The 56,475-nt window shown below is 70.6% G+C and carries 51 protein-coding genes (2 of these 51 running past the window's edge); 23 read left to right on the forward strand and 28 right to left on the reverse strand.

All coding sequences use genetic code 11. The annotated features are described in order from the left end of the window. Positions 1-20 carry the final stretch of a multifunctional oxoglutarate decarboxylase/oxoglutarate dehydrogenase thiamine pyrophosphate-binding subunit/dihydrolipoyllysine-residue succinyltransferase subunit gene (locus T9R20_RS12060; RefSeq protein ID WP_322409555.1) on the forward strand. The gene continues 3,751 nt to the left of window position 1, outside the view, so 20 of the gene's 3,771 nt are visible here — the last part of the coding sequence; the start codon falls outside the window, past its left edge; the stop codon is at positions 18-20. A 70-nt stretch (positions 21-90) separates the two neighbouring features. Here the strand turns inward: T9R20_RS12060 and T9R20_RS12065 are convergent, their stop codons facing one another. Together T9R20_RS12065 and T9R20_RS12070 are read right to left on the reverse strand one after the other, a co-directional pair. Beyond that, positions 91-333 (reverse strand): zf-HC2 domain-containing protein, encoded by a 243-nt coding sequence (locus T9R20_RS12065; protein ID WP_322409556.1) that lies wholly within the window; start codon positions 331-333, stop codon positions 91-93. Continuing rightward, positions 330-998, reverse strand: a complete 669-nt coding sequence (locus T9R20_RS12070) for a sigma-70 family RNA polymerase sigma factor (protein WP_322409557.1) — start codon at positions 996-998, stop codon at positions 330-332. Before T9R20_RS12070 ends, T9R20_RS12065 begins: the two co-directional genes overlap by 4 nt. A gap of 37 nt (positions 999-1,035) precedes the next feature. Here T9R20_RS12070 and aroA point away from each other — a divergent pair, with 37 nt between their 5' ends. Genes aroA through bcp form a run of 3 tightly spaced genes read left to right on the forward strand, consistent with a single transcriptional unit; the run spans position 1,036 to position 3,948 of the window. Continuing rightward, positions 1,036-2,388: a 3-phosphoshikimate 1-carboxyvinyltransferase gene (gene aroA / locus T9R20_RS12075; protein ID WP_322409558.1), complete on the forward strand. Its 1,353-nt coding sequence runs from the start codon at positions 1,036-1,038 to the stop codon at positions 2,386-2,388. Between the two features lie 7 nt (positions 2,389-2,395). Further along, complete coding sequence (gene rsgA, locus T9R20_RS12080) at positions 2,396-3,481, forward strand: ribosome small subunit-dependent GTPase A (RefSeq protein ID WP_322409559.1); 1,086 nt, start codon at positions 2,396-2,398, stop codon at positions 3,479-3,481. Further along, positions 3,478-3,948, forward strand: coding sequence for a thioredoxin-dependent thiol peroxidase (gene bcp / locus T9R20_RS12085; RefSeq protein WP_322409560.1), 471 nt, complete (start codon positions 3,478-3,480; stop codon positions 3,946-3,948). Before rsgA ends, bcp begins: the two co-directional genes overlap by 4 nt. Positions 3,949-3,960: 12 nt before the next feature. On the opposite strand, the gene T9R20_RS12090 is transcribed toward bcp, so the two are convergent. Beyond that, positions 3,961-4,368 carry a histidine kinase gene (locus T9R20_RS12090; protein ID WP_322409561.1) on the reverse strand — a complete coding sequence of 136 codons (408 nt, stop codon included), beginning with the start codon at positions 4,366-4,368 and terminating at the stop codon, positions 3,961-3,963. A 209-nt stretch (positions 4,369-4,577) separates the two neighbouring features. Between T9R20_RS12090 and T9R20_RS12095 the strand changes: the two genes are divergently transcribed. Next, positions 4,578-4,826 (forward strand): WhiB family transcriptional regulator, encoded by a 249-nt coding sequence (locus T9R20_RS12095; RefSeq protein ID WP_124292764.1) that lies wholly within the window; start codon positions 4,578-4,580, stop codon positions 4,824-4,826. A 178-nt stretch (positions 4,827-5,004) separates the two neighbouring features. On the opposite strand, the gene T9R20_RS12100 is transcribed toward T9R20_RS12095, so the two are convergent. From T9R20_RS12100 to T9R20_RS12110, 3 genes are read right to left on the reverse strand one after another with little or no spacing between them, the layout of a single operon-like run. Next, positions 5,005-6,489, reverse strand: a complete 1,485-nt coding sequence (locus T9R20_RS12100) for a sensor histidine kinase (protein WP_322409562.1) — start codon at positions 6,487-6,489, stop codon at positions 5,005-5,007. 42 nt (positions 6,490-6,531) lie between these two features. Continuing rightward, positions 6,532-7,932, reverse strand: coding sequence for an AAA family ATPase (locus T9R20_RS12105; RefSeq protein ID WP_322409563.1), 1,401 nt, complete (start codon positions 7,930-7,932; stop codon positions 6,532-6,534). Then, a complete protein-coding gene (locus T9R20_RS12110; protein ID WP_322409564.1) occupies positions 7,929-8,567 on the reverse strand; it encodes an SAF domain-containing protein in 639 nt (212 codons plus the stop codon). The genes T9R20_RS12105 and T9R20_RS12110 overlap by 4 nt, the downstream gene beginning before the upstream one ends. A gap of 115 nt (positions 8,568-8,682) precedes the next feature. On the opposite strand from T9R20_RS12110, the gene T9R20_RS12115 reads away from it, so the two are divergent. After that, on the forward strand, positions 8,683-8,964 hold the full coding sequence (locus T9R20_RS12115) for a DNA-binding protein (protein ID WP_322409565.1): 282 nt from the start codon (positions 8,683-8,685) through the stop codon (positions 8,962-8,964). 14 nt (positions 8,965-8,978) lie between these two features. Here the strand turns inward: T9R20_RS12115 and T9R20_RS12120 are convergent, their stop codons facing one another. Continuing rightward, positions 8,979-9,584, reverse strand: coding sequence for a hypothetical protein (locus tag T9R20_RS12120; protein ID WP_322409566.1), 606 nt, complete (start codon positions 9,582-9,584; stop codon positions 8,979-8,981). Positions 9,585-9,713: 129 nt separating this feature from the next. Here T9R20_RS12120 and T9R20_RS12125 point away from each other — a divergent pair, with 129 nt between their 5' ends. Continuing rightward, positions 9,714-10,154: an Rv3235 family protein gene (locus T9R20_RS12125; protein WP_322409567.1), complete on the forward strand. Its 441-nt coding sequence runs from the start codon at positions 9,714-9,716 to the stop codon at positions 10,152-10,154. Between the two features lie 103 nt (positions 10,155-10,257). Here the strand turns inward: T9R20_RS12125 and T9R20_RS12130 are convergent, their stop codons facing one another. Next, positions 10,258-11,484, reverse strand: coding sequence for a pyridoxal phosphate-dependent aminotransferase (locus T9R20_RS12130; RefSeq protein WP_322409568.1), 1,227 nt, complete (start codon positions 11,482-11,484; stop codon positions 10,258-10,260). An 81-nt stretch (positions 11,485-11,565) separates the two neighbouring features. Continuing rightward, positions 11,566-14,385 carry a preprotein translocase subunit SecA gene (secA, locus tag T9R20_RS12135; protein ID WP_322409569.1) on the reverse strand — a complete coding sequence of 940 codons (2,820 nt, stop codon included), beginning with the start codon at positions 14,383-14,385 and terminating at the stop codon, positions 11,566-11,568. 142 nt (positions 14,386-14,527) lie between these two features. Here secA and T9R20_RS12140 point away from each other — a divergent pair, with 142 nt between their 5' ends. After that, a complete protein-coding gene (locus T9R20_RS12140) occupies positions 14,528-15,106 on the forward strand; it encodes a PadR family transcriptional regulator (RefSeq protein ID WP_322409570.1) in 579 nt (192 codons plus the stop codon). Between the two features lie 100 nt (positions 15,107-15,206). Further along, positions 15,207-16,559 carry a hypothetical protein gene (locus T9R20_RS12145; protein WP_322409571.1) on the forward strand — a complete coding sequence of 451 codons (1,353 nt, stop codon included), beginning with the start codon at positions 15,207-15,209 and terminating at the stop codon, positions 16,557-16,559. Between the two features lie 71 nt (positions 16,560-16,630). Here the strand turns inward: T9R20_RS12145 and hpf are convergent, their stop codons facing one another. From hpf to mtrA, 5 genes are all read right to left on the reverse strand, one after another. After that, the gene (hpf, locus tag T9R20_RS12150; RefSeq protein ID WP_322409572.1) at positions 16,631-17,290 is read right to left on the reverse strand and encodes a ribosome hibernation-promoting factor, HPF/YfiA family; all 660 of its coding nucleotides are present in this window, start codon (positions 17,288-17,290) and stop codon (positions 16,631-16,633) included. A gap of 110 nt (positions 17,291-17,400) precedes the next feature. Then, positions 17,401-18,105, reverse strand: coding sequence for a ComF family protein (locus tag T9R20_RS12155; protein WP_322409573.1), 705 nt, complete (start codon positions 18,103-18,105; stop codon positions 17,401-17,403). 88 nt (positions 18,106-18,193) lie between these two features. After that, the gene (locus tag T9R20_RS12160) at positions 18,194-19,882 is read right to left on the reverse strand and encodes an LpqB family beta-propeller domain-containing protein (protein ID WP_322409574.1); all 1,689 of its coding nucleotides are present in this window, start codon (positions 19,880-19,882) and stop codon (positions 18,194-18,196) included. Beyond that, on the reverse strand, positions 19,879-21,648 hold the full coding sequence (mtrB, locus tag T9R20_RS12165) for an MtrAB system histidine kinase MtrB (protein ID WP_416182906.1): 1,770 nt from the start codon (positions 21,646-21,648) through the stop codon (positions 19,879-19,881). Before mtrB ends, T9R20_RS12160 begins: the two co-directional genes overlap by 4 nt. Before the next feature lie 20 nt (positions 21,649-21,668). Beyond that, entirely contained in the window at positions 21,669-22,349 is a 681-nt protein-coding gene (gene mtrA, locus T9R20_RS12170) for an MtrAB system response regulator MtrA (protein WP_322409575.1), read from the reverse strand. Positions 22,350-22,552: 203 nt separating this feature from the next. On the opposite strand from mtrA, the gene T9R20_RS12175 reads away from it, so the two are divergent. From T9R20_RS12175 to aqpZ, 6 genes are all read left to right on the forward strand, one after another. Beyond that, the gene (locus tag T9R20_RS12175) at positions 22,553-23,863 is read left to right on the forward strand and encodes a glycerophosphoryl diester phosphodiesterase membrane domain-containing protein (protein WP_322409576.1); all 1,311 of its coding nucleotides are present in this window, start codon (positions 22,553-22,555) and stop codon (positions 23,861-23,863) included. Continuing rightward, complete coding sequence (locus T9R20_RS12180; RefSeq protein ID WP_322409577.1) at positions 23,860-24,531, forward strand: DUF4129 domain-containing protein; 672 nt, start codon at positions 23,860-23,862, stop codon at positions 24,529-24,531. Before T9R20_RS12175 ends, T9R20_RS12180 begins: the two co-directional genes overlap by 4 nt. Then, positions 24,528-25,733: a DUF4350 domain-containing protein gene (locus T9R20_RS12185; protein WP_322409578.1), complete on the forward strand. Its 1,206-nt coding sequence runs from the start codon at positions 24,528-24,530 to the stop codon at positions 25,731-25,733. Before T9R20_RS12180 ends, T9R20_RS12185 begins: the two co-directional genes overlap by 4 nt. Further along, positions 25,730-26,767 carry an AAA family ATPase gene (locus T9R20_RS12190; protein ID WP_416182907.1) on the forward strand — a complete coding sequence of 346 codons (1,038 nt, stop codon included), beginning with the start codon at positions 25,730-25,732 and terminating at the stop codon, positions 26,765-26,767. The genes T9R20_RS12185 and T9R20_RS12190 overlap by 4 nt, the downstream gene beginning before the upstream one ends. A 2-nt stretch (positions 26,768-26,769) precedes the next feature. Then, entirely contained in the window at positions 26,770-28,071 is a 1,302-nt protein-coding gene (locus T9R20_RS12195) for a DUF58 domain-containing protein (RefSeq protein ID WP_322409579.1), read from the forward strand. Positions 28,072-28,187: 116 nt separating this feature from the next. Further along, complete coding sequence (aqpZ, locus tag T9R20_RS12200; RefSeq protein WP_322409580.1) at positions 28,188-28,988, forward strand: aquaporin Z; 801 nt, start codon at positions 28,188-28,190, stop codon at positions 28,986-28,988. Between the two features lie 102 nt (positions 28,989-29,090). Here aqpZ and katG read toward each other — a convergent pair whose 3' ends face one another. The 3 genes from katG to T9R20_RS12215 form a co-directional block, all read right to left on the reverse strand. Beyond that, positions 29,091-31,397 (reverse strand): catalase/peroxidase HPI, encoded by a 2,307-nt coding sequence (gene katG, locus T9R20_RS12205; RefSeq protein ID WP_322409581.1) that lies wholly within the window; start codon positions 31,395-31,397, stop codon positions 29,091-29,093. 83 nt (positions 31,398-31,480) lie between these two features. Beyond that, positions 31,481-31,972 (reverse strand): Fur family transcriptional regulator, encoded by a 492-nt coding sequence (locus T9R20_RS12210; RefSeq protein WP_322409582.1) that lies wholly within the window; start codon positions 31,970-31,972, stop codon positions 31,481-31,483. Between the two features lie 741 nt (positions 31,973-32,713). Beyond that, positions 32,714-33,709 (reverse strand): stage II sporulation protein M, encoded by a 996-nt coding sequence (locus T9R20_RS12215; RefSeq protein WP_322409583.1) that lies wholly within the window; start codon positions 33,707-33,709, stop codon positions 32,714-32,716. A gap of 16 nt (positions 33,710-33,725) precedes the next feature. Here T9R20_RS12215 and T9R20_RS12220 point away from each other — a divergent pair, with 16 nt between their 5' ends. Next, positions 33,726-34,631 (forward strand): RDD family protein, encoded by a 906-nt coding sequence (locus tag T9R20_RS12220; protein ID WP_322409584.1) that lies wholly within the window; start codon positions 33,726-33,728, stop codon positions 34,629-34,631. Between the two features lie 34 nt (positions 34,632-34,665). Here T9R20_RS12220 and ahcY read toward each other — a convergent pair whose 3' ends face one another. Both ahcY and T9R20_RS12230 read right to left on the reverse strand, forming a co-directional pair. Continuing rightward, positions 34,666-36,177, reverse strand: a complete 1,512-nt coding sequence (ahcY, locus tag T9R20_RS12225) for an adenosylhomocysteinase (protein ID WP_322409585.1) — start codon at positions 36,175-36,177, stop codon at positions 34,666-34,668. Positions 36,178-36,263: 86 nt separating this feature from the next. Next, positions 36,264-36,470: a DUF3499 family protein gene (locus tag T9R20_RS12230; RefSeq protein ID WP_248241193.1), complete on the reverse strand. Its 207-nt coding sequence runs from the start codon at positions 36,468-36,470 to the stop codon at positions 36,264-36,266. Positions 36,471-36,531: 61 nt separating this feature from the next. Between T9R20_RS12230 and T9R20_RS12235 the strand changes: the two genes are divergently transcribed. Next, positions 36,532-36,969: a metallopeptidase family protein gene (locus tag T9R20_RS12235; protein WP_322409586.1), complete on the forward strand. Its 438-nt coding sequence runs from the start codon at positions 36,532-36,534 to the stop codon at positions 36,967-36,969. A 12-nt stretch (positions 36,970-36,981) separates the two neighbouring features. Here the strand turns inward: T9R20_RS12235 and T9R20_RS12240 are convergent, their stop codons facing one another. The 4 genes from T9R20_RS12240 to manA all read right to left on the reverse strand — a co-directional run bounded on the left by T9R20_RS12240 (position 36,982) and on the right by manA (position 43,041). Then, the gene (locus T9R20_RS12240; protein ID WP_322409587.1) at positions 36,982-38,415 is read right to left on the reverse strand and encodes a DUF5719 family protein; all 1,434 of its coding nucleotides are present in this window, start codon (positions 38,413-38,415) and stop codon (positions 36,982-36,984) included. After that, positions 38,412-41,288: a glycosyltransferase gene (locus tag T9R20_RS12245; RefSeq protein ID WP_322409588.1), complete on the reverse strand. Its 2,877-nt coding sequence runs from the start codon at positions 41,286-41,288 to the stop codon at positions 38,412-38,414. The genes T9R20_RS12240 and T9R20_RS12245 overlap by 4 nt, the downstream gene beginning before the upstream one ends. 93 nt (positions 41,289-41,381) lie before the next feature. Beyond that, on the reverse strand, positions 41,382-41,705 hold the full coding sequence (locus tag T9R20_RS12250; protein WP_124294400.1) for a WhiB family transcriptional regulator: 324 nt from the start codon (positions 41,703-41,705) through the stop codon (positions 41,382-41,384). A 181-nt stretch (positions 41,706-41,886) separates the two neighbouring features. Next, a complete protein-coding gene (manA, locus tag T9R20_RS12255) occupies positions 41,887-43,041 on the reverse strand; it encodes a mannose-6-phosphate isomerase, class I (protein WP_322409589.1) in 1,155 nt (384 codons plus the stop codon). Between the two features lie 43 nt (positions 43,042-43,084). On the opposite strand from manA, the gene T9R20_RS12260 reads away from it, so the two are divergent. From T9R20_RS12260 to T9R20_RS12270, 3 genes are all read left to right on the forward strand, one after another. Then, positions 43,085-44,611, forward strand: a complete 1,527-nt coding sequence (locus T9R20_RS12260; RefSeq protein ID WP_322409590.1) for an O-antigen ligase family protein — start codon at positions 43,085-43,087, stop codon at positions 44,609-44,611. Between the two features lie 125 nt (positions 44,612-44,736). Beyond that, entirely contained in the window at positions 44,737-45,939 is a 1,203-nt protein-coding gene (locus T9R20_RS12265) for an O-antigen ligase family protein (RefSeq protein WP_322409591.1), read from the forward strand. Positions 45,940-45,999: 60 nt separating this feature from the next. Then, positions 46,000-46,998, forward strand: a complete 999-nt coding sequence (locus T9R20_RS12270) for a glycosyltransferase (protein ID WP_322409592.1) — start codon at positions 46,000-46,002, stop codon at positions 46,996-46,998. Positions 46,999-47,022: 24 nt separating this feature from the next. Here T9R20_RS12270 and T9R20_RS12275 read toward each other — a convergent pair whose 3' ends face one another. The 5 genes from T9R20_RS12275 to T9R20_RS12295 are packed head-to-tail and all read right to left on the reverse strand — an operon-like array spanning position 47,023 to position 53,636. Then, on the reverse strand, positions 47,023-47,760 hold the full coding sequence (locus tag T9R20_RS12275) for an ABC transporter ATP-binding protein (protein WP_322409593.1): 738 nt from the start codon (positions 47,758-47,760) through the stop codon (positions 47,023-47,025). Next, complete coding sequence (locus T9R20_RS12280) at positions 47,760-48,569, reverse strand: ABC transporter permease (protein ID WP_322409594.1); 810 nt, start codon at positions 48,567-48,569, stop codon at positions 47,760-47,762. The genes T9R20_RS12275 and T9R20_RS12280 overlap by 1 nt, the downstream gene beginning before the upstream one ends. Before the next feature lie 9 nt (positions 48,570-48,578). Beyond that, a complete protein-coding gene (locus T9R20_RS12285) occupies positions 48,579-50,561 on the reverse strand; it encodes a DUF6541 family protein (RefSeq protein WP_322412172.1) in 1,983 nt (660 codons plus the stop codon). A 44-nt stretch (positions 50,562-50,605) separates the two neighbouring features. Beyond that, on the reverse strand, positions 50,606-51,871 hold the full coding sequence (gene glf, locus T9R20_RS12290; protein ID WP_416182909.1) for a UDP-galactopyranose mutase: 1,266 nt from the start codon (positions 51,869-51,871) through the stop codon (positions 50,606-50,608). Then, positions 51,786-53,636, reverse strand: a complete 1,851-nt coding sequence (locus tag T9R20_RS12295; RefSeq protein WP_322409596.1) for a glycosyltransferase — start codon at positions 53,634-53,636, stop codon at positions 51,786-51,788. Before T9R20_RS12295 ends, glf begins: the two co-directional genes overlap by 86 nt. 83 nt (positions 53,637-53,719) lie before the next feature. Between T9R20_RS12295 and rfbA the strand changes: the two genes are divergently transcribed. The 3 genes from rfbA to T9R20_RS12310 form a co-directional block, all read left to right on the forward strand. Then, positions 53,720-54,589 (forward strand): glucose-1-phosphate thymidylyltransferase RfbA, encoded by an 870-nt coding sequence (gene rfbA, locus T9R20_RS12300; protein WP_322409597.1) that lies wholly within the window; start codon positions 53,720-53,722, stop codon positions 54,587-54,589. Beyond that, the gene (gene rfbB, locus T9R20_RS12305; RefSeq protein ID WP_322409598.1) at positions 54,589-55,590 is read left to right on the forward strand and encodes a dTDP-glucose 4,6-dehydratase; all 1,002 of its coding nucleotides are present in this window, start codon (positions 54,589-54,591) and stop codon (positions 55,588-55,590) included. The genes rfbA and rfbB overlap by 1 nt, the downstream gene beginning before the upstream one ends. Positions 55,591-55,651: 61 nt before the next feature. Next, positions 55,652-56,475 carry the 5' portion of a YbhN family protein gene (locus T9R20_RS12310; protein ID WP_322409599.1) on the forward strand. 154 nt of this gene lie beyond the right edge of the window, so only the first 824 of its 978 coding nucleotides appear in the window; its start codon is at positions 55,652-55,654; its stop codon lies off the right edge, out of view.

Consider the following 56,475-nt stretch of genomic DNA (forward strand, 5'->3'; position numbering starts at 1 on the left):
GGGCGGCGCTGACCCTCTGACGCACCTGGCGTGACCCCGTCAGCGATGGACGGGGTCGGTCAGAGGTGGAGGAGTCCGGTCAGCAGGCGGTCAGTGAGTCGCCTGCACGGCACGCAGCCGCGACAGGATCTGATCGCGCAGCTCTTCGGGCGCCGTCTCCTTGCACGCCCGGGCGACGACCTCGGTGAGCGTGCGGGCGACGAGCGCCTCGTCGCGGCATCCGGGGCAGTTGTCCAGGTGCTCGGTGATGTCTTTGTGCTCGGTCTTGCACACCTCGTTGCGGAGGTACTCCTCGAGATCGCGCCGTGCCTTGTCGCAGCCGCAGTCCGTCATTTCTTTGCTCCCGTGGCGGCGGTGTCGATGCCGCGCTCTTTCGCGTAGTCGGCCAGCAGGTCACGCAGCATCCGCCTGCCTCGGTGCAGACGACTCATGACCGTGCCGATGGGGGTCTTCATGATGTCGGCGATCTCCTGATAGGCGAAGCCCTCGACATCTGCGAGGTACACCGCCAGCCGGAAGTCCTCCGGGATCGCCTGCAGGGCGTCCTTCACCACCGACGCCGGCATGTGATCGATCGCCTCGGCCTCGGCCGAGCGCGTGCTGATCGCCGTCGTCGATTCGGCGCCGCCGAGCTGCCAGTCCTCCAGCTCGTCGATCGCCCCCTGGAAGGGCTCGCGCTGCTTCTTCCGGTAGGTGTTGATGTAGGTGTTGGTGAGGATCCGGTAGAGCCACGCCTTGAGATTGGTGCCCTGGGTGAAGCTCTTCCACGAGGCGAACGCCTTCACGAACGTCTCCTGGACGAGGTCGGCGGCATCGGCGGGATTGCGCGTCATCCGCATCGCCGCCGCGTACAGCTGATCCATGAACGGCAGCGCCTGCTGCTCGAACTGCGTACGCGTGTCCTCGGCGGAGGCTGGCTGGTCAGACATCACGCGCCAGTCTACGGCGGCGATCTCCTCGACAGTCTGAGCGTCAGACCGTTCGAGCGTGGCGATCATCCCGGCTCCTCTCGGTGGTTCGTTAGGGTAGAACCCGATGACACCGCCCGGGTATTCCCCCGACTCCGACGTCCGCGCGTGGGCTGCCCCGACGGCGCAGGCGCCGTTGCGCGCGGTCGTCACCGTGCCGGGGTCGAAGTCGCTGACCAACCGCGAGCTCGTCCTGGCCGCCCTCGCCGACGGCCCGAGCCGCCTGAGCGCGCCGCTGCACAGCGACGACTCGGCCCGGATGATCGAGGCCCTCCGAGCGCTCGGCGTGTCGGTCGAGGCCGAACCCGGCGACGGTGACTTCGGCGACGACGTGCTCATCACCCCGACCTGGCCGCTGCACGGCGGCGGGGCGGTGGACTGCGGTCAGGCCGGCACCGTGATGCGGTTCATCAGCCCCGTCGCCGGATTCGCCGACAACGACGTCGAGGTCACCGCCCATGAGACGGCGCTGCACCGTCCCATGGGCGCCATGATCCGCGCGCTCCGCGACGTCGGCGTCGACATCGACGACGCCGGCCACTGGTCGCTCCCCTTCCTCGTGCGCGGGCGCGGGCACGTGCGCGGCGGCGAGGTGACGATGGATGCCAGCGCATCGAGCCAGTTCGTCTCGGGCCTCCTCCTCGCCGCTCCGCGCTTCGACGTGGGGCTGCACCTCATCCACTCCGGCGGGCGGCTTCCGAGCATCCCGCACATCGACATGACCATCGAGGCCCTCGCGCGGCGCGGCGTCCACGTCGAGCGGCCCGCGCCGGGCGAATGGGTCGTTCCCGCGGGGCCGATCCGGGCGAAGGATGTCGCGATCGAGCCCGATCTCTCCAATGCCGCCCCGTTCCTGGCCGCGGCCATGATCGCGGGGGGATCGGTGTCGGTGACCGGCTGGCCGCTGCACTCCACGCAGCCGGGCGCCATGCTCAGCGACATCCTGTCCCTCATGGGTGCGCGCGTGGTCCGCCGAGGCGGCGCGCTGACGGTCACCGCCGGTGAGACCATCGCGGGCGTCGACCTCGATCTGTCCGCGGCAGGCGAGCTCACCCCGACGCTGTTCGCCCTCGCGGCGTTCGCCGATGCACCGACGACGCTGTACGGCATCGGACATATCCGCGGACACGAGACCGACCGCATCGCCGCCCTTGTGGACAACCTCCGCGGCCTCGGCGGCGAGGCCCACGAACTCGCCGACGGCATCCGCATCGTCCCGCAGCCCCTGCGGGGCGGGCTCTGGCGTGCTCACCACGACCACCGTCTCGCTACGACCGGCGCCCTTATCGGCCTGCGGGTGGCGGGGGTGGCGGTCGACGACATCGGCACCACCGCGAAGACCATGCCGCAGTTCCCCGACCTCTGGCAGGGGATGCTCTCGGGCGCCTCGAGCGCGCCGGGGGCAGCCGTGCAGGGATGACCGCGCCATGAGCTGGCTGGACGACGCCGACGACGACCTCGACTTCGACGAGGCGGACGTGCGCGTCCGCCCGAATCCGAAGGCGAATCGCCCGCGGACCAAGCGCCGCCCGGCTCATGCCGACGCGCAGATCGGCCGGGTCCTCGGGGTCGACCGCGGCCGTTATGCGGTGCTCGTCGACGAGGACGCCGACGACGAGCACGAGATCATCGCGATGCGCGCCAGGGAGCTGCGCAAGACGCCGATCGTCACGGGCGACCGCGCGCGGCTCGTGGGCGACACCTCCGGAGGCGAGGGGACCCTCGCCCGCATCGTCGGCATCGAGGAGCGCTCGTCGCTCCTGCGCCGCAGCGCCGACGACACCGACCAGGTCGAGCGCGTCATCGTGGCAAACGCCGACCAGATGCTCGTCGTCGTCGCCGCCGCGGATCCCGAGCCGCGTGAGCGCCTCGTCGACCGCTACCTCGTCGCGGCCCTCGACGCCGGCATCCGACCGCTCCTGGTCGTGACGAAGACCGACCTGGCCGACCCCGCCGAGTTCCTCAGCCACTTCGAAGGTCTCGACCTCGAGGTGTTCACCAGCGCCCGCGGCGAGATGCCGGTCGAGCGCATCGGCGCCTCGCTCGCGGGACACGCCACGGTCTTCGTCGGGCACTCCGGCGTCGGCAAGTCCACCCTGGTGAACGCCCTCGTCCCCGAGGCGCACCGGGCGACCGGACACGTCAACGAGGTCACCGGACGGGGCCGCCACACCTCCAGCTCCACGGTGTCGCTCCGCTACCGGGGAACAGAGGGATCGGGCTGGGTGATCGACACCCCCGGCGTCCGCTCCTTCGGTCTCGGTCATGTCGACCCTTCCAACATCCTCCGCGCCTTCACCGAGCTGGCCGAGGTGGCCGAGGAGTGCCCGCGCGGGTGCACGCACCTCCCCGATGCGCCCGACTGCGCGCTCGTCGAGGCGGCCGCCGAGGGACGGCTGGGCCCGACCGGCTCCGCGCGGCTGGACTCGCTGCAGCGGCTTCTCTCGACCTTCGCCGACCGCTCCGACCGGGCGGTGACGCGGCATCCCGCGCGCCCTAGGCTGGAGTCATGACGCGTCTGGAACCCGGAGACCTCGCCCCCGATTTCACCCTCGACGATCAGGACTCCTCCCCGGTCTCGCTCGCCGACTTCCGCGGCAGCGGCGTGGTGCTGTTCTTCTACCCTGCCGCGATGACGCCCGGATGCACGACCGAGGCCTGCGACTTCCGCGACTCTCTCGCCCCGCTTCAGGCAGCGGGGTATCAGGTGCTGGGTATCTCGCGCGACGACGCCGCGACCCTGCGGACCTTCCGCGAGCGCGACGGCCTGACCTATCCGCTCCTCAGCGACCCCGACCACGCCGTGCACGACGCTTACGGCGCGTGGGGCGAGAAGACCAACTACGGCAAGACGGTGCAGGGCGTCATCCGCTCGACCTTCGTGGTCGACCCGGAGGGCCGCATCGCCCACGCGCTCTACAACGTCAAGGCCACCGGCCACGTCGCCCGGGTGCGGAGCATCCTGGGCCTGGCCGCCTGAGCCGAGCCCGGGTCAGACCGGCGACTCGGCGTCGTCGCCGGCCTCCCCGCGCGGCGCCGACGTGCGTGTCGCCCAGATGAGTGTGGCGAGCACCACCACCGCCGGCAGTGCCAGCAGCAGCGCCGAGATCGGCTGCGCGTAGGCCCCCGTCGCCGCACCGAGGGCGACGGCGAGGATCAGCAGCTGGGTGACGATCCCGCCCGATCGCCCCCACGAGACGCGACGCCACGTGGCACCGGCGAACACCAGGACGATCGCGGCGCCGACGAGGGTGAGCACCAGGAGGGCGAGCGCGGTCGCGAGGATGCCGGTGTCACCGCCGATGAGGGCGGCGATCTGCCACGCGACGAGGATCAGCAGTCCGAGGCCCTCGAGGGCGAGCAGGAATCCGGCGATCCGGTGGGCGATGATGTCGCGCATGAATTCTCTCGTTCCGGGGGGCGGAAGGAAACCTGGCCGAAACCACGACGTCGACTCTTGATTCCCTTCATGTGCTATGCGAGCATTGATTAAGCCGTGTGCTCCCACAGCGACGTGGGGCGAGCATCCGCTCGCACTCCCACAGGGTATCGGCCCCGGTTCCGGGACATACCATTTCCCCCACCCATTCTGCATCAAGGAGCACCACCATGGATTGGCGCGACAAGGCCGCCTGCCTCACCGTCGACCCCGAGCTGTTCTTCCCCGTCGGGAACACCGGGCCCGCTGTCGACCAGATCGAGAAGGCCAAGTCCGTCTGCGCCCGCTGCACGGTCACCGAGACCTGTCTGCAGTACGCCCTCGAGAGCGGTCAGGACTCCGGCGTGTGGGGCGGACTGTCCGAGGACGAGCGCCGAGCCCTCAAGCGTCGCGCCGCGCGCGCCCGTCGCGCAAGCTGACGTCTTTCGCGCCGTCTGACGCACTTCCCTCCGCGGTTCACCGCGGTCTCCCCGGTTCAGAACCGCGGGTCTCAGGCGCGCCGCACCGCCCGACCGGGCAGCTGACCGGCGCGTCGCGCCGCATCCCCGCCATTCTGCACGCTGCGACCCCGGCACCGGGTCGCAGCGGAGGGGCGCCTCAGCCCTGCATCCGCTCGATGTAGCGCAGGGGGATCTCGATCGTGACCTCGGTGCCGCTACCGACCAGCGTGTGCCAGTCGATGGTTCCCCCGAGCTCCCCCTGGATGAGGGTGCGCACGATCTGCGTGCCGAGCCCCCGGCCGACCAGGCCCTCGGGCAGACCCACGCCCGTATCGCGCACCCGCACCTCGAGCCGCTCGTCGGTGCGGTCGGCGAGGATCTCCACGTCACCCTCCTGCCCGGCGAGCCCGTGCTCGACCGCGTTGGTGACGAGCTCGGTGAGCGCCAGTGCCAGCGGGGTCGCGTAGGCGCTCGGTAGGATGCCGAACCGCCCCGTCGAGCGCGTCCGCGCGCGGGTGTTCGGGGCGGCGGCGACCTCGGCGACGAGCTTCAGCACGCGCGCGAAGACGTCGTCGAAGTCCACGCTCTGCGTGAGCCCCTCCGACAGGGTGTCGTGCACGACGGCGATCGCCGACACGCGGCGCATCGCCTGGGTGAGCGCCTCACGGGCCTCGTCGGAGTGCGAGCGCCGCGCCTGGATCCGCAGCAGCGACGCGACGGTCTGCAGATTGTTCTTCACGCGGTGATGGATCTCGCGGATCGTGGCGTCCTTGGTGATGAGCTCCTGCTCCTGGTGGCGCAGCTCGCTGACGTCGCGGCACAGGACGATCGCACCGATGCGGGTGCCGCGGTCGCGCAGCGGAATGGTCCGCAGCGACACGGTCACCCCCTGGGCCTCGATGTCGGCGCGCCACGGCGCACGGCCGGTCACGACGAGCGGCAGCGACTCGTCGAACTCCCGCCGGGTGGTGAGGATGCGGGTGGTGACCTCCACCAGCGACTCCCCCTCCAGCTCGTCGTCGAAGCCCATGCGGTTGAACGCCGACAGCGCGTTGGGGCTCGCGAAGGTGACCACGCCGGCGGGGTCGATGCGGATGAGCCCGTCCGATGCGCGGGGTGCGCCGCGCCGCGGCGCCGTCGGGGTGGACAGGTCGGGGAAGTCGCCCGATGCGATCATGCCGAACAGGTCGTCGGCGCAGTCGTTGAAGGTGATCTGCTGCCGCGACGGCGTGCGGGTCTCGCCGAGATTGGTGTGGCGGGTCAGGACACCGACCGTCTCGGCCGTCTCGCCGGTTCGGCGGAGGATCGGCACGGCGCGGACGCGGGTGGGCGTCTCTTCGAACCAGTCCGGTGAGGCGGAGTCGACGATGCGGCCCGAGACGAAGGCGTCCCTGACCTGGGTCGCCCACTGCGGCCGGACCCGGTCGCTGACGATGTCGCGGTAGAACAGCGTCGCCGCTCCGCTCGGCCGGGTGTGCGCCACGGCGATGAAGGAGTCGTCGGCGGTGGGCACCCAGATGACGATGTCGGCGAAGGCGAGGTCGGCCAGCAGCTGCCCATCACCGGCGAGGCGGTGCAGCCACTCGACATCCTCCGACCGGGAGCGGCCCTGCGCGTACACGAGATCACTGAGCGTCGACACGGCATCCAGCCTAGGTGCGGTGGTGGGGAGGGATGCTGCGGCTCAGCGCGCCTCGGAGGCGGCGACCGCTCCGCGGCGCGGCGCGCGGCGTCCAGACGGCCGCGGGTCGTCGAGCGCGGAACGCTCGACCCGCTCGACCCGCTCGACCCTGGCCGGGCGCGTGCGCCGGGCGCGCTGCGCGCGGCGGGAGGATCCGGGCGCCGGCGGGGCGAGGGTCTCGCCGACGAACCGGCGGATCGCCGCGGCGAACGGCGAGCGCGGCGCGACCTCGGCGATGGGCCGGGCCGAGAGCAGAGCCGCATCCGCCGAGCGGGCGTCGTACGGGACGAACCAGACCTCGCGGATTCCGGCGAAGCGGTCGAGGGTGCGGCGCACCTGCCCCCGGGCGTCGATGCCCAGGGCTCCGGGGCGGAGCCGGTTCGCGAGAACGGCGACGGGGGTCGTCCCGATGGTCGCCCGCAGCTCGGTGTAGCCGCGAAGGAATCGGGCGATCCCGACGGGGTCGGCCGCGGCGACCGCGACGACCTGGTCGGCGACGCCGAGCGCCGCGAGGGTCGCGGCGTTGCGCCGCGGGCCGTCGAGGTCGCTGACGATCTCTTCGTCGCGCTCAAGGGAGGCCGAGACGTCGACGACGGTGAACTCGGCCCACGCGCGGCAGGCCTCCAGCGCAGCGGTGACCCGCGCGTGCGTGAGCTCCGGCCATCGCGACGGACGGTTGATCCCGGCCAGGACCCGCACACCGGTGCGGCCGAGCGGGGCACTGATGCGTTCGAGCTCGGCGGTGGTCAGCTCGCCCCGGCCCGCGTGACGGCAGGCGGCGGCGAAACCCGGCCCTTCGTCGGCGAGTCCCAGGGCGAGGGCGAGTGCGGGAGCATGCGCGTCGGCATCCACGAGGGCGACGCGTCGTCCGCCGCGGGCGAGTTCGAGGGCGAGTTCGACCGCGACGGTGGAGCGCCCGGGCGCTCCTGCCGGCCCCCAGACGGCGATCACGCGCGGCAGCGGAGACTCCTCCCGGGATCCTGGCCCCGCCGCCCCCGACGACGTCGAGGGATCCCCGCCCGCACCGGCTGGCTCGGCCAGGGTGATCGCTTCGGCGATCCGCCATCCCGGGTCGCCGAGCCTGAGCGTCGCCTCCAGCCCGTAGGCCTCGACGAGCGGGCGATCGGTGTCGTGGGCGCAGAGCGCGACGATCCGGACGCCGTACCGGTCGCACAGGGCGACGGCGGCGGCGGTCATGGTGCGCCGATCGGCCTGGAGGACGACCGCCTCGACCTCGCGGAGTGCCGTCGCGGTGACGCGGGCATCGCTGCCGTACGCGGCATCTTCACCGGCGAGCGCCAGCGCGTCCGCGGCGACGACCGAGACCACCTCGATGCGCTCCACGGCGAGCTCGTGAGCCAGGGCCGGTCCCTGCGGGCCATCGACCGCCACGAGGACCTTCATCCCGCACCTCCGACGGCGGGGACGATGGAGAGGGCGGATTCGTCCGACATCGCCTCGAGCACCGCGGCCACATCCGCCCGCGGGATGACGACCTCGAGGGCCGCGGCACCCCCGCCGATCATCGAGTCGTCGCGCGTGACAGATGCGACCGTGGCATCCGCGACGAGGATCCGCGGCACGTCGTAGATGCCCGGTTCGACCAGCGGCGCCGACCAGACCTCGACCACGGATCCCGCCTCCACCGCCGCCGGGACGTCGACGGAACTGCGGAGCACCACGGTCGTGGTGCGCACGGCGTCGGCGGAATCGACGGCGCTCCGGGGGACGAGTTCGTCCGATGCGATGGTCCGCGTGGCGACCATCCCCTCCTCGAGCGACCCCTCCGACGACGAGGGTTCGAGGTAGGACCCCTCGAGCACACCGAGAGCGACCTCTTCGACGCGGACGTCGTCGGACGACACGACCTCGCCCGAGACGATGGTGCGGGCGGCGACGAAGACGGGCACCGTCTGCCGTGCGGCCGACACGACGAACCAGACGCCGGCCACGGAGGCCACGATCAGGAGGATGCCGAGGAGGAAACGCGCATCGGCCCACAGGGCGCGGTGGCGGCGGCCGGTGTCGACAGCGGTCATGAGGCCATGTTCGCTCAGACCGCGGAACACGTCGGCGCGTTATCCACAGCCCGCGTTATCCACAACGCCGCGCGGCCTCGACGGCCGGCGGGCGCCCGCGACGATAATGGGCGTCATGCCCGAATCCCCGTCCGCCGCCGTGCGCATGCTCGCGCCCGCGCAGGTCGCCGAGGCGCTGGGGATCTCGGTGGACGAGGTGATCGCGCTCGTCCACGAGCGTCGCCTCCGCGGCGCCCGGGTGGGATCGCCCGCCCGATGGTGCGTGGAGGAGCAGAGCGTCACCGATTACCTCGACGATCAGGCCGAGGAGGCCCGCAGGATCGCCCTCTGGCATCAGTCGCAGGAGGCGAGCTTCCCGGAGCTGTGGGGCACCGGGTTCGTCCGCAATCCGGACTGACCTCCGGTCTGGCGTCAGAGGACGCCGACCCCGTCCTCGGCGCGCACCCACGCCAGCGCGGCGAAGGGCACCATCCGGTACCCCGTCACCTCGCCCGCGCGCCGGGGCGATCCCGGATCGTGCAGGGCGATGTCGAGGTGGTCGGCTCCGGCTCGGTCGATCGTCCCCGTCATCCCTCGTCCGGATGACAGCTGCACCGCCACCGCGGCGCGGCGGCGCACCAGATCGCGGACGACGAACCCGAACGTCATCCGGCCCGCCAGACCCGAGGGCGCGGCAGCGTCGGCGCGCGCGGTGCGAAGGAGGTCGGGCTGACTCATCCGGACGCCGACGATCGCCGGGAAGGGGACGAGGGTGATGCCCGTCCGACCAGCGGCGTCGCCGAGCGCCACCCAGTCGGCGCCGACGCCGAGGACGTGAGCGGCCAGAGATGACCCGTCGACCAGCTCCCACGAGACGCCGGGGTCGGGCGGCGTCGCCAGGAGCGCCGCCAGGCGCTGGCGCAACTCGAGGCGGGAGAGCCGCAGCCGCTCGGCCTCGGTGTCGAGCGCTGCGCGCTCGGCCTCCCACTCGGAGGCGAGCTGGTCTTCGAGGTCGTCGAAGAAGCGGTCCCATCGCACCTGGCGAGAGTAGAGCAGAACGTGAGGAGTCGATGAGAACTTATCCCCAGGGGCGTTCGGGGCTCTTTCTGGGAGTTGTCCGTGTGTTCTACTTTTCGGCAACCGATGTCCTGACGAGATTGGCGAGAGATGGCACCGACGCCGCCGGCACCGGCCCGTGCACCCAAACCCCCTTCGGGCGCGCGAGAGCTTTCGGAGTACTTCGCGCCGCAGCGCACCTCGACCGAGGCGCTCCCCGACCCGCAGGTCTTCATCGAAAACCTCACGCGCGGCGTCCTGGAGGTGTTCGCCGGCGTGCGCGAGGTCGAACAGCTCGCTCGCTGGCTGACGGAGGACGCCTACCGCAAGCTCCTCACCCGCGCGAACCTCGCCGCCCGGGCGCGCAGCGCCCGCGGGGTGCCGGCCAAGCGCCCGGTGCACCAGATCCTCACCATCCGTCACTCCTCCCCCGCCGACGGCATCGTCGAGGGCGTCGTCGTGGTCGCCGGACCGGCACGCACCAGGGCGGTGGCCGTGCGTCTCGAGGGTATGGACGGTCGGTGGCGCACGACGTCGCTGGCGCTGCTCTGACGCGCTGCGGCCCCCGTTGTCGAGCGAGCGCAGCGAGCCGAAACGCCCGGCACCTCGTTTCGTCTCGTCGCTGCGCTCAACGACCGAGTGGCCCCGGTCGCGCCTACTGGCGGTAGGACGACAGGAAGTTGCCGAGACGCTCGATCGCCTCGCTGAGCACCCGCGCCTCCGGCAGCGTGACGATGCGCACATGGTCGGGGGTCGGCCAGTTGAAGCCCGTCCCCTGCACCAGCAGGACGTGCTCGGCGACGAGGAAGTCGTAGACGAGCTTGGCGTCGTCACGGATCTCGTACACCTCGGGATCGAACCGCGGGAAGGCGTACAGCGCACCCGCGGGCCGCACGCAGGTCACTCCGGGAATGGCCTCGAGCCCCTCCCAGGCCGCGTCGCGCTGCTCGTGCAGACGCCCGGTCGGCGCGATCAGGGCGTCGATCGACTGGACGCCCGACAGGGCCGCCTGCACGGCGTGCTGCGCGGGCACATTGGGGCAGAGGCGTGTCGAGGCGAGCAGCGTGATGCCCTCGAGGAATCCGGCCGCGTGCTCCTTCGGCCCGGTGATCACGAGCCATCCCGAGCGATAACCCGCGACCCGATAGGTCTTGCTCAGACCGTTGAAGGTGAGGCACAGCAGGTCGGGGGCGACGGCGGCCATCGGGATGTGCTCGGCGTCGTCGAAGACGATGCGGTCGTAGATCTCGTCGGCCAGCAGGAGCAGCGAATGCTCGCGGGCGATGTCGGCGATGCCCTCGAGCACCTCGCGGGTGTACACCGCCCCGGTGGGATTATTGGGGTTGATCACCACGATCGCCTTCGTGCGATCGGTGATCTTGGAGCGGATGTCTTCGAGATCGGGCTGCCACCCCGCTGACTCGTCGCAGTGGTAGTGCACCGGCGTCCCGCCGCCCAGACTCGTCATCGCCGTCCACAGCGGGTAGTCCGGCGCGGGGATGAGCACCTCGTCGCCCTCGTCGAGGAGCGATTGCATGGTCATCGTGATCAGCTCGGAGACGCCGTTGCCGAGGTACACGTCGTCGGGGTCGACCGGGGGGAACCCGGGGGTCTGCTCGTAGCGGTACACCACGGCGAGCCGGGCGGACATGATCCCTCGGCTGTCGCTGTAGCCGTGAGCATGGGGTACGGCATCGATCATGTCCCGGACGATCTGGTACGGCGCGTCGAACCCGAACGCCGCGGGGTTGCCGGTGTTCAGCTTCAGGATGTTGTACCCCTCGGCCTCGAGCCGCTGCGCCTCCACGAGGGCCTGCCCGCGGATCTCGTAGAGAACGTCGCGGAGCTTTCGCGATTGGTCGAGCGGGCGAAGGAGCGTCATCGGTTCAGGATAGCGGCGGCGCCCCGCCCGGAACCGACCGGGGAGACCGTCCAATCGCCCGCCCGTGGACCGGGCGGCGACTCAGCGCTTCTTGCCGGCCGCGCGGCGCTCCGCACGGTTCTGGGGCGCGGGCTGCTGACCTCCAGCGGCGTCGCCGCCGGTGCGCTGCCCGAAGGCGCCGCGGGGCGCCTCGGCCTGCGGGGGCTCGGCGACCGCGGTCGCCGCAGCCGCGGCCTGCCGGATCCGGTTGGTCGCCGCCTGCTGCACCTGCCCGCGCTCGTTGCGAACCTCGACCTCCCCGGCGTCGTTGGCCGCGGAGTACTGCAGCCGCTCGCCCTCCAGGGGCACGGCTCCCAGGCCCTTGGCCTCGACCTCGGCGGGCTGATCGCCCTCGCCGGCACGCCGCACCTCGACATCCAGGTTGTAGAGGTAGCCGACCGACTCCTCCTTGATCTGGCCCATCATGGCCTGGAACATCTGATAGCCCTCGCGCTGGTACTCGATGAGCGGGTCGCGCTGAGCCATCGCCCGCAGGCCGATGCCGTCCTTGAGGTAGTCCATCTCGTACAGGTGGTCGCGCCACCGGCGGTCGAGCACCTGCAGCACGACGCGTCGCTCGAGTTCGCGCATCGCCGGTGACCCGAGGGTCTCTTCGCGGTTGCGATAGGCGATCTGGGCGTCGGAGAGCAGTTCGCGCTTGAGGACTTCGGGGGTGATGCGGCCCTTATTGCCGGCCTCGGCGACGACCTCATCGATGGTGACACCCACCGGATAGAGCGTCTTCAGCTCGGTCCACAGGGCGTCGAAGTCCCAGCTCTCGGTGTGGCCCGACGAGGTGTGGTCGTCGATGACGGCGTTGATGGCGTCCTCGATGAAGTGCTGCACCCGGTCGGCGATGTCATCGCCCTGGAGGATGTGACGGCGGTCGGCGTAGATCGCCTCGCGCTGACGGTTGAGCACGTCGTCGTACTTCAGCACGTTCTTGCGGATCTCGGCGTTGCGCGCCTCGACCTGCGACTGGGCGCTCTTGATGGCGCGCGAGACCATGCCCGACTCGATCGCGACGTCGTCGGGGAAGTTCGTCCGCGCCATGATCGCCTCTGCCGCCCCCGACTGGAACAGGCGCATGAGGTCGTCGGTGAGCGAGAGGTAGAACCGGCTCTCGCCCGGGTCGCCCTGACGACCCGACCGACCGCGCAGCTGGTTGTCGATGCGGCGCGACTCGTGACGCTCGGTGCCGAGCACGTAGAGGCCGCCGGTCTCGACGACCTTCGCCGCCTCTTCGCCGACGCGGTCGCGCACGGCCTCGTACACCGCATCCCACTCGGCTTCGTATTCGTCGGGCGTCTCGATCGAGTCCAGGCCCTTGGCCTTCATCTCCTGCACGGCGAGGAACTCCGCGTTCCCGCCCAGCATGATGTCGGTGCCACGGCCGGCCATGTTCGTGGCGACGGTGACGGCGCCCAGGCGCCCGGCGCGGGCGACGATCTCGGCCTCGCGCGCATGGTTCTTGGCGTTGAGCACCTCGTGCTTGACGCCCTTCTTGGCCAGGAGCCGGGAGAGGTATTCGCTCTTCTCGACGCTGACGGTACCTACCAGCACCGGCTGGCCCTTGGCGTGCCGGTCGACGATGTCCTCGACGACCTGGGCGAACTTCGCCTCCTCGTTCTTGTAGACGAGGTCGGACTGGTCCTTGCGGACCATCGGCTTGTTCGTGGGGATGGGGACCACGCCGAGCTTGTAGGTCGACATGAACTCGGCCGCCTCGGTCTCGGCGGTACCGGTCATGCCCGACAGCTTCTCGTAGAGGCGGAAGTAGTTCTGCAGCGTCACCGTGGCGAGGGTCTGGTTCTCAGCCTTGACCGGCACGCCCTCCTTGGCCTCGATGGCCTGGTGGATGCCCTCGTTGTAGCGGCGTCCCACCAGGATGCGACCGGTGTGCTCGTCGACGATCATCACCTCGTCGTTCATGACGACGTAGTCGGTGTCGCGCTTGAACAGGGCCAGCGCCTTGATCGAGTTGTTCAGAAACGAGATGAGCGGGGTGTTCGCCGACTCGTACAGGTTGTCGATGCCGAGGTAGTCCTCGACCTTCTCGATCCCGGGCTCGAGCACGCCGACGGTGCGCTTCTTCTCGTCGATCTCGTAGTCCACGCCCGGCTCGAGGGTCCGCGCGATCTTGGCGAACTCGGTGAACCATCGGTTGGCCTCGCCCGAGGACGGCCCCGAGATGATCAGGGGCGTACGCGCCTCGTCGATGAGGATCGAGTCGACCTCGTCGACGATGGCGAAGAAGTGGCCGCGCTGGACGAGGTCTTCCTTCCGCCAGGCCATGTTGTCGCGCAGGTAGTCGAAGCCGAACTCGTTGTTCGTGCCGTACGTGATGTCGGCGTTGTACTGCTCGCGGCGCACCTGCGGGTTCTGCCCCGAGACGATGGTGCCGGTGGTCATGCCGAGGGCCCGGAAGATGCGGCCCATCAGCTCGGACTGGTAGCTGGCGAGGAAGTCGTTGACGGTGATGACGTGGACGCCCTTGCCGGCGATGGCATTGAGGTACGCGGGGAGGGTCGCCACGAGCGTCTTTCCCTCACCGGTCTTCATCTCGGCGATGTTCCCGAGGTGCAGGGCGGCGCCGCCCATGATCTGCACGTCGTAGTGGCGCTGGCCGAGGGTGCGCTTGGCCGCCTCGCGGACGGCGGCGAAGGCCTCCGGCAGCAACTGGTCGAGCGACTCGCCGGCCTCGTGGCGGGTGCGCAGCTCTGCGGTCTCGCCGCGCAGCTCCTCGTCGGTGAGCTGCGCGTAATCCTCTTCGAGGGCGTTGACCGCCTTCACGATCCGCTGCAGCTGCCGCAGGATCCGGCCCTCGCCGGCGCGGAGCAGTTTCTCGAGAGGATTGGCCACGCAAATCTCCATACTGTCGGGCGAACCTCCCCATGTTATCCACCCGTGACCTTGGCGTGGGCTGGGCGAGCATCGCGGTGACCCCGATGTTGCCGGGCATGCATATACTCGAGCCCGCCCCTGCAGCGAAAGCGAGAGACGGATGTCGGTACCGCACAGCCTGCTCGCCATCCTCGATCAGGGTCCCTGCTACGGCTATCAGCTGCGCGCCGAGCACGCCCGGCGCACGGGCGCGGATCACCCGCTGAACGTCGGTCAGATCTACCGGACACTCGAACGGCTCGAGCGGGACGGCCTGGTTGAGCGAGGAGATCCCGACGCGCAGGGTCACATCTACTGGAGCATCACCCCGGCGGGGTCCGAGGCGGTGGCGGAGTGGTTCGGCTCCCCGTCCCCGCGTGCCCGCGCCGGACGCGAGGATGTCGCAGCCAAGGTCGCCCTGGCCGCGAGCCTTCCCGGCGTCGACGTCGCTGCGGTGGTGTCGCTGCAACGCCGGTCCTCGGCCGCCGAGCTGGCGCGGGTGCGCCGCGAGCGGGACGACGCCGAGCAGGCGGGTGCCCTTTCGCGGTCCCTCGTCCTGGCCGCCCGCCGGGACGCCCTCGAGGCGGAGCTGGGGTGGCTCGATCACGCGGCCGAGGTGCTGGCGCGGCATCCGGATCACGTCCTCACCGTCGCTCTGGCGACCCAGAAGCCCCGGCGAGGGCGGCCTCCGCGTCCCTGAGGCAGGGCCCGGTTACGCCGTGGGCGAAGCGGCCGCTCCCGACGTCGTTCCCCAGCCGTTCTCCAGCGGTCCGCTCGAGCGGGAACCGTAGGATCGGACCATGGCCGGATTCTGGGGCAGTCGCAAGAAGGAACGCGAAGAACTCGCTGCGCAGGACGCCGATCTCGCCCGCCGGGCGCAGACCGCCCTCGTCGCCACCGACGAGCGCATCCGCGTCACCACCGACGAGCTCGCCTTCGCCGAGGCGGAGCTGGGCACAGGCCCCACCGGCGACCTCCGCGAGGCGCTCGAGTCGGTGCGCACCCACATGGGCGAGGCCTTCCACCTCCACCAGCTCAACCACGACGAGATCCCCGACACCCCGGAAGAGCTGCGCACCCGCAACGCACGGATCGTGCAGCTGTGCGAGTGGGCCGAGGAGCTGCTGGATGACCGCACCGAGGCGCTCGCCGAGCCGATCGCCCGGGCCCGTCGCGCGCCGGAGATCATCGCCGGGGTGCGGCGCGACGCCGAACGGCTGCGCGGGCGACTGCCGCAGGCCCGCGAGACCGTGACCCGGCTCGGGGCGCGCTACTCGGCGGATGCGCTCCGTCAGATCGAAGCGAACCCCGCCGAGGCCGAGCAGCTCCTCGGGTTCGCCGAGCACAGCGCGGGCATCGCCGAGCGCCGCCGCGAGGCCGGTCAGCGCGAGCAGGCGAATCTTGCGCTCGAGGCGTGCACCGAGGCGGTGCGACGCGCCGAGACGCTCATCGACGCCGTCGAGACGTACGAGGTCGAGGCCCTGCGCGCCGAGTCGACCCTCGCCGCGGTGGTGGAGGACTCCCGCGGCGACCTCATCGCCGCACGCTCGGCGCCCCAGACCGCGGGTGTCGCCGAGGCGATGGGCGAACTGCAGGCGGCGCTGGCCGCCCTTCCCGCCGCAGGCGTCAACACCGACCCGTTCGCGCAGCTGACCCGCCTGCGCACGGCGAACACCGCCCTCGACGAGGCGGTCGCCAAGGCGCGCGAGCGCGCCGCGCGCCCGATCCCCGATATCGCCCACGTGCGGCACTCGATCGACGACGCCGACCGGCAGCTCGCCGTCGCACGGGATGTCATCGCGGGCCACCGCGGGTGGATCGGCGCCGACGCCCGCACCCGCATCGCCGAGGCCGAGCGCATCCGAGTCGACCTCGACCGATACCTCGGCACCTCCGCGTCGGCGGCGATCGACATCGACGAAGATCACCGCGAGCAGGCGATGACGATGTCGCGACGGGTCGCGCACCTGGCGAGCGAAGCGCTCCAGCTCGCCCAGCGAGACATCGACTCCTCACGTCCGCAGAACGGTCCCGACCAGTGGGGCGGCGGCGGATGGGGCGGCGGACGCGGCAACAGCGGTGGGAGCGGCCTGATGGGCGGCATCCTCGGGGGCCTTGTGATCGGCAGCCTCCTCGACGGCTTCATGGACTGATGCCGTCCTGACCGACGACGCAAGGATGCCCCGGGCGAATCGCGCCCGGGGCATCCGACGTTCTCAGGGGCTCAGGAGACCAATTGCGCAGGCTCCGCCTGGGTGGTCAGCGCGATCACGCCGTAGTCCCAGCCCTTGCGGCGGTAGACCACGCTCGGGCGGTCGGTGCGGACGTCGATGAAGAGGAAGAAGTCGTGTCCGACGAGTTCCATGCGGTCCACGGCGTCCTCGACCGTCATCCACTCGGCGTCGAATTCCTTCGTCCGGATGACGACCGGGGTGTACTCCTCCTCGTCGGCGTCGCCGCTGATGATCGGCACCTCACCGGTGGCGACGGCGCGCAGCACATCGACGGATGCGGGCTCGACATCGATGCCCTCCAGCGCCCCCGTGCCCTTCTCGAACTTCGCCCCGCGCGGATGGTTGCGGGCATCCACGCGCTTGTCCTTCGCGCGACGCAGCTGCTCGCAGAGCTTGTCGACCGCGAGGTCGAGGGCGGTGAACTTGTCGGCGTCCGTGGCCTCCGCGCGCACGATCGGGCCCTTGCCCGTGACGGTGAGTTCGACGGTGTGGTCCTCGATGTGACCGTTGCGATACGTGCGGTGGGTGACCTTGACATCCAGCCGCTGCGCCCGCGGCGCGAGGTGTTCGATCCGGGGCGCCTTCTCTTCGACGACCGACCGGAACCGATCGGTGATACCGACCCCCACGCCGACGATGCTGCTCTCCATGTCAGACCTCCTTGATCCGGTCCGCCCGGACAAGGGCAGACCCTCAGTCGCCTCTGTATACACGGCAGTGTGCGTGTGTCCCCCCACCGTAGTGCCGGGGCGCCCGCGTGTCACGCGTGACGGAGGTCGGATCCGCTCCGAGTTTCCGATGAGCGCCGGGGGGTCGCCGCGACCGTGGCGGCCGCCGCCACAGGCAGCCCCGCCGCGCGCAGTGTCCGAGTCGCTTCGACGAGCGTCGCACCCGTGGTGAGGACGTCGTCGACGACGACGATCGGGCGATCGCCCACCCGCGCCGTGTGACGCGCGCGCACGCGAAGGCTGCCGGCGACGTTCCGGGCCCGGGCGTCGCGATCGAGCCCGCGCTGGTCGGCGACCGTGCGCGCCGGTGCGAGGAGAGGGATGACGGGCAGCCCGGTCCGGCGGGCGAGGAGCGGTGTCACCGCGAAACCCCGTCGTCGCAACGCCGGCCGCGACGACGGCACCGGGACGAGGACCGCCTCACCGGCCACGCCCGCGGCGCGGACGGCCGCGCGCAGCGCGAGCCCGAGCGGCACGGCGAGCCCGGTGCGGCCGTCCTCCTTCAGACCGCGGATGACGCGGGCCGGAACCCCCTCGAACGCGAGGGCGCTGTGGACCCGCACCTCGTCGTCGAGCAGTCGCCGTGTCGGTGCCGGGACGAGGGACCCGCGGCATCCGTCGCAGAGAGCCTCGTCCGCCACGCCGCATCCGGCGCAGTCGACGGGGAGAAGGAGGGCGAGCGCGTCGGCGAGCGACGCGGACAGAGAGGCCGAGATCGACCCTGACACCGGCGGCATACCGCCAGCCTGGCGCGCCCAGGCCCGCGGCGGGTGCGACGCCGGGCCATCGGTGGACAACCCCCGCCCGCCCGAGCCTGGGGAGGAGTCAGCGGGGCGACCCCTGCTGAATCGCGAGGACCACGATGCCCTCCGCCGTCTGCGTCCAGTTCGCCCCTCGGCGGATGAAGAGGCTCCCCTGATCGGTGTGGACGCGCAGGGTCGAGGCGGAGTTGCCTCCGGCGAGGGTGTCGGCACCGGCGGGGGCCGCGGTCTCGGTGCCCTCACCCCCGACGACCTGCTCCCGCAGGCGCGGCTCGCTGCCCGCGTCGATGAGCGCGGCGATCGAGGAGTCGTCGAGCCAGGCGACGGACGACACGGGACCGTCGAGATCGGCGAGCACGACGGGGTCGCCGAGTCCGCTGGGCACGCCGTCCCCGTCTCTGATCACGCCGGCGACGCTCAAGGTGGTCCGCCCTCCGGCGGTCACGGCTGCGGCCAGACGCGTGCCGTCGCGCGAGAGCGCCATCGCCGAGAGGGTGGCCGCCCCCGGCCACGCGTTCGCGATCTCGATCGGCCCGCTCGGCACCCACGCCCGGAGCGCCGAGGGCGCGGTCTCGGGAACGCTCCACACATAGCCGAACGCGTCGATCGTCGGCGCGACCAGTGCCGGGCGCTGGTCGAAGACCTGCACGTCGCCGTCGGCGTCGATCCTGCCGGTCCACCCGTCCGCGGCGAACCGCGAAGCGGCGAAGACGCGGTCGGGCGAGAGGGCCAGCGCGTCGACCTCCGCCGCCTGCTCCAACGCGTCCGACAGACCGGGCACCGGATCGAGTTCGTCGCCGGTGAGGAATCCGAACCCGCCGGCGGTGACGACGAGCGGCTGCGCGGCGACCCGGGTGGAGCGGACGGCGACCGCCGCCGCGTCGACCTCGGACGACCCGACCCGCATCTGAACCCGGGTGACCCCGGCCGAGGCGAGACTCTCGTCGAGCTGGGTCTGCATCCGATCGAGGGTCGGCTGCTCGAGGGTGAGGGCCGCTTCATTCAGGCTCACCTGCGCCTCACCCACCGAGACCGGCACCGCGGTGGGGCTCAAAGCCACGCCGTCGGGGAACGCCGAGACCACCGAGCCCGCGAGCCACTCCACCGGCGACCCTTCGATCAGGGCGGCGGCGATGCGGGTGGGGGCGTTGGTGGTCGGGAACCACCGCTCATCAGGCACCAGGTACTGCCAGGTCGGGTCGAAGTAGGCCAGGGTGTACCGGTCGAACGCGGTGACGAACGAGTCGCGGTCCAGGACGATGCCGTCCGGCGCCTGGCTGATGCGCCACTCCCCGTCCTCCTGCTGCAGGAGCTCGAACCGCAGGGGCGGCGTGCCTCCGGTCGCCGGCTCGTAGACCCCGGTCGCGTCCACGGTCGCCGTGGGGGCGACCGCGACCTCGACGGCGTTCTCGCCGACGGCGAGGGGGGTGCGGGTCGTGCCGGTGGGTTCGATGATCACCCCGGCCGTCGGATCCCACGTGTCGCGCAGGGCGGGGGCGAGGAACTCGCGCGCACGCGCCCAGTCGCTGACCGGTCCCGCACCGGCGCGCAGGAACCCGTCGACGATCTCCTCCGGCGTCGCACCCGCCTGCGGCCGATCGGGCAGCCGCAGGAAGTCGGGTCCGGGCAGCTGCTCCCCCACCGAGCGCCCGCCCTGCACCGTGCCCGTGAGCGGGAGCCCCGCGCACGCCGTGAGCGCCAGGGCGGCTACGACAGCGACCGCGAGGGCGCGCAGTCCGCGAGCGGCTCTCATGACGCGCCTCCCGAGCGACGGTCGTTTCCGGATGCCGCGCCGGCAGCGGTCTCGGACAGCACCTGGATCGGCTGGGTGAGCCCGAGGGCGTCCAGCGGTGCGGTGTTGTCGTCGCCGGGGACGACGGCGATGGGCGAGGAGGTCTGCAGACCGTGCGCGAGGCGGGGCAGCGTGAGGACGAAATGGGATCCCCGGCCGATCTCCGACCACACGGCGAGTTCCCCGCCGTGCAGGCGCGCGTCTCCCAGTGCGATCGACAGGCCGAGGCCGGTGCCGCCGATCGTGCGCTTCCGGGAGGGGTCGGCACGCCAGAACCGGTCGAACACGCGCTCGACCTCCTCGGGTCGCATCCCGAGTCCGAAATCGCGGACGCCCAGCGCGACGGCCTGCTGGTCGCTGTCGACGGTGACCACGATCGGGCGCCCCTCGCCGTGCTCGATGGCATTGCCCAGCAGATTACGGACGATGCGCCGCACCCGACGAGGATCCATGTCGACCGGGGAATATCCCCCCGGCGCCACGAGGCGGACATCCGATCCGTGCTGCTCGGCGAGCTGGCTCATCGACTCGATGACGTCGCCCGCGAGGTGGGCGAGGCTCGTGGGCTCGAGCTCCAGCTGGATCGACCCGGCGTCGTAGCGGCTGATCTCCAGCAGATCGGTGAGCAGGGTCTCGAAACGCTGGACCTGGGCGTTCAGCAGCTCGGCGGCGCGCGCGGTGGCGGGGTCGAACGAGTCGCGCTGATCGTTGATCATGTCGGCGGCGAGCCGGATGGTCGTGAGCGGCGTCCGCAGCTCGTGCGAGACGTCCGAGACGAACCGCTGCTGGACGAGAGAGAGCTCGGCGAGCTCCTTGATCTGCGACTCGATGCTGTCGGCCATGGCGTTGAAGGACTGCCCGAGGGTCGCCAGCTCATCCTGTCCGCGCACCGGGAGCCGCACGTTCAGCTCACCGCTGGCGAGCTTCGCGCTGGTCTCGGCCGCCTCTCCGATCGGGGTGGTCACCGACCGGAGGACGAACCACGCGATCAGGCCGATGAGGATCACCAGGCCCACGCCGACCACCCAGAGCGTGCCCTGGATGAAGGCGAGGATCTGCGATTCGCCGGCGAGGTCGTAGGCGATATACACCTCGTAGGCGCCGACGACAGGGAACGAGAGCTGCTGCCCGACCACGATGCCGGGCACCGTGCTGCCGTCCTCTGCCTCGAGGGCGACCGACTGCCACCACTGCTGCACGTCGCCGTCGGCGCGCACCTTCTGCCGGAGGCCCTCGCTCAGCACCTCCTCCGGGAGGCCCGGCGTGACGAGATCCTGGGGAGCAATGCGCGACGCGCGGTCGATGCGGAAGATCGCGATGCGGTCGCTGCCGGACTGCTCGGCGAGGTCGGTGCTGAGGGTCGTCATCAGCAGCTGGAGCTGCACCGGGTCGTTCCCGGGCTCGGCGGAGTCCAGTCGCTCCTGGGCGGACTGGGTGGCCCGGAGCGCGCCGCCGGTCGCCTGGTCGCGTCCGGCGGTGAAGAGGTCGTGCTGGATCGCCAAGGCCATCCAGACGCAGGCGATCAGGATCGTCAGTGCCGTGAGCGCCAGGGTGATGAGGACGGTGCGGAAGCGCAGCGAGCGCCGCCACAGGTTCGTCAGGCGATCGGGCCAAGAGCGCCAGTCGCGCCACTGCGCCATCCGGCGACCGATCGCCGTCGATCCCGTGCCTGTGCCCACGGTCGGCGACGCACTGGTCGTCGTGCGGGGACCCGCACCGGTCGTCATGCGGCCCTCATGTCAGACCGTCACGCCACGGCGCCCGCGCGATAGCCGACTCCGCGCACGGTCGTCACGATCCGCGGGTTGTCGGGGTCGCGCTCGACCTTGGCACGCAGCCGCTGCACGTGGACGTTGACCAGGCGGGTGTCGGCCTTGTAGTGATAGCCCCACACCTGCTCCAGCAGCATCTCGCGCGAGAAGACCTGCTGGGGCTTGGAGGCGAGCGCGACGAGCAGCTCGAACTCCAGCGGGGTCAGCGCGATCGGCTCGTCGCCGCGCCGGACCTCATGCGCCGACACGTCGACGGTGAGGTCGCCGATGCGCAGCACCTCCGGCGACGTCTGGGCCGTCGGCCGCAGTCGCGTGCGGATGCGGGCGACGAGCTCCTTGGGGTTGAAGGGCTTGACGATGTAGTCGTCGGCGCCGGACTCGAGCCCGCGGACGACGTCGGCGGTGTCGGTGCGGGCGGTGAGCATGATGATCGGGATGCCGGATTCCGCCCGGATGCGCGTGCACACCTCGATGCCGTCCATGCCGGGGAGCATGAGATCCAGCAGCACGAGATCGGGGCGTTCCTCGCGCCAGGCGTCGACGGCGCGGGCGCCGTCGGCGCAGAACGCGGGTTCGAACCCCTCGGTGCGCAGGACGATCCCGATCATCTCTGCCAGAGCGGTGTCGTCGTCGACAACCAGGATCCGTGATGTCATCGGGTCTTTCGTCCTTCGGGTCCGGTCGGGCACGGCGAGACGCCACGGGTGTCGAACGCTCTGAGCAACACTAGTCGACACCGCCTGGGGGTGCACCGAGCATCGCCCGGGAGTCCGCGGGCCCCGGCGCGCCGATATGACACGATGGAGCCGGTGCGGCGCGACCGCGACCGCATGGCCGCCCACGCGAGGAGGACCGCCCCGTGACGTCGTACCCGGCGTGGACGCCGGCATCCCGGCCCGGCATCATCCCACTGCATCCGCTGAGCTTCGGCACGATCCTCGGCAGGTCGTTCACGGCACTCCGGCACAACCCCAAGGTGCTGCTCGGCTTCGCCCTGGGGATCCAGGCCGTCACGTACATCGTGGTCATCGTCGCGATCGGGGCCATCGCGATCGGAGCGTTCTCGCGCCTGGACACCCTGCGACCGGGATCGGAGGAGTTCGACACGGTCCTCGCCGGCTCGATCGCCCTCGTGTTCGTCGCCGGCGTCGTGCTCGGCCTTCTCGCCGGGGCCGTCGGCGTGATCGTCCAGGGTGTCGTCGTGACCGAGGTCGCGCGGGGCGCGGTCGCCGAGAAGCCCACGCTCGGAGCGATCTGGGCTCAGCTGAAGCCCGTGGTGTGGCGGCTCATCGGCTACGCATTCCTCCTCGCCGCCGCCGGCGTCGTGGCGGTGACCCTGGTCGTGCTGATCCTCGTCGCGATCGGGTTCGCGGTGCTGCCCGTGGCCATCGTCCTGTCCGTGCTCGCGGTCCTCGCCGCGATCCCGCTCGTGCTGTGGCTGTCGACGAAGCTCATGCTCGCGCCCTCGGCGATCATCCTCGAGCACGCGACCATCCGCGGCGCGATCGTGCGGTCGTGGACTCTCATCCGGGGCCGCTTCTGGGTCGGACTCGGTGTCCTCGTACTGGTGTCGCTGACCTTCTCGGTGCTCGCTCAGGTGGTGAGCGTGCCCTTCAGCCTCCTTACCAGCGGCGTGTCGACGATCATCTCCCCCACAGGCGACCCCGAGCCCGGGGCCATCGTCGCCCTCATCTTCGGGCTCGTGCTCACCCAGGTGGTGACGCTGCTGATCCAGGCGGTCGCAGTCGTGGTGCAGTCCACGGCCTCCGCCCTCGTCTACATCGACTGCCGGATGCGGCGCGAGGGCCTCGATCTCGACCTGCAGAGCTACGTCGAGCAGCGCGACGCCGGGCGAGGGGACCTGCCCGATCCCTACCGCGTCCACGTCGGACGCGCGATCGCGCCTCGGCCTCCCGCACCGGCCTACCCGGCCCCGCAGGGGTACGGACCGCCCCCGGGCTACCCCGCACCGCAGGGGTACGGACCCCCGCCCGCGCATGCCGCACCGCAGGGGTACGGCCCGCCGCCCGGATACACCGCGCCGCCGGCTGCACCCGGTGCTCCTCCGACTCCGCCCCCGGCGGCACCCCCGACCGGCGCGCCGCCCGCCACCCCGCCGACGAGCTGGGCCGCGCCCGGCGGCGACGCCGCCGACCGCGACACCCCGTGATCGCTGTCGTCGCGCGGATGCTCGCGGCGACACCCGTCACCCCCGATGGTGACGAGGCGCGGGAGTGGGCCGAGCAGGAACTGTCCGATCCGGCCTACGCCGAGGCCCAGCCGACCGCGTTCGACCGCATCGCCCGCGCCATCCTGGATTTCCTCGGCGGGCTGTTCTCGACCGACGTCTCCGGCGGCTGGGGATCGGCCTTCGCCCTCATTGCGGCCATCGCGATCGCCGCCCTGATCATCGTCGCCCTCCTCGTCTGGGGCCTCCCCCGCGCGCGGCGTCGCGCGTCGGCGCCGGTGGCCACCCTCTTCGGAGATGCCGACGAACGCAGCGCCGACGACCTCCGCCGGGCGGCGGCCTCCGCCGCAGACGCCGGGAGATGGGACGAAGCGCTCATCCTGCGCTTCCGCGCGCTCGCGCGCGGTCTCGCCGAGCGCGGAGTCGTCAGCACGCCGCCGGGCGCGACGGTGCACGCCTTCGCCCGGGCGGCGGGACGTGTCTTCCCGAGTGCCGCGACCGACCTCGAGGCCGGCGCCTCGGCGTTCGACGACGTCCGCTACCTGCGTCGCCCCGGCTCCCGCGACGACTACGAGCATCTCCGCCGCCTGGACGAGCAGCTGATCGCCGCGCGACCGGCGACCCCCGTCCGAACGGGAGTGGGCGGATGACCGCGGCCGCGCCCCGCACCGATGCCGGCACCTCGGCCGCCCCTGCGCCCGCCTCGCGACGCCGGCGGGTCGGCGGCTGGGTCGCGCTGGCCATCGCCCTCCTCGCCGTCGGCAGCATCGGCGCGCTGCTGTCGGGGCTCGGCGAGTGGGCCCAGCGCGACGCGTTCGACCCCGAGTCGGCCGGCCCGACGGGAACGCGCGCCCTCGTGGAGGTGCTGCGGGATCAGGGTGTCGAGGTCGAGGTGGCCCGCAGCAGCGACGCCGTCGCCCGCGCGCTCGATGACGCCTCGACCGGGTCGACGCTCGTGCTTCCCGACACCCCCGCCCTCTCCGACGACGGGCTCGCAGGCCTCGCCGACCCCGCGGACGACATCGTCCTCATCGACCCCCGTTCCCGTACGCTCCGGCTCTTCCTCCCCGGTACGACGGTCGGCGGACGAGCCGACGCGCTGCTCGACCCACAGTGCGACCTCGCCGACGCCGAGCGGTCGGGTCCGGTCGCCCCGGGCGCGGTGTTCGTCGCGGGCGACGGCGCCGAGGGCTGCTACCTCACCGCCGACGGGCAGGCGGGTATCGTCGTCGCCGAGACCGACGGTCGCCGCGTCGCGGCGATCGACGGTCGCGCGGTCCTCGTCAACGAGGTGCTGGCCGACGACGGCAACGCCGCTCTGGGCGTGAACCTCCTCGCGCGGCATCCGCTCGTGGTCTGGTACGACCCGGTGCTCGGCGACACCGACCTGGAGAACACCGACCCCTCGCTCGGCGAGTCCACGCCCCGCTGGGTGAGTCCCGCCATCGCCCTTCTGATCCTCGCCGCCGTGGCCGCCGCCCTGTGGCGCGGACGCCGTTTCGGGCCGCTGGTGCGCGAGCGCCTGCCGGTCACGGTGCGCGCCGCCGAGACCGCCGAGGGCCGTGCCCGCCTGTACGCCCAGACCCGCGACGCCGGTCATGCCGCGGACGATCTGCGGATCGCCGCTCTCCGGCGGATGGCGAGGCTCCTCGGCCTCGGCCCGAACGCCGCGGCGGATGAGATCGCCGACGCCGCCGCCGACCGCCTCGCCGCCGATCGACGCGTCGTCCGGGGCATCCTCCTCGACGACGTCCCCACCGATGACGCCCAGCTCGCCGTCGTCGCCTCGCGCCTGCGCGAGCTCGAAGCAGCCCTCCGCGACGCCGTCCGTCCCGAAAGGAACCGCCCATGACCGACCAGCCGCCCCCTCTCACCGCCGACTCTTCGCCGTCCGAGAGCGTCGCCGCGCCGACACCCGCGCCCGCCGTCCTCGACGACGCCGCCCTCCGCGACGCGATGCACCGGGTACGCACCGAAGTCGGGAAGGCCGTGATCGGCCAGGACGGGACGGTCACCGGCCTCCTCATCGCCCTCCTCGCGCGCGGTCACGTGCTGCTGGAGGGCGTGCCCGGGGTCGCCAAGACGCTGCTGGTGCGCGCGTTCAGCACCTCCCTCGGGCTCGACACCAAGCGCATCCAGTTCACCCCCGACCTGATGCCGGGCGACGTCTCGGGATCGCTCGTGTACGACGCACGCACGGGCGAGTTCGAGTTCCGCCCGGGCCCGGTGTTCAGCAACGTCGTCCTCGCCGACGAGATCAACCGCACCCCTCCCAAGACCCAGGCGGCGCTCCTGGAGGCGATGGAGGAGCGTCAGGTCTCCTCCGACGGCGTGACGCGGCCGCTCCCGTCGCCCTTCCTCGTCGCGGCGACGCAGAACCCCATCGAGCAGGAGGGCACCTACACGCTCCCCGAAGCGCAGCTCGACCGGTTCCTGCTGAAGCTCATCGTCGACCTGCCGCCGCGCGATGCCGAGCTCGCGGTGCTCCGCCGCCACGCCGAGGGGTTCGACCCGCGCGATCTCGGCGCCGCGGGTCTTCAGCGTGTCATCGCCCCCGACGAGATCGTCGCGGCCCAGCATGCCGCCGCCCGTGTCACCGTCACCGACGACGTGCTCGGGTACGTCGTCGACCTCGCCCAGGCGACCCGGCAGAGCCCGTCGGTCCAGCTGGGCGTGAGCCCCCGCGCGACGACGGCGCTCCTCGCCGCGGCGAAGGCCTGGGCCTGGCTCGGCGGCTACCCCGCGATCACTCCCGACCACGTGCAGACGCTGCTCGTGCCCACCTGGCGGCACCGCATCCGGCTGCGCCCCGACGCCGAGCTCGAGGGCGTCTCGGTCGACGCGGTGCTCACCGCGGTGGTGCAGCAGACCCGCGTGCCGGTCTGAGCGTGTACGTCACCGGGCGCCTTCCCCTTCTCGTCGGACTCGGCGTGGTGCCGGTCGTCCTGCTCTCGATCGCCGGCGTCGACCCGTGGCTGGCGATGCTCGGATGGGCGGTGCTCTCGACCGCACTGGCGCTGACGGATGCCGCGGCCGCGCCCGACCCGCGGTGGCTCGACGTCGCCCGCGACGTCCCTTCCCGGAGCCTCCTCGGTCAGCAGGTCGAGACCGGCGTGACCCTCCGGAACACCGGCGCGCGGACGCTGCGCGGCAGGGTGCGGGACGCCTGGCAGCCGACGGCCGGAGCCCCGCTCGAGCGGGCGGGCATCGACATCCCGCCCGGAGAATCCCGCAGGGTGCGGGTGCCGCTCCTCCCCCGCCGGCGCGGCGAGCTGCGCACCGGGTTCCTCGTCGTGCGCAGCGCCGGCCCGCTCGGACTCGCCGGCAGGCAGCGGCGCATCGACGCCCCGGGCGCGCTGCGGGTGCTCCCGCCCTTCACCTCCCGCCGTCACCTTCCGTCCCGCCTCGCGCGGCTGCGCGAACTCGACGGCAACACCAGCGTGCAGGTGCGGGGGCAGGGCACCGAGTTCGACAGCCTGCGCGAATACGTACGCGGCGACGACGTGCGCTCCATCGACTGGCGCGCGACCGCGCGCGCCGGGACCACGATGCTCCGCACCTGGCGGCCCGAGCGGGACCGGCACGTGGTCATCATCATCGACACCGGGCGCACCGCGGCCGCGCGCGTAGGCGACGGGGTGCGGATGGATGCCGCCATGGAGGCCGCCCTGCTGCTGTCGGCACTCGCATCGCGCGCCGGCGACCACGTGCACCTGATCATGTTCGACCGGCTCGTGCGTGCGCGGGTCACGGGGATCGACGGCCCGGGGCTCCTCCCCGCCCTCGTCGACGCCATGGCACCGGTGGATCCGCAGCTGATCGACACCGACTGGGACGCCGCGATCGCGCAGGTGCGGCGGGTCACCTCCCGGCCGTCGCTCGTGGTGCTGCTGACCGCACAGGACGCCCCCGAGGCGGCGCGCGGATTCCTCGGGTCGCTCCCGGCGCTCACCGCCCGCACGCGCGTCGTGGTCGCCTCGGTCACCGACGACCCGGTGCCGCCCGACCCGCGGCCCGACACCGACGAGCTGTACCGGCAGGCGGCCTACGCGCGCGCTGCGCGCGACGCCGAGCGGGTCGCCGCGGCCGTACGCCGCGCCGGTGCTGAGCCGATCGCGGCCTCGCCCGACGACCTGCCGCCCGCCGTCGCCGACCGCTACCTCGCGCTTAAGGCCGCGGGGCGGCTCTGACGCACCCCGTGTCGCCGCGCGGCAGCGCCGGGCGACACGGAGGGTCACATCCCACGGCGCGCCCGTCCCCTGCGCATGCCCGCCGCTACGCTCATGCCTGAAAAGAGGAGTCCTGCATGTCCGATGACACCGCCGCCGCGGGCGGCACCGCGCCCACCACCGCCACGAAGCTCGTCGCCGAGGCGCTCGGAACCTTCCTGCTCGTCTTCGGGGCGATCTCGGCGGCGCTGTTCGCCGCCGACTTCGGCGTGAGCGAGAACGGCACCTCCCTCGGGATCGGGTTCGTCGGGGTCTCCCTCGCGTTCGGTCTGACGATCATCGCCGGGATCTACGCGTTCGGCCCGATCTCGGGCGGGCACTTCAACCCCGCCGTCACCCTGGGGCTCGCCGCCGCGGGCCGGTTCGCATGGCGGGACGTGCCCGCCTACCTCATCGCCCAGATCGTCGGCGGACTCGTCGGCACGACGCTGATCGTGCTCATCGGCCTGTTCGGACCCGGCGACTGGCTCGCCCAGGCCCAGGACAGCGGCTTCGCCAGCAACGGGTTCGGGGCGCTGTCGCCGGGCGGATACGGCCTGGGCGCCGCCATCATCACCGAGGTGCTCTTCACGGCGATCTTCGTCATCGTGATCCTCGGCGTCACCCACCCGCAGCGCGGCACCGCGGGCTTCGCCGGGCTCGCCATCGGGTTGACGCTCACCCTCATCCACCTCGCGACCATCCCGATCGACAACACCTCCGTCAACCCCGCGCGATCGATCGCGACCGCCGTCTACGGCGGCGCCGAGCCGTTCCTGCAGCTGTGGGTCTTCGTGGTGTTCCCGATCGTCGGAGGTCTTCTCGCGGGGTTCCTCCACCGGGCGCTGTTCGAGAAGAAGCCCGCGCCGCCCGCGCAGAAGGAGGCGCGCACGCGCTGACGGCGGCGCGCGTCATCCCCTCGTCCCCCACCTGCGGGATCGGGCCCGCCCTCCCTGAGGAGAGCGGGCCCGATTCGTGCGGCGGATGACCCGCCGGCGGCGTCAGACGAGATCGAAGCGATCGAGCTCGGTGACCTTGGTCCACGCGGCGACGAAGTCGCGCACGAACTTCTCTGTGGCGTCGTCGCTCGCGTACACCTCGGCGAGCGCGCGCAGCTCGGAGTTCGAGCCGAACACGAGGTCGACACGGGTGCCGATGCCGACGGATTCGCCGCTGCCGTCCCGCCGTCCCTGGAAGGCGTGCGACCCGGGGTCCAGCGGCTTCCAGGTCACGCCGAGGTCGAGCAGGTTCACGAAGAAGTCGTTCGTGAGCACACCGGGGCGGTCGGTGAAGACGCCGTGGTCCGAGCCGTCCCAGTTCGTTCCGAGAACCCGCAGGCCGCCGACGAGCACCGTCATCTCGGGTGCCGTGAGGGTCAGAAGGTTGGCGCGGTCGAGCAGGTGGTACTCGGCGGGGAGCGTCGCCTCGGGCCCGTAGTAGTTGCGGAAGCCGTCGGCGACGGGCTCGAGCCAGGCGAACGAGTCGGCGTCGGTCATCTCCTGCGTGGCGTCGGTGCGTCCCGGACGGAAGGGCACCTCGACGGCGACCCCCGCCTCGGACGCGGACTTTTCCACCCCGGCGTTGCCGGCCAGCACGAGGACGTCGGCGAGCGAGACCCGCTTGCCGCCCTGCTGCGCCTCGTTGAAGCGCTGCTGGATGCCCTCGAGGACGGGCAGCACCTCGGCCAGCTGCGCGGGGTTGTTCACGACCCAGTCCTTCTGCGGAGCGAGGCGGATGCGGGCACCGTTGACGCCGCCGCGCTTGTCGCTGCCGCGGAACGACGATGCCGCGGCCCAGGTCGTGCCGACGAGCTGCGAGACCGTGAGCCCCGAGGCGAGGATGTCGGACTTGAGCGCGGCCGCGTCGGCGGCGTCGATGAGCTCGTAGTCGACGGCGGGCACCGGGTCCTGCCAGAGCAGCACTTCCTCGGGCACCTCGGGGCCCAGGTAGCGGTCGCGCGGTCCCATGTCGCGGTGGGTGAGCTTGAACCAGGCGCGGGCGAACGCGTCGGCGAAGGCCTCGGGGCTCTCGAGGAAGCGGCGCGAGATCTTCTCGTACTCGGGGTCCATCCGAAGCGCCAGGTCGGTGGTGAGCATGCGCGGCTCGCGACGCTTCGAGCCGTCGTGCGCCAGGGGCACCATGTCGGCGCCGGCACCGTTCTTGGGCCGCCACTGGTGGGCTCCGGCCGGGCTCTTCATCAGCTCCCACTCGTAGGCGAACAGGATGTGGAAGAACTCGTTGTCCCAGCGCGTCGGGTGGTAGGTCCAGGTCACCTCCAGGCCCGAGGTGATGGTGTCATCGCCCTTGCCGCTGGCATGGGAGCTCCGCCATCCGAGGCCCTGCTCCTCCAGCGGAGAGGCCTCGGGGTTGTCGGAGAGAGCGGAGTCGGCCGCGGCGCCGTGGGTCTTTCCGAACGTGTGACCGCCGGCGATGAGGGCGACGGTCTCCTCGTCGTTCATCGCCATGCGGGCGAAGGTCTGACGGATGTCGTGGGCCGCCGCGATCGGGTCGGGGTTGCCCTCGGGCCCCTCGGGGTTGACGTAGATGAGGCCCATGTGGGTGGCACCCAGCGGCTTGTCGAGCTGACGGCCCTCGCCCGAGAAGCGCTTGTCGCTGCCCATCCACTCGGTCTCGGCGCCCCAGTACACGTTATCGTCGGGCTCCCAGACGTCGGCACGACCGCCGGCGAAGCCGAAGGTCTCGAAGCCCATGTCCTCCAGCGCCACGTTGCCGGCGAGGATCATGAGGTCTGCCCACGAGATGCTCTGGCCGTACTTCTTCTTCACCGGCCACAGCAGGCGGCGCGCCTTGTCAAGATTGACGTTGTCGGGCCAGCTGTTCAGCGGAGCGAAGCGCTGCTGACCGGCACCGCCGCCGCCCCGACCGTCGGTGACCCGGTAGGTACCGGCGCTGTGCCACGCCATGCGGATCATCAGCGGGCCGTAGTGGCCGAAGTCGGCGGGCCACCAGTCCTGCGAGGTGGTAAGCAGTTCGGCGATGTCACGCTTGACGGCGGCCAGGTCGAGGGCTTCGAACGCGGCGCGGTAGTCGAAGTCGGCACCCAGCGGGTCGCGCTCGGTGGGGTTCTTCGCCAGGATCCGCACGTTCAGCTGATTCGGCCACCACACCCGGTTCGCCGAGCCGGCGGTGGGGTGCGGCATCGCGGTGTGGACCACCGGGCAAGATCCGGCCTGCTGATCGGGCTCGTCGGTGACGGTGACGGCCTGGTCGACCTCGGTCTCGCCGCCGATGCCGGTGTCGATGTCGGTGCTGTCGGTGGCGGTGCTGACGTCGTCGTGATGCGTCATGTGTTTCCTTCCTCAGGGGGTGGGGCAGGGGGGACGGTGGGCGGGTGGACGCGAGAGCGGATGCCGGGCCGAAGCCCGCGCCGTCACGGCCGCGTCGCCGGGGGGCGCGGCGCCGGTGCCGCGGGGGCGGTGTCGTCGGCTGCCGCGCCTTCGGCCAGACAGTCTGCGCACAGCCCCCAGAACGTCACCTCGGCGGTGTGCACGGCGAATCCGTGCGCGGAGGACGGGACGAGGCACGGCGCCTCGCCGGTGACGCAGTCGACGTCAGCGACGGTGCCGCACGACGTGCACACGAGATGGTGATGATTGTCCGCGACGCGTCGCTCGTAGAGACCGGGGCGACCGGCCGGCTCGATGCGCCGCGCGATCCCCGCGGAGACGAAATCGGCCAGGGCGTTGTACACCGACTGCAGATTGGTCTGGGGGGTGCGCTGCGCGACGCGCCGGTAGAGCTCGTCGGCGCTGGAGTGCGGCGCCTCGGTGAGCGCGTCGAGGACCGCGCGACGCGAATCCGTGACCCGCAGTCCCGCCGCGCGAAGCGCGTCGGGGGAGGACGAAGCGGTGTTCGAGGTCACGTTCCGACCCTAGCGGGTTCTTTTGAGTCGATCAAAAGAACTCGCGGTGTCGGGCGCGTTGCGGGTCGGTGTCGAGGTGGCGCAGATGTTCGCCCTCGAGCGGGTCAGGCGACCGATTGCGCCACCTCCGCGGTCCCGCGCCAGAGGGAAGTGGCGCATATGGCGACCTTCAGACGCCCAAGGTCACCATTTGCGCCACCTTCGCGCTGCTGCATCCGCTGGCCATCGGCGTGGCACAGATGGTCGCTCGGCACCCCGCCGCACGACCATTTCGGCCACCGCTCCGCCATCGCCGTGGCACAGATGGTCGCCCCGCAACGCGCGACCCGACCAATTCCGCCACCCCGCCGCATCCGCCCCCATCGAAGTCGCGCATTTGGCGACCTTCAGCCGTCGAAGGTCACCATTTGCGCCACCTTCGCGCTGCTGCATCCGCTGGCCATCGGCGTGGCACAGATGGTCGCGTCGCAGCGCGACTTGCGACCAATCCCGCCACCCCGATCACCCCGACGTTATCGGCGTGGCACAGATGGTCGCTCGGGACCGCGCCGCACGACCAAATCCGCCACCCCGCCGCATCCGCCAGCATCGAAGTGGCGCATCTGGCAACCTTGCGGGGCCCAAGGCCACCATCTGCGCCACCTCCGCGGCCCGACCCCGCGTGGAAGTGGCGCACCTGGCGACCTTCCCAGGTCCAAGGCCACCATCTGCGCCACCTTCGCGCTCGTGCGCGCCGCCCCCTCAGCCGGCGACGAGGGTGGGCGTGCCGGTTTCGAACTCGGTCATGTCGCCGGATTCGCCGAGTCGAGCGGCCCGACGACCGACGACGAGCATGTAGGCCAGGAACGCCCCGAGCGCGAGAGCGCCGATGCCGATCTTCACCGGCCACGGCCACGGCTGCGCCGTGACGAAGCCCTCGATGACACCGGCGACCGCGAGCGCGAGCACGAGACCGATCGCCACCGTCGCGAGCGAACGCCCCGCCGCGGCGAGGGCCTCGCCGCGCGGCCGGCGACCCGGCGCGACCCACGCCCAGAAGATGTGCAGCCCCGCCGCCCCGGCCACGAAGATGCACGTCAGCTCGAGCAGACCGTGGGGAAGGATGAACAGGAGGAAGACGTCGCCGCGGTCGAACGCGAGCATGATCGCCGCGGCGGTTCCGACGCCGACGGCGTTCTGCACCAGCACCATGACCGGCCAGAATCCGGTGATGCCGAACATCACGCACTGCGCCGCGATCCAGGCGTTGTTGGTCCATACCGTCCCCGCGAACGCCGCCGCGGGGTTCTCGCTGTAGTACGAGGTGAACTGCTCCTCGGCGTAGTACTCCAGCTGTGCCTGCGGCCCGAGGGTCGCCACGAGCGCGGGGTCGGACGAGATCCAGAACGCCACGACGGCGCCGATGCCGATGAACGACAGCGCGATCACGAGCGTCGTCCACCGCAGCCGGTAGAGCGCTGCCGGCAGCTGCAGCACGAAGAACCGCGGGATCTGCCGCAGGGGATTCTCGCGCCCTCCGGTCAGCCGCTGCCGCGCCCGCGCGAGGATCGTCGAGACGTGGTCTCCCTCGGGGGTCCGCCCCGCGGTGGTCTTGATCTCGGCGAGATCCGCCGAGGCCGCACGGTAGCGGTCGACGAGTTCGTCGACCTCGGCGCCCGTCAGGCGGCGACGCCTGCTCAGCTCGTCCAGCCTCGCCCACTCCTCGCGCCGCGCAGCGGTGAGGGCGTCGAGGTCCATGTGTTTCACTGTAGTCATGCCCTCCGACGGCTCGGCGACCACGTCTCCCCCGCGCGCCGGAGGCGATCTGCGACACGGCGCAGCCGTCCGCCCGCAGATCGTCGAGATCGATCAGGACGAGATCCTCACCGGCGAGGCCGTCGCCCTCGACGTGCAGCCGATCGGGTTCTTCCTCCGCGCGCTCGGCACGCTCATCGACGTCCTCATCGGTGCCGCGATCCTCATCCTGTTCGCAATCGCCGCCGGCTGGCTCACGGCCTCAGGGGCCCTCGACCCGGTGGTGACCCCGATACTCACGATCGCCGTCATCGTCATCGTGCTGGTCGTCCTCCCCACCGTCATCGAGACGGCCATGCGCGGGCGCAGCGTCGGCAAACTCGCCGTCGGCGGACGGATCGTCCGCAGCGACGGCGGCGCCTCGGGGTTCCGCCAGGCGTTCATCCGCGCCCTGGTCGGCGTTCTGGAGATCTGGTTCACCCTCGGCGCGCTGGCCGCGATCGTCGGCGCCTTCACGCCGCGCTCGCAACGACTCGGCGATCTGCTCGCCGGCACCTACGCCGAACGCACCCGCACCCCGCGGCTTCCCGCCCCCGCTCCCGGCATGCCGCCGGCGCTGGAGGGCTGGTCGTCGATCGCGGATGTCGCGCGCCTGCCCGACCCCCTCGCCCGGCGCATCGCGCAGTTCGTCCGCAATGCCGTCAACCTCGAGCCGGCGGCTCGGGCGCGCGTCGCGGCGTCGCTGGCGAACGAAGTGGCCGCGCACGTCTCACCGCTCCCCGCGACCGACCCCGAGAGTCTCCTTCGCGCGGTGGCGAGCATCCGCCGCGACCGCGAGTACCGCGCGCTCACGCTCGAGTCCCGGCGCGTGGCCGCCCTCACCGCCGGTGAGAACGCGGCGCCCCGCGGCTTCCCGGAGCGCTGAGCCGCCTCATCCGCTCCGGAAACCCTCAGGAGCCTCAGTACCGGTAGTGATCCAGCTTGTACGGCCCCTCGACCGGCACACCGATGTACGCCGCCTGGGCGGGACTCAGTTCGGTGAGCTCGACGCCCAGCGCCGGCAGGTGAAGCCGCGCGACCTTCTCGTCCAGCGCCTTCGGCAGCACGTAGACGCCCGTCGGGTACTCCTCGCGGCGGGTGTAGAGCTCCAACTGCGCGAGCACCTGGTTGGTGAACGACGCGCTCATGACGAAGGACGGATGCCCCGTGGCGTTGCCCAGGTTCATCAGACGCCCTTCGCTGAGGACCAGAACGCTCCGCCCGTTCGGCAGGCGCCACTCGTGCACCTGCGGCTTGATCTCCACGCGCTCGGCGCCGGGGAGCGACTCCAGCCCTGCCATGTCGATCTCGTCGTCGAAGTGGCCGACGTTCGCCACGATCGCCAGGTGCTTGAGCCCCAGGAGGTGATCGACGGTGACGACGCCGGTGTTGCCCGTCCCGGTCACGACGATGTCGATCTGGTCGAGAACCGACTCCAGCCGCGCGACCTGGAAGCCGTCCATGGCGGCCTGCAGCGCGCAGATCGGGTCGATCTCGCCGACGATGACGCGGGCACCCTGACCGCGCAGCGCCTCGGCGGCGCCCTTGCCGACATCCCCGTAGCCCGCCACGAAGGCGACCTTGCCGCCGATGAGCACATCGGTCGCGCGGTTCAGCCCGTCGGGCAGCGAGTGGCGGATTCCGTAGACGTTGTCGAACTTCGACTTCGTCACCGAGTCGTTGACGTTGATGGCGGGGAAGAGCAGCGTTCCGGCGGCCGCGAGCTCGTACAGGCGGTGCACACCCGTCGTGGTCTCCTCGGTCACGCCGATGAGGTCGGCGGCCATCCGGGTGAATCGCTGCGGGTCGCGCGCGAGGCTGCGTCGGAGGGTGTCCAGGACGATCCGGTACTCCGCGGATGCCCCCGCCTCGGCGTCGGGCACGGCTCCCGCCTTCTCGAATTCGACCCCCTTATGGACGAGGAGGGTCGCGTCACCGCCGTCATCGAGGATCAGATTCGGGCCCGCGGCGCCCTCGGCCGACCAGTCGAAGATGCGGTCGGTGCACGCCCAGTACTCGTCGAGCGTCTCGCCCTTCCAGGCGAACACCGGAACGCCGGCGGGATCGTCCACGGTGCCGGTCGGTCCGACGACGACGGCGGCGGCCGCTTCGTCCTGCGTGGAGAAGATGTTGCAGCTGGCCCAGCGCACCTGGGCGCCGAGGGCGACGAGGGTCTCGATGAGCACCGCGGTCTGCACGGTCATGTGCAGCGAACCGGCGATACGCGCACCGCGCAGCGGCTGCGACGGGCCGAACTCCTCGCGAAGGGCCATGAGCCCGGGCATCTCGTTCTCGGCGAGGCGGATCTGGTGGCGCCCCGCCGGTGCGAGCGTCAGGTCGGCGACGGTGAAGTCGATCGAGCGAGCGTCCTCGGCGGTGACAGCGACGGAATCGGATGCCGCGGGCGCGGCGGCGACGGTGGGAGTGGCCATGAACCCATTCTCCCACGGCCCCGCTTTCGGCCGGCCGGCGAGGGTCGGTCGGACGCGGCGCGCCCGCGCAGCGTGTCCCGAAGGGATCAGACGCGCAGTGTCTCGTGCCGCACGACGACCCATCCCTTGGGCACCGACATCCGCTCGGTGTGGATCGCGCAGAGGTCGTGCGCGTGCGGGTCGCCGGTCCGCCCGAGCGGCCCCAGCGCCGCCATCTGGTCGCCGTAGTCGTAGGTCAGTGTCGACGTCGCCTCACGGGCGCAGCCGACCTTGGAGCAGAGTCTGTCGCGCATCGTCCCTCACGCTAGTCACGACCCCCGACACCGAACGGATGCCGCGCCGTAGGATGAACGCATGGCCTGGCGTCGAGGACGAAGCGCGCAGGCGTACTCCCGCCCCGACCGTCACGGCCGGCACGGCCGGGAGGGCCGCAGCCCCGTCGTGCGCCCGCCGCTTCCGCCCCTGGATACCCGGGTCGAGAGGTTCGACCTCGCGGTGGGATCGGTCGCGGAGTTCCTCCGCTCGGCGTGGCCGGAGCTGCGCGAGGTGAGCTTCGAGATGGCAGACATGCCGCCCGCGACCGACGCCGACGGCATCCCGCGCTGGGTGGTCTCGCGCGAGCGCAAGCGGATCATCCTCTACCGGATCCCCATCGAGCGTCTCGGTCATCTGCATCGCAACGACGACCTCCACCGCCGCATGATGATCGAGAGCTGCGTCTTCCGTGCGGCGGCCGAGTACCTCGAGCGCGACCCCTGGGACCTCGGCCCCGAGCGCTTCCGCTTCCTCTGAGCGGGCGCCGGATCAGGGGTAGACGACGGTGGGCGGCGCGGCCGCGTCCGACGGCCACACCGGATAGCCGGCCAGTGCGTTGTCGCCCGACAGCGACAGGCCGGCGTGGATCACACCACCCGAGGTCTCGATGGCGAGCACCGAGCGGGCATCGGCGGGGACCACGGCAGACCCGCCCGCGGGCAGGTCCAGGGTCTGGATCACCGCACCGTCGAGCGTCGAGACGGTGACAGACGAGGGCTCGTCGCCGCTGTTGACGACGGTCAGCACGGGCGCGGGGCCCGCGGGGGCGGCGACGAGCGCCGTCGCGCCGAGTTCGGGAGCCGGGGTGAACCACGCGAAGTCGCTCCCCTGAACGAAGCCGCTGGTGTGCCAGGCGGCGGCCACCACGGGAGCGTCCGCCTCGACGCGCACCACATACTCCCCCTCGGTGAGACCGCTCACCTCCGCTTCCAGCGGCACGCCGGGCTCGAGGGTGACGGTCACCGGCGAACCGACGCCCGCGCCGGTCGCCGCGTCGGTGGCGGTGACCGTCGCCGAGATCGGCCCCGCGTCCCCCGCGGCGGGCGCCATCACCCGCACGATGGTCTCGGCGCCCTCGCCCTGCGGCGCCTCACCCTGTGTCGCGGCGGGTACCGCCACACCGGCGATCACCTGCTCGGTCGCCGGCGCCACGATCGGACCGATCTGGTCGATGCCCGCAGCCTGGAGGGTGCGGGTGACGCTCGTCTGCAGGGACGCCTGAATGGGCGCGCCGGTGGCCGTGACCCGGATGACCGGGCTCTCCTCCCCGAGCAGCAGACCCGCCAGGGGCACGATCCGCTGGGCACCCGCCCGCACGACGATGTCGGCGCCTCCGGCGGGCTGCTGCTCGCCGGACGCCCCGAAAAGGGTGAGCTGCACGGTCGCGGGGACGGTGCCGGGGTTGGTGAGGATGACGAGGTCCGAGGCCCCCGTCGTCCCCGATCCCCCGACCAGCCACGACTCGGTCAGCGGCGGACGGCATGCCGACGCAGCGAAGCCGGAGAGATCGGGGTCGGACACCGTCGCCGCGCCGGCGGCGGCGAGCGCCCCCACCTCGCGGTCCACGGGCTCGACGGTGAACGCCTCGGGCCCGACGGCCTCGGGCACCTCGGTCTCGAGGACCCGGGACGCCGGCGCGGCGTCATCCGTTCCTCCCCCGCTGGTCACCGCGGCCACCGCCGCCTGACTCAGCCCGAGCGCGTTCTCGGCGGTGCGCCCCAGGGCGACGAGCCCGCCCGGGCACGCGAGGGTCACGGTGTCGGGCTCGGGGGTGACCGAGAGGGCGAGCGGCGCGCGCTCCACCGTCGGCCACGGCACGGCCGACAGGGTCACGATGCCGACGACGAACCCGGCTGCGGCGAGGGTGCCCGCCAGCATCCGGGCGCTCGTCGCCGCCCAGCGGAACCTGCGGCGATCGCTCATCGCTCCTCCCCCACGGCCGCGCCGGTCGTTCCGAATCCGACGATGCGCGGCGTGCGACGCGCGGCGCGACGCGACGCGCGTGTGGGCACCGCCAGCAGGAGTGCGATGGCGAGGACGGCGAGGTCGGCCCACACGATGAGCCGCGCGAGATCGGCGGCGGATGCCGGCAGTGCCGGTCGCTCGGCGACCTCGCCCGTGACGCGCCAGAGCTCCCCCTTCGGGGTGGCACCGGCGTTGTCCAGTCCGTCGCGCTGATCCAGGGCGAGAACGGCGTCGAGGCGGAACGCGCGGGCGGCGTCGGATTCGGGGATGGCGGCCGGTGCGAGCACGACGAAGCCGATCCCCTGCGCGGCGAGATCGGCGACCGAGCCCTCGCCGGTCGTGGAGATGAGGTCGACCGCGAGGGTCGCCACGGTCTCGTCGGCGGGGGTCGGCGCCGCCCGCGTGGCAGCCACCGTGCTCTGGCCGCTGAGGGTCTCGCTCTCGCCCCAGACCACCCCGGCGGCCACGCCGCCGCCGTTCTGGGGGGTGAGCACCAGCGTGCCGACGTCGGGATCGTCGCCGCCCTCCGCGGCGACGAAGGCGGGGAGCGTGCTGTCGGGCCCGTTGGTCAGCTCGGCGGTGCCGCGCGTGAGCGCGGTGAGCTGAGGGACGGCGAGCACCGCGATGGCGAGTCCGGCGGTGACCGCGACCGCGACCCGCGCGCCGCGCATGCGCGGTGCGAACCCGGCATCGAGGGCCACGAGCGACCCGCCGACCATCCCGATCCACGCCAGGCTCAGGCCGGCGCCCGGCCAGAGCGGCACGCTCTGGCCCTGCACCACCGAGACCGAGACGCCCACCGCGATGAAGGCGGTGACGATGCCGAGGGCGGTGACGATGAGGAGGCCGATCCCGGTCGCCCATCGCGCGGTGAGCGGCGCCAACAACGCCAGGACGGCGAGCGGAGCGACCAGGAGCGGCACCCACCACACCCACACCCCCTCGAGCATCGTCGCCCAGTCGCCGGCGTCCGGCGACGGCAGGCCGGCGATCAGCAGACTGCGGCCGACGACGTCGGCGCCGACCTGCGACCCCGCCCAGGGCAGTCCGGGGTCGGCGACGAGCGCCCACCACTGGCCCGCCATCCCCTGCCACCACACCAGCGGTGCGACCACGACGACGGTCGGGACGAGCGTCCAGATCAGCTGAGCCGTGCCACGGCCCGAGCGCACGATGATCACCAGCAGCAGCGCCAATACCCACAGCGCGACGAGCGCGGGCGCGAGCGAGGGTGCGCAGGCGATCGCGGCTGCGAGCAGCAGCGAGGCGACCCCCGCAGCAGCCCAGGAGCGATGGGCGACCGAGCCGGTGTAGAACAGCCACGGCAGCAGGAGATGGAGGATGACGGCCGCCGGGCGCCCCTCGGTCAGCGCGGCCAGGAACGCCGGGGCGAGCGCCCAGAGGGCGCCGCCGAGGATGCGGAGTCCGCCGCGCTCAGTGACCCGCGTGGCGGCGAACCAGCCGCCGGTCGCGGCGAGCGGCAGGGCGAGGATCCACAGCAGCACCAGGGCCCGCGACGGGTCGCCCGGCCAGAGGCTCCCGACGACGGCGAGGATCGTGGCGAACGGGTCGGCGGGGCCGACGACGTCGAGACCGAGCTGGCGCCGGCCGAAGGCGGCGTCGGCCCAGAGCTCGGCGAGGGTCGTCCGCAGCGGCAGCAGACCGCCGCCTCCCATCACCGGCCAGGCCAAGAGGGCGGTGAACGCGGCGACCGACACGACGAGCGCGCCGAGCACCAGCCACGCGCCGCCGCCGGTGAAGAAGTGCAGATCGCGGCGGACGTAGGCGCCGGAGTCGGTGGCCGTCTCGGCGTCGGCCTCGTCGTCGAGACGTTCGCGCAGCTCGCTCTGCGAGATCCGGAGGGCGTTCAGCTGCAGCCACGACGCCTGACGGGTACGACGGATGCGACGGCGGGCGCGCGCCACCTGGGGGATCCGGAGGATCGCGGCGACCGCCGCCCCCCATTCGGGGAACACGCGCTCGGGCTGCTTGGTGACCAGGTGCGCCGCGGTGCGCCACAGCGCGACGGGCAGGGTCGAGAGCCAGAGGGCGAGGACGGCCGCCGGATGGGCGTAGACGAGACGGCGGTGCAGTTCCGCCGCTCGGGTGGCGAAGGCGCGGCGGCGGCGCCGACGCGGCGTCGTGGGGGCCGGGAGCCCTGCGACGCCGTCGCCCTCGGTCGCGACGAGTGCCGAGGGGACGATCGAGACCCGGTACCCGGCGAGGCGCGCCCGGACACCGAGGTCGAGTCCTTCGTCCGCGCCGCTGAGCGCGGGGTAGAGGCCCTCGAGCGCCCGCCAGGCGTCCGCGCGGACGAGCAGGCCCCGCACGTCGGCGCCGAGCACGTCCTGCCGTGCGTCGTGCTGACCCTGATCGAGTTCGCCGTCGGCCAGCCCCACCGTGCGGCCGAGCCGGGTCATCGTGACACCGAGCGAGACGATCTCGCTGCGGTCATCCCACCGCACGAGCTTCGGAGCGACGAAGGCGACCGAGGGCGCGAGCTCGAGAGCCCCGACGAGCTGGTGGAGCGCGTCGGGCTCGGGAGCGGTGTCCTGCGCCAGGAGCCACACCGCGTCGCCGTCGAGACGGTGCGAGGCGAGCGCCGTGGCAGCAGCGAATCCGGTCGAGGCCGAGGCGGTGATGACCGATTCGGCGCCCGACGCCGCAGCGATCTCGGACAGTCCCGCGCTGTCGCCGCAGAGCACGATGGTCAGAGCGTCGACGGGGCGCGACTGCTGACGCAACGCAGCCAGCGTGCGACGCAGGTGGGGGGCCGCCGTCGTCCGCCCGTCCGGGCGCACGACGAGAAAGGCGTGGACTCTCGCGGGCATGACCTGGTCAGCCTAGGCGGCGAAGCTCTCGTGGCCGGGTCGCACGCGCCGCGAAGACGACGACGGGGACGCCGCAGCATCCCCTCGTCGTCGTCAGCCGGCCCGCCGCTTGAGCTTGCGGCGCTCCCGCTCGCTCAGTCCGCCCCAGATGCCGAACCGCTCATCGTTCTGCAGCGCGTACTCGAGGCACTCGGTACGCACATCGCACGAGGAGCAGATGCGCTTGGCATCGCGGGTCGAGCCGCCCTTCTCGGGGAAGAACGCCTCGGGGTCGGTCTGCGAGCACAGCGCGTCGGTCTGCCAGCCGAGCTGGGTCTCTTCGTCTTCGACGACGGGGCGACGAACGCCCGGGACCCCTAGCTGAACCGGATCGACGAACCAATTGTCGGGAACGCCGGAACGGTATTGCGCCGCCATCTGGTTCTCCCACCTGTCACCCACGCCCTGCTGCGTGTACGAGTAATTACACCGGTGTAGTTCGCCGCGGTCAAGTCGCAGATCGTAAACCCTCAACCGGCGGGTGAATCTTCACGACGCGCCGTCGGCGTGTCGCGGTTCGGTCACGCCCGCCCGGATTCCCAGGGAGATGAGAGAACTCTCACCTGCCGGGCTCGGCGAGGAACACCCGACCGGTGCCGTGCACCGTGATCGCGCTCTCGTCGGGGGCCACGAGCACCGCGCGGCCGGGCCGGAGCGGCACGGCGTCGCCGCCGCCCCCGGCCACCGTGACCTCTCCCTCGGTGGCCACCACGAGCGCGATGCCCGAAAGGGGAACCGCCACGGCGCTCCCCCGCACCTCGGCCGTCCTCAGCGCGAAGTCGGAGACCGGGACGTCGTAGCGCGCGACGCCCTCGCCCTCGGGGCGCGCCCGCACGACGTCCGCCGGACCGGGCGTGGTGTCGACGATCGACAGCAGCTCGTCGACGTCGATGTGCTTGGGCGTCAGGCCACCGCGCAGCACGTTGTCGCTCGCCGCCATGATCTCCACGCCGAGGCCGCGCACGTACGCGTGCAGTACTCCGGCGTCGACGAACAGCCCCTCGCCGCGGCGCAGGGTGACGAGGTTCATCAGCAGGGCGACGACGACACCGGCATCCCCGGGGTGTTCGTCGATCAGCCGTCGGGCGTTGTCGAGCTCGTCGGCGAACTCCGCCGAGCGGGCGGTCTTCACGGCGGCCAGCAGCCCGTCGAGGTCGTCACGGGTGGCGCCCGACAACACCCAGGTCAACGCCTCGCGCAGACCCGCCGCCGGGTCGGATGCCGCCAGCGCCGCCTGCAGCGCGGCGGCCGGGTCGCCCAGCTCCGCCAGCAGACGCCGGGTCGCGGCGACGTCGCGGAGCCCGGCCATCGCGACGAACTCGTCGGAGACGGCGACGATGAGCTCGGGCTTGTGGTTCAGATCGCGGTAGGTCCGGTGCGCGGCATCCACCGGGATCCCCGCCTCGTCCTCCCGCGCGAACCCTTCCTGCGCCTGCGCGGTGGTCGGGTGCGCCTGGATCGAGAGGGCGGATGCCGCGGCGAGGAGCTTCAGCAGGTAGGGAAGCCGTTCCGGGGCGCCGACCGACCGCCCCTCCTCGGCGAGCCAGGCGTCCAGTGATCGGCCGTCGGCGACCCGGGCGGGCGAGCCGGGGTGATCTCCGAACCACACCTCCGCCTCGGGGCGACCGGAGGGTTCGCGCCCCTCGAGTTCGGCGAGCAGGGTGGCAGATCCCCACGCGTAGTCGCGGGGATCGTTCGCGATCGGCACCAGCATGGGTCCAGCCTAGGAGGCCGGCCGCCGGTAGCCTGAACTCACCATGGCCGTCCACACGAAGCATCCGGTCGCGGCACGCCCCGGCCCGCCCGTTCGCGAGAAGACGGGGCACCTGCTCCTTCGCGCCTGGTGCATCTTCGTGCTCGCGTCCATGCTCGCGAGCGTCGGCTGGGTCAACATCCTGGGCGACGCCGGCGCCGGGGTGCTGATGATCTCGGCCGGGGTGGTGTCGGTGATCGCGTGGACGGTGATCCGCCCGCCGTTCCAGTGGCGGCGACTGCCGTGGTTCGCACTGGCGTACGTCGCCTGGGCGGCACTGTCGATCACCTGGTCGGCCTGGCTCGGAACGTCCGTCCTGACCTGGCTTCTGCTGGCACTGACCACCCTGCAGGGTCTGTTCGTCGGAGCGATGCTCACGTGGCGCGAGCTCGTGCGCGCCGTCGCGTCGGCGCTGAAGTGGGTGCTCGGCCTGTCGCTGTTGTTCGAACTGGCCGTGTCGCTGTTCGTGCAGGGCCCCCTGCTTCCCGGCTTCGTCCTCCCCGACCCGGCGGTCGACTACGACCCCATCGTCTACTGGTCGCGCGACAACCTCTTCGACGGCGGGCGTCTGCAGGGGCTGATGGGCAACGCCAACCTCCTCGGGCCCGTGGCGCTTCTGGGCATCATCGTCTTCGCGATCCGGTTCGCCGCCCACGCCCCCCGCCGGATGCTGCTCATCGGCTGGATCGCCCTCGCCGCATTCCTCTACGTGCGGGCGGCTTCGGCCACGGCCTTCCTCGCCGGCGTCCTCGCCCTGATCGTCCTCATCACCGTGCTGCTCATGCGCCGCGCCCGCCGCCCCGGCGAGCGCACGCGCTGGTACATCGCGTACGCCGTCATCGCGATCGGCGGCGGCGTGTCGCTGTGGGTCTTCCGCGATGCGCTGTTCCGCGCCGTGGGGCGCGAGAGCGATCTGACCGGCCGCCAGGGCATCTGGCAGGCGGTGCTCGAGCGTGCGGGCGAGCACCCGATCGTGGGATGGGGGTTCGCCACGCCGTGGCTGCCCTGGGAGCCGCTGTTCGACCGGTGGATCGTCGACCACGGCGAGACCGTCATGCAGGCCCACAACATGTGGCTCGACGTCTACCTGCAGCTGGGCATCATCGGCGTCGTCATCTTCGCCGCAGCGCTGCTGGCCTTCATCTGGCGAGCGTGGTTCTTCGCCGTCGACCGGCCCCGGTGGGACCTCCGCGCCGACCGGCCTTACTCGCCGCTCACGCTCCTGCCGACCCTGGTGGGAGCCATCCTGCTCGTCCAGGGGGTCGCCGAGTCGACGCCGCTGCTGATGTGGGGATGGATGTTCCTGGTCATGCTCGGCGGTAAGATCAAGCAGACGCCGCACATCGGGGTCGGCCCGACCGAGCGTTCGTTGGCCATCGAGCGCGGCGAACTCCTGCTCGACGCCGTCCGCGCCGACACCCTGCGTCCTCGGGCGCGATCGGCGCGGCAGGAGGGCGCGACGCGCGCCGATCCGGACGCCGTCCCGAGCGAGGCCGCGACACCCGACGCCGAGACGAAACCGGCACTGTGACGTCGGCGGGATCCGGAGCCCTGCACCACGGCTGGTTGTCGCATCTGCTCGGGTCCGCGGCCTTCGCGCGCGCCTATTCGCTGTGCGTCCTGGGCGCGGTGTTCTTGGGACACCTGATAGAGCGGATGACCGGACGGGTCACCTACGTCACGATCATCGCCGTGCTGTGCCTCTTCGGCGGGGCGATGCTCTTCGTCCGCCGCGGCGAGATCTCGCTCCTGCGACTCGTGCCGACGACCCTGATCGTGCTGGCCGGGTGGACGTTCGTCAGCATCTTCTGGAGCTCGGACCCCGTGGGATCGTTCTGGGGGTGGCTGTCCTTCGTCGCCGTCGCGTTCCTCGCGGTGACCCTCGGCCACGTCCGCGACACCTTGCAGACCGCGCGCGCCCTCGGCGACGTGCTGCGCGTGCTCCTGACGATCTCGCTCGGCGTCGAGATCCTCAGCGGCATCCTCCTGGACACCCCGTTCCGATTCCTCGGCGTCCAGGGGAACATCGCCCAGCTCGGACCGGTCCAGGGCATCTTCGGCACCCGGAACGTGCTGGGATTCGTCGCCGTGCTCGCCCTCATCACCTTCCTCATCGAGTACCGCACGCAGTCGGTCAGACCCGGGATGTCGCTGTACTCCGTCATCCTCGCCGGAACCCTCGCGGTGCTCAGCGACTCCCCCACCGTGCTCGTCCTCGCCGTCGGGGTGGGGCTCGCATCCGCCGCCCTCGCCCTGGTGCGACGCACTCCCCCCTCGCGCCGAGGAGCGGTGCAGTGGGCCCTGGGGGGTCTCGTGGTGATCGGGATCGGCGTCGGCTACGTCGCGCGCCAGCCGATCGTGACTCTGCTCGGGGCCGGCACCGACTTCTCCATCCGGGTCGAGCTGTGGAACCGGATGGTCGACCTCATGCGCTTCCGGCCCGTCCAGGGGCAGGGGTGGTTCGGCCCGTGGGACGGCGAGGAGTACCCCTTCAACGCGCTGAACTTCCTCACCCGCACGACCCACGCCACCGGTCTGAACGCCTATCTCGACGTCCTCCTCCAGGTCGGCTGGGTGGGGCTGCTGCTGTTCCTGGCCTTCTGCACGGCCGCCCTCGTGCGGGCCTGGCTCGACGCCAGCGAGCGCCGCTCGGTCATCTACGCCTGGACGCCCCTCATCCTCGTGGCGCTCCTCATCGACTCGCTGTTCGAGAGCTTCACCCTGTTCGGCATCGGGTGGCTCATGCTCGTCCTCTGCGCCGTGCGCGCCGGGCAGTCCCGCTCGTGGCGGGAGCGCCTCGGCAGCCCCGACGACATCGGTCCCGGGCTGCCGGTCTTCGACGTGCCGCGGGAGCGGTGAGGGCGAGGCGCGGGGCGTTCACCCGGAGTTCGGATGCGCCGCTGTTAGAATCCTCGCGCCATGACACTCGCCGATGCACGCCCGGAACAGACCGTGACTGAACAGTTCTCCCCGGCGACGGCGACGATCGCCATCGTGACCTTCAACCGCTCGGGGCTTCTTTCCAGGCTCCTCGAGAGCATCGAGCGGATGGATCCCAAGCCCGGCCACGTCGTGATCGTCGACAACGCGTCGACCGATGACACCGGCGACGTCGTCGAGTCGTTCCGCGAGCGGCTCGGCACCCAGCTCGTCTACCGCCGGATGGACACCAACACCGGCGGCTCCGGCGGTTTCAGCGAGGGCATGCGGGTCGCCTACGACCTCGGCTCGACCTGGATCTGGCTCATGGACGACGACGTCGAAGTCATCCCCGACGGCCTGGCGAAGATGGGAAAGTGGGCGCCGCGCTTCAGGAGCATCCAGGGGCGCCGCTACGACTACGACGGCAGCGAGTTCTACTGGCAGTACCGCATCGCCGAGCCCCTCGCCATCCCGATCCCGTTCGCCCCCGCGAGCTTCGACGCCTCTGGGTTCAAGGAGATGAACTCGGGATGCTTCGAGGGGATGTTCATCCACCGCGACATCGTCACCGAGATCGGCCTGCCCGACCCGAGGTTCTTCATCTACTGGGACGACCAGATGTACGGCTGGCTGGCGTCCCGGGTCACCACTTCGGTGATCGTCGACGAGTTCGTGCTGCGCCGCACGCGCGAGATCCGGCAGTGGGACATGGGCATCCGCCACATGAACGCCTCGAGCAACGCCTACCGGTACTACATCATGCGCAACCGGGCGCACATCAAGCGCTACTACCGCTCCCTCGGGGTCTACAGCCCGCTGCTCTTCGGTCTCGGCACCGCGCTCACGTTCGGCAAGGAGCTGATCCGGCTGTTCTTCGTGGAGCGGACGGTCCGCGGCACGTCGCACCTCTTCCGAGGGCTGCGCGACGGCCGGAAGATCGCGAACGACGCCTCCTGGGCGCCGATGCCGCCGCTGTCAGCCGCTGCCGGTCGTTGAGCGAGGGCAGCAAGTCGAAACGGGTCAGCCGCCGTTGTAATCGGCGTTGTACCGGTCGAGCACCTCGTTGATCGACGCATCCATCGCCAGCCGCCCCTTGTCGAGGTACAGCCCCCGCTCGCAGAAGCGGCGAAGGTCTCGCTCGCTGTGGGAGACGAAGAAGAGCGTCCTCCCGTCGGCGAGCAGCTCGTCGATCCGGGTATAGCACTTCTCGCGGAACGCCTTGTCGCCGACGGCGAGCACCTCGTCGACCAGCAGAATCGGCTCCTCGAGCTGCGACACCACGCTGAAGGCCAGGCGCACCTTCATCCCGTTGCTGAGGTGCTTGTAGGGGGTGTCGACGAAGTCGCCGAGCTCGGCGAAATCGATGATGCCGTCGAAGCGGCGCGAGACCTCGGCCCGCGGCATCCCGTGCAGTCCCGAGGTCAGGCGCACGTTCTCGCGGACGGTCAGGTCGCCGACGAATCCGCCGGTGATCTCGATCAGCGGGGCGACTCCCCCGTTGACCCGTACCGAGCCCTCATCGGGTAGGAGGACGCCCGCGACGAGTTTGAGCAGCGTGGATTTGCCCTGGCCGTTCCGTCCCACCACGCCGATCGACTCGCCGGGAGCGACGGTGAAACTCACGTCGCGAAGCGCCCAGAACTCGCCGGGCCTCGAGCGCCGGTTCGAGCCGGCGAACAGGTCTTTGAAGCTCCGGCTTCCTCGACGGTTCCGTCGGAACCGGACTCCGAGATCCGCCACCTCGATCGCGTGCGTCATCACAGCTCCTTCAGCACGGGGCGTTCGAGCCGGCGGAACACGAAGAGCCCCAGAGCCAGGATGCCGACGCTCATCGCCACGCCGACGACGACCGACAGTGTGTCCCAGACCTCGGGGAAGAAGCCGAACCGGTAGAGGGTGAAGATCCCCGACAGCGGGTTGAAGGCGGCGAGCTGCGGGAAGATCCCCGGCAGGTCGGAGACCGAGTAGATGATCGGCGAGGCGTAGAAGAGCACGCGGAGGATCAGTTTGGTCGTGCGCTCCAGGTCGGAGTACAGCACGCACAGGGGCGCGACGATGAGCCCCAGGCCCACGAGCAGCATCGTCTGCAGCAGGATGGCGACCGGGAAGAGCAGCAGACCCCAGTTCAGCGCCACCGGCGTTGCGCTCGTGAATGCGGCGGCCACGACGAACCCCACCAGCACCGGGAGCGAGCAGAGGAACTCGACGCCCTTGCTGAGCACGATGCGGTTGACCCAGATCGACCGCGGGATGGACGTCGACCGGACCAATCGTGCGTCTTTGTTGAAGGCACGCGTGAAGTCCGACACCGCCGCGTTGAACCACACCCACGGCAGCAGTGCGGTGATGAGGAAGACGATGTACGGCTCGTGCCCGACGGTGCGCTGGAAGACCTGCGTGAAGACGAACCAGTAGATGAGGCTCATCACCAGCGGGTCGAGGACCGACCAGAGGTAGCCGAGGGCGCTCGTGGCGTATCGCACCCGGAGATCGCGGGCCGAGAGCAGCCACAGCGAGTGGAGGTAGCGACGCGGAGACCCGGGGGCACCGACGGTCGCTGTGGTCACGGATCGATCCTAGGGCGCGGGCAACGCGTCAGCAGGCAGCGCCCCGCATTGATCGATCCGGTACAGCTTCGATTCACCGTCCGTGGCCACCTCAGTGAACAACCCGGCCTCGACGGCAGCGTGCGGTCCGGGGAAATGATTCCCTGCCGGATCTCCGCCGCCGAACTCGTGAGGGTTGAATACCACGTACCTCACCCTCAACTCATCGAGTGCGGCGCATACCGCTGGATCGGTCTCGATACTCGCGAGGTTCCACGCGAGTATCAGGCGGGCGGGATCCCATTGTCCGTTGACGTGGGGGAACACCGGCTCGCGCGCGCCGAAGGCGAGCGTCCAAGCCGAGCCGTCCCAAGGGTCACCCAGAACCTTCTGACCCTCCGGAACGTAGTCCGGTAGGGACGCAAAGAATTCGATTTGGCTTCGAGACACCACTTCCACACGTGCGTTCGATTCCGGCATGGAGAACACCGCCGACACGGAACCGGTCACACCCGTCACGGTGAGGGTGGCGGCTGAGGTCGCAGCAACGACCCACGCGGAGGGCACGAGCAACGGACGCCGGAACAGGCGTGACCATAGCCGTCCCGCGCTGAGAACTCCGAGGACGGCGAGCGGTACACCGAGTACCGGCATCACGGAGGAGAGCCGGAACTTGTCCTTGTACCACACCGCTGTGGACAGCTTGGAGAACACATCATCCGAACCCGCAGCGAGGATGTAGAGCAACGCCAGCAGGCCGAAGGAGATGACCAACCAACGACTCCGGCGGGCGCGCCACGCGACCACTGCTCCAGCGATGACGACGATCGCGAGAAGCACGGACGGGGCTGTCGAAATGGCGCCGACACCAGTGAGAGTCGATTGGGATACGACCTGCCACACACCCGTCCCGATGTTCTGTACGGCGGCGGCTTGCGGACCACCGAGCCGCTCCTCGAGGGGCCGTTCGAACAGACCCAAGCGGGCGATGACATACCAGGCGGCCACGGTAGCCGCCCCGACCGAGGCTGCCGTCGAGAGTGCGAGGGCAACGATCGCGCGACGTCGGGCGGCCCCGGAACCGCGAAGTCCTCTGCGGGCCATACCGACGGCTACGAAGATCGTGGGAACCGACATGATGAGCGCCCAGCTCGCGAGGACGCGAGGCTGCGAGAATGCGACCGCCGCGAGCGTCGCCGCCGTCCCGAGAACGGTCCATGCGAGAGGAGCGCGCCGAGCGCCCGGTCGATTCGCACGACCCAGCCGCCAGCCGATGACTGGCACAGCGACCGCGGCAGGGAGGAGCGCTGTGGCGAGAAACGTCGGATAGAGCGTCCCCCAGGTCAGGAGAGCGTAGGGCATCGATCCGAACGCTGCACCGAGGGGAAGAGCCACGAGAGCCGCGGTCGAGACGTTGATCCGCGGCAGGCACGCGTGACTGATCCAGGCGACACCAGGCAGCCAGACCGCCGCCGCCACAGCGATCCACGTCGCGTTGACGGCTATGGGGATCGCCTGGCCTGTCAGTTGCGCCACCGACGCGACAGTCGAGTGCCAGGCCGCCGGATAATAGGCGAACTCGCGATCAGTCTCGATCAGCGTGCGCAATGTGAGTGATGAGGCGTCACCATCGACGAGGATGCGTGCGATCGCGGAGACGTGGAACACATTGTCGTAGCTCTGGCTCACAAGCGCTGGACTAGGCGTGCCCGCGAAAGCGACCGCGGCGATGAGGGCAGAGGCTGCGAGCCAGGTCAAGACGAGGGCTGTGCGCCGACGGGTTCTCGACGGCGGCGGACCACCGGATCGGCGAAACAGAAGCACACCGATCGCGACCACCGCGGCCAGAATGAAGGGGTGCCATGCCATGAAGGGCAGGCCGACCACAGACCCGATTACGCCCGCGATCCCGATCAAGAGCACTGAGAGAGGGCCAGCCAAGGCGACCCGCGGGACCATTCCCCCTCGAAGCGGGGCGAGGCCGATGAGCCCAGGTAACAAGAGCATGCCCATGGCCGCCGCGACCGCGGGGATGACCGCCCACCAACTGGCGTCCCTCACGCGAGCTGGTTATTCCACATCGAGAGGGCGGCGCCGATGGCCATGTGCATATCTAGGTATTGATATGTGCCCAGCCTCCCACCGAAGCGCACATCCTTCTCATTGGACGCGAGGTCGCGATAGGCGAGGAGCCGCGCGCGGTCTTCAGGTGTGTTGACCGGGTAGTACGGCTCGTCATCACCTGTTGCGAACCGGGAGTACTCCCGCATGATCACGGTCCGGTCCGGCGGATAACTCGCCGACCGCTCCGGGTGGAAGTGTTTGAACTCGTGGATCCGCGTGAATGGAATCTCGGCGTCGGCGTAGTTCATCACCGGCGTCCCCTGGAAGTCATCCACCTCAACGACTTCCTGTTCGAAGTCCAACGTGCGCCAGGAGAGCGCACCCGCCTGGTAGCCGAAATAGCGATCCACAGGTCCGGTGTAGACGATCGGCAGCCTCCCGACGGTGGCTCCCTTGCTGAACGGATGCGACTCGTCGAAGAAGTCTGTCGCGAGCCTCACCTCGATGTTGGGGTGGTCTGCGAGGCGTTCGAGCCACGCTGTGTACCCGTCGACCGGGAGGCCCTCCCAGACGTCGTTGAAGTAGCGGGTGTCATAGGTGAAGCGCACGGGGAGACGGCTTATGACTTCGGCGGGAAGGTCCCGCGGATCGGTCTGCCACTGCTTCGCGGTGTAATCCCTGATGAAAGCCTCGTAGAGCGGACGTCCGATGAGCCCGATCGCACGTTCTTCGAGGTTGCGTGCGTTCTTCGGATCGAACTCCGAAGCTTGCCTGCGAACGAGGTCACGCGCCTGTGCTGGCGAGAATGCGGCTCGGAAGAACTGGTTGATGGTCCCGAGGTTGATCGGGAGGGGGTATACGACACCCCGATGCGTCGTGAAGACCCTGTGGACATATGGCGTGAACGAAGTGAATCGATTGACGTACGCCCATACAGTCGCGTTCGACGTGTGGAACAGGTGTGCTCCGTACCGGTGTACCTCGATCCCCGTCTCGGCCTCCCACTCGCTGTAGGCGTTGCCGCCGATATGCGGCCGGCGCTCGATGACGGTGACTTTGCGTCCAGCCGCGGCTGCACGTTCGGCCACCGTGAGACCGAAGAAGCCGGAGCCGACGACGAGGAGATCCATGCGTGTTCGAGCCTTTCGGGTGCTCTCGGGGTTCCTCTTCAGTCTACGGAAGTGGGACCCCGTTGCCCGAGAAGCGTCGTCGCCACGACTCGGGTGATGCCAGCGTCGGCGCCGCGGCCCGGTATTCACGGGAGATGTGCGACCACCGCACCCACGCCCGTGCCCGGAGCAGGATCGCGTCGCGGAGGCGACCCAAGAGTTCGGCTCGACTCCGGCGGGTGACGAACGCGCCGCTCCCCCCCGCCGCGTCCACGATCGCGCCATCGAGGAGACCCAATACCCACCACTTCCCATGCTCGCGCGCCAGGCGCACCCCGGGCTGCGCCGCCTTCGGACGACTCACTTGGTGGACGGCGACGCGGAGTGCACGGACCACCCGCGTGCGCACGCCCACTGGGCGACGCGGTACCCGGCGCGGGACCTCTGGAAGCTCGGATTCTGAGATGACCACCTGACCGACCGCGGCCAAGATGCGCGCGGGCCTGGCGGGACCTGCGCGGAGCGTTCGGTCGAGGTGATCCGGGCCGCTGAGGATGTCGTCGATCGCCTGGTTTCTCAGGCGGACGGACCCGTATTGGGCGCACAGCAGATGATTGACGTCCTGCAAAAGAGATTGCCATAGCACCCGACTTCCGGTCTTTTCGCCGTGAATAAGCGCGGTGACAAGTCGATTTCGCAGTTGGAAGTAGGCCTGCCAATCCAGCCCGTCGTCCTTTGCCGTCCAGGGCACGTGCCAGAGCGCAGCACCGGGGAGCGACACCGTTCGGACAGCCGCTTCCGTCGCCCGCAACCCGAACTCCGCGTCATCCCACTTGATGAAGAACGGGAGGGCCGCTCCCACTCTCCTGATGATCGAGACCGGGACCAGGCACATCCACCATCCGTTGAAGTCGACTTTTAGACGCCGACTCAGCTCGGGGGTGTTCTCGATCGTGGCGCGCGCCAGGTCCAGCCGCGAAAGGGATGAATCCGCCGGGTGCCACCAGAACACCCCTCGGGAAATCTTCTCGCCCGCGGAGTGAAGAACGGTGGGTTCGGTCAGATGCAGCATCTGGGCGCCGATGATCATCTCGGCTGGGCCGTGATCGGCGAACCTCATCAGACGGAGGACGGACTCTGGCTCCAAATCGACGTCGTCGTCGAGCAGAAGCACATGAGAATCGTTGAGCCCGAGCGCTTCCACCATCCCCCGACTGAACCCCCCTGAGCCCCCCATGTTCAGCTGTGCGATCACCGTCAGCCGATCGCCCAGTGCATCCGCCGCGCGATCGTAGTCAGGTGAGGTCCCCAGCGGCACCCTTCCTTGATCGACAACGATCACCCGCGCAACGCGGCTGGTGAGTTCCGGGGCAGCCAGCCTCTCGAGCAGCCGCGTACAGTCATCGTGTCGGTCGAAAGTGGTGATGGCGACGGTCGCAGTGGTCTGCGCACGAGGAGGATCGGGGGTTTCCCAGCGGACATTCGAAACCCTGACAGCCTCGTCTGCGGCCGTCACCTCCAGCCACATCCACCCCATGGCGGGATTGCACGCGACATCCAAGCCGAAAGCGCCCGGCTCCGCGGTCCGCCGCGCTACGCGGGTTACTCGACCACCCTGGTCCGTCGCCATCACGTCGACCACCGCGTGGCAGTCGAGGTCGAGGCTCGCACGCACTCTCCGAATGTGGTCGTGGTAGGACCAGTAGCCCGCGGGAAACGCCCCGAAGTAGGTGGCGAACGACACGGTTTCGCCGGGTTCCAATCTGACGCAATCCCGTGATTCGGGCGCTCCACCGCGGAAATAGAGGGCTGAACGGCGGGGATCGTCGGAAGCCCAGCAGCGCTGCAGCGTGTGCTGAACGTCGGCGTGTTCGGACTCGCGGTGAAAGGGTTCGTTGCCGGCGCGGGTGGGCATTTGCAGACAGTAACACCGCGGGACAGGCACCGACCGCGGGGGCTGGAGGGTTCTTCAGGCTTCCTCTGGCAGGATGGTCGATCGTGAAAGGCATAATTCTGGCGGGCGGTTCAGGCACACGGCTGCACCCGATCACCCTCGGCGTGTCGAAACAGCTCATCCCGGTGTACGACAAGCCCATGGTGTACTACCCCCTGTCCACGCTCATGCTCGCGGGGATCACCGAGGTCCTGGTCATCACCACACCGCATGACGCTGACGCCTTCGAACGACTCCTCGGCGATGGTTCGCAGTTCGGCATCTCCATCTCGTTCGCTCAGCAGCCGTCGCCCGACGGTCTCGCCCAGGCCTTCGTGATCGGGGCCGACTTCATCGGCGACGACACCGTCGCCCTCGTGCTCGGTGACAACCTGCTCTACGGACCCGGACTTGGCACCCGGCTGAAGCGGTTCTCCAGCATTTCCGGTGGCGCCGTGTTCGCCTACTGGGTTGCCGAGCCCGAGGCCTATGGTGTGGTCGAGTTCGATTCCAGTGGACGCGCGGTGTCTCTCGAGGAGAAGCCAACGGAACCGAAGAGCAATTACGCGATCCCCGGACTGTACTTCTATGACAACGACGTCGTAGACATCGCGAGATCCCTGAGTCCGAGTCCCCGAGGTGAGCTCGAGATCACAGACGTGAATCGCGAGTATCTGCGTCGCGGACAGTTGCAGGTCGAGGTGCTTCCTCGCGGCACTGCGTGGTTGGACACGGGGACCTTCGATCAGATGACGGACGCGGCGGACTACGTGCGCACCATGGAGCGTCGGACCGGGGTGCGCATCGGCGTTCCGGAGGAAGTCGGTTGGCGGCAGTCGCTCCTGACGGACGAACAGCTGCGGCAGCGAGCCGCGACAATGCTGAAGTCCGGCTACGGCCGGTACCTCCTCGATGTTCTGGAAAGAGGACGCTGATGACGCGCAAACTCTTGGTGACCGGCGGCGCCGGATTCATCGGCTCGAATTTCGTCCACCACGTGGTGGCCCACACCGACGATCACGTTACTGTCCTTGACAAGCTCACCTACGCCGGTAACAAGGCCTCGCTCGCGCACTTGCCGTCGGACAGGGTGAACCTGGTGGAGGGCGACATCGCCGACGCCGACCTCGTCGACGGCCTGTTCGCGCAGGTCGATGCCGTCGTCCACTACGCAGCTGAGTCGCACAACGACAACTCGCTCCACGACCCGCGTCCGTTCCTCGACACCAACATCATCGGCACGTACACGCTCCTCGAAGCAGCTCGCCGTCACGATCGCAGGTTCCACCACATCTCGACCGACGAGGTCTACGGCGACCTGGAATTGGACGACCCCGCGCGCTTCACCGAGTCCACGCCCTACAACCCGTCGAGCCCCTACTCCTCCACCAAGGCCGGCAGCGACCTGCTTGTGCGGGCCTGGGTTCGATCATTCGGCGTGCAGGCGACGATCTCCAATTGCTCCAACAATTACGGTCCCTTCCAGCATGTCGAGAAGTTCATTCCGCGTCAGATCACCAATGTGCTCCGTGGCACCCGGCCGAAGCTCTACGGCAAAGGGGAGAACGTCCGCGACTGGATCCACGCCGATGATCATTCCTCAGCCGTACTGACGATCCTCGAGCAGGGACGCATCGGCGAGACGTACCTGATCGGAGCCGATGGCGAACGCAGCAACCAGAATGTCGTCGAGCTCATCCTCACTCTGATGGGCCAGGATGCGGACGCCTACGACCATGTGACCGACCGTGCGGGTCACGACCTTCGCTATGCGATCGACTCGACGAAGCTGCGGTCCGAATTGGGTTGGCGGCCGCAGTACGACAACTTCGAGGCCGGTCTTGCCGCCACCATCGACTGGTATCGGCAAAATGAGGATTGGTGGGGTCCCTCCAAAGTCGGCGTCGAAGCGTTCTACGCGACGAAGAGGCAGTGATTACGTGACGCCTCCTCAGCCGGAAAGTGCTGACGAGAGCCGGTCGGAGCCGGCATCAGAGGTGACGCCCGAGGTCGGCCGGCGACGCGCGCTCATCTCTCGGGGACTGAAAATCCTGCGGTGGGTTCTGGTGGTCGCCGTCATCGGATTCGCGATCTGGTACTTCGCCACGATCTGGAATGATGTCGCACCCATCATCGGGCAGATGAACCCGTGGGCACTGGCCGCCTCGTTCCTGATTCTGCTCTTCGGGATGGTCCTCAACGTGATCGCCTGGGTGACCCTTCTGCACGGGTTGGGTCACCGTGTCCCGTTCATTCGAAGTGCTCAGATCATGCTGGTCGGTCAGCTCGGTAAGTACGTCCCAGGTTCGGCGTGGGCGTATGTGCTGCAGATGGAACTGGGGCGACAGTATGGCGTGGCCCGGGCCCGGGTCCTCGTCGCATCGCTTTACGCGGCCGGCGTGGGCGTGGTGGCGTCCCTGATTCTGGGAGCGGTCGTTCTCCCGCACCTCTCCGAGGGTTACCCCCAGCTGCTCTGGCTCTTCCTGCTTCTCCCCGTGGGCTTGGCCTGCCTGCACCCTGCCGTGATGACATTCCTCGCAAACCTCGTGTTGCGGTTGTTCCGCCGACCCCCGCTGGAGAAGCGCGTCCGGATGACCACCACGGTCGGAGCGTTGGGGTGGTCGGTCGGCTCCTATGTGTTGTACGGCCTCCACCTCTGGCTCCTTATGCCCGAGGAGCTGCCATTCAGCGAGATCATCCTCCTCGCCGCAGCACTTGGGCTCGGGTTCACGGCGAGCCTGTTCGCGTTCATCCTCCCTTCGGGCGCAGGGGTGAGAGAGGCTGTCATCATCGCGATCACGGGGAGCGTCCTCACCGTTGC

The organism is Microbacterium invictum, from assembly GCF_034421375.1.
GTDB lineage: Bacteria > Actinomycetota > Actinomycetes > Actinomycetales > Microbacteriaceae > Microbacterium > Microbacterium invictum_A.

What these genes read in the sequence shown, in the direction of transcription:
- T9R20_RS12155 (WP_322409573.1), bottom strand. Translation starts at nt 18,105, where the DNA reads ATGCCGCCGGTGTCAGGGTCGATCTCGGCCTCTCTGTCCGCGTCGCTC.
- T9R20_RS12245 (WP_322409588.1), bottom strand. Translation starts at nt 41,288, where the DNA reads ATGCCCGCGAGAGTCCACGCCTTTCTCGTCGTGCGCCCGGACGGGCGG.
- T9R20_RS12125 (WP_322409567.1), top strand. Translation starts at nt 9,714, where the DNA reads ATGGCACCGACGCCGCCGGCACCGGCCCGTGCACCCAAACCCCCTTCG.
- T9R20_RS12095 (WP_124292764.1), top strand. Translation starts at nt 4,578, where the DNA reads ATGGATTGGCGCGACAAGGCCGCCTGCCTCACCGTCGACCCCGAGCTG.
- ahcY (WP_322409585.1), bottom strand. Translation starts at nt 36,177, where the DNA reads ATGGCCACTCCCACCGTCGCCGCCGCGCCCGCGGCATCCGATTCCGTC.
- T9R20_RS12190 (WP_416182907.1), top strand. Translation starts at nt 25,730, where the DNA reads ATGACCGACCAGCCGCCCCCTCTCACCGCCGACTCTTCGCCGTCCGAG.
- T9R20_RS12065 (WP_322409556.1), bottom strand. Translation starts at nt 333, where the DNA reads ATGACGGACTGCGGCTGCGACAAGGCACGGCGCGATCTCGAGGAGTAC.
- rsgA (WP_322409559.1), top strand. Translation starts at nt 2,396, where the DNA reads ATGAGCTGGCTGGACGACGCCGACGACGACCTCGACTTCGACGAGGCG.
- T9R20_RS12110 (WP_322409564.1), bottom strand. Translation starts at nt 8,567, where the DNA reads ATGACCGCTGTCGACACCGGCCGCCGCCACCGCGCCCTGTGGGCCGAT.
- T9R20_RS12235 (WP_322409586.1), top strand. Translation starts at nt 36,532, where the DNA reads ATGGCCTGGCGTCGAGGACGAAGCGCGCAGGCGTACTCCCGCCCCGAC.
- bcp (WP_322409560.1), top strand. Translation starts at nt 3,478, where the DNA reads ATGACGCGTCTGGAACCCGGAGACCTCGCCCCCGATTTCACCCTCGAC.
- T9R20_RS12260 (WP_322409590.1), top strand. Translation starts at nt 43,085, where the DNA reads ATGGCCGTCCACACGAAGCATCCGGTCGCGGCACGCCCCGGCCCGCCC.
- T9R20_RS12295 (WP_322409596.1), bottom strand. Translation starts at nt 53,636, where the DNA reads ATGCCCACCCGCGCCGGCAACGAACCCTTTCACCGCGAGTCCGAACAC.
- manA (WP_322409589.1), bottom strand. Translation starts at nt 43,041, where the DNA reads ATGCTGGTGCCGATCGCGAACGATCCCCGCGACTACGCGTGGGGATCT.
- T9R20_RS12090 (WP_322409561.1), bottom strand. Translation starts at nt 4,368, where the DNA reads ATGCGCGACATCATCGCCCACCGGATCGCCGGATTCCTGCTCGCCCTC.
- T9R20_RS12275 (WP_322409593.1), bottom strand. Translation starts at nt 47,760, where the DNA reads ATGACGCACGCGATCGAGGTGGCGGATCTCGGAGTCCGGTTCCGACGG.
- mtrA (WP_322409575.1), bottom strand. Translation starts at nt 22,349, where the DNA reads ATGACATCACGGATCCTGGTTGTCGACGACGACACCGCTCTGGCAGAG.
- aqpZ (WP_322409580.1), top strand. Translation starts at nt 28,188, where the DNA reads ATGTCCGATGACACCGCCGCCGCGGGCGGCACCGCGCCCACCACCGCC.
- T9R20_RS12220 (WP_322409584.1), top strand. Translation starts at nt 33,726, where the DNA reads ATGCCCTCCGACGGCTCGGCGACCACGTCTCCCCCGCGCGCCGGAGGC.
- T9R20_RS12140 (WP_322409570.1), top strand. Translation starts at nt 14,528, where the DNA reads ATGTCGGTACCGCACAGCCTGCTCGCCATCCTCGATCAGGGTCCCTGC.
- T9R20_RS12145 (WP_322409571.1), top strand. Translation starts at nt 15,207, where the DNA reads ATGGCCGGATTCTGGGGCAGTCGCAAGAAGGAACGCGAAGAACTCGCT.
- T9R20_RS12105 (WP_322409563.1), bottom strand. Translation starts at nt 7,932, where the DNA reads ATGAAGGTCCTCGTGGCGGTCGATGGCCCGCAGGGACCGGCCCTGGCT.
- T9R20_RS12130 (WP_322409568.1), bottom strand. Translation starts at nt 11,484, where the DNA reads ATGACGCTCCTTCGCCCGCTCGACCAATCGCGAAAGCTCCGCGACGTT.
- T9R20_RS12250 (WP_124294400.1), bottom strand. Translation starts at nt 41,705, where the DNA reads ATGGCGGCGCAATACCGTTCCGGCGTTCCCGACAATTGGTTCGTCGAT.
- T9R20_RS12070 (WP_322409557.1), bottom strand. Translation starts at nt 998, where the DNA reads ATGATCGCCACGCTCGAACGGTCTGACGCTCAGACTGTCGAGGAGATC.
- T9R20_RS12285 (WP_322412172.1), bottom strand. Translation starts at nt 50,561, where the DNA reads ATGGGCATGCTCTTGTTACCTGGGCTCATCGGCCTCGCCCCGCTTCGA.
- aroA (WP_322409558.1), top strand. Translation starts at nt 1,036, where the DNA reads ATGACACCGCCCGGGTATTCCCCCGACTCCGACGTCCGCGCGTGGGCT.
- T9R20_RS12240 (WP_322409587.1), bottom strand. Translation starts at nt 38,415, where the DNA reads ATGAGCGATCGCCGCAGGTTCCGCTGGGCGGCGACGAGCGCCCGGATG.
- T9R20_RS12230 (WP_248241193.1), bottom strand. Translation starts at nt 36,470, where the DNA reads ATGCGCGACAGACTCTGCTCCAAGGTCGGCTGCGCCCGTGAGGCGACG.
- rfbB (WP_322409598.1), top strand. Translation starts at nt 54,589, where the DNA reads ATGACGCGCAAACTCTTGGTGACCGGCGGCGCCGGATTCATCGGCTCG.
- mtrB (WP_416182906.1), bottom strand. Translation starts at nt 21,648, where the DNA reads ATGACGACCGGTGCGGGTCCCCGCACGACGACCAGTGCGTCGCCGACC.
- katG (WP_322409581.1), bottom strand. Translation starts at nt 31,397, where the DNA reads ATGACGCATCACGACGACGTCAGCACCGCCACCGACAGCACCGACATC.
- T9R20_RS12215 (WP_322409583.1), bottom strand. Translation starts at nt 33,709, where the DNA reads ATGGACCTCGACGCCCTCACCGCTGCGCGGCGCGAGGAGTGGGCGAGG.
- T9R20_RS12270 (WP_322409592.1), top strand. Translation starts at nt 46,000, where the DNA reads ATGACACTCGCCGATGCACGCCCGGAACAGACCGTGACTGAACAGTTC.
- T9R20_RS12115 (WP_322409565.1), top strand. Translation starts at nt 8,683, where the DNA reads ATGCCCGAATCCCCGTCCGCCGCCGTGCGCATGCTCGCGCCCGCGCAG.
- hpf (WP_322409572.1), bottom strand. Translation starts at nt 17,290, where the DNA reads ATGGAGAGCAGCATCGTCGGCGTGGGGGTCGGTATCACCGATCGGTTC.
- T9R20_RS12185 (WP_322409578.1), top strand. Translation starts at nt 24,528, where the DNA reads ATGACCGCGGCCGCGCCCCGCACCGATGCCGGCACCTCGGCCGCCCCT.
- T9R20_RS12160 (WP_322409574.1), bottom strand. Translation starts at nt 19,882, where the DNA reads ATGAGAGCCGCTCGCGGACTGCGCGCCCTCGCGGTCGCTGTCGTAGCC.
- T9R20_RS12265 (WP_322409591.1), top strand. Translation starts at nt 44,737, where the DNA reads ATGACCGGACGGGTCACCTACGTCACGATCATCGCCGTGCTGTGCCTC.